At 31.3% G+C, this 57671-nt stretch carries 61 protein-coding genes and 1 other annotated feature (1 of these 62 running past the window's edge); of the genes, 54 read left to right on the top strand and 7 right to left on the bottom strand.

Features of this window, described 5'->3' with window-relative positions:
• Nucleotides 1-273: 273 nt before the first annotated feature.
• The 6 genes from DW1_RS07725 (at nt 274) to DW1_RS07750 (ending at nt 5857) form a co-directional block, all read left to right on the top strand.
• Nucleotides 274-813: a helix-turn-helix domain-containing protein gene (locus DW1_RS07725; protein WP_074350040.1), complete on the top strand. Its 540-nt coding sequence runs from the start codon at nt 274-276 to the stop codon at nt 811-813.
• A gap of 32 nt (nt 814-845) precedes the next feature.
• Nucleotides 846-1877 (top strand): spermidine/putrescine ABC transporter ATP-binding protein, encoded by a 1032-nt coding sequence (gene potA, locus DW1_RS07730; RefSeq protein WP_074350136.1) that lies wholly within the window; start codon nt 846-848, stop codon nt 1875-1877.
• Nucleotides 1878-1879: 2 nt separating this feature from the next.
• Nucleotides 1880-2713, top strand: a complete 834-nt coding sequence (locus DW1_RS07735) for an ABC transporter permease (protein ID WP_074350041.1) — start codon at nt 1880-1882, stop codon at nt 2711-2713.
• Complete coding sequence (locus tag DW1_RS07740; protein WP_074350042.1) at nt 2707-3498, top strand: ABC transporter permease; 792 nt, start codon at nt 2707-2709, stop codon at nt 3496-3498. Before DW1_RS07735 ends, DW1_RS07740 begins: the two co-directional genes overlap by 7 nt.
• The gene (locus tag DW1_RS07745) at nt 3495-4535 is read left to right on the top strand and encodes an ABC transporter substrate-binding protein (protein WP_200800491.1); all 1041 of its coding nucleotides are present in this window, start codon (nt 3495-3497) and stop codon (nt 4533-4535) included. Before DW1_RS07740 ends, DW1_RS07745 begins: the two co-directional genes overlap by 4 nt.
• A gap of 128 nt (nt 4536-4663) precedes the next feature.
• Complete coding sequence (locus tag DW1_RS07750; protein WP_083605586.1) at nt 4664-5857, top strand: NAD(P)/FAD-dependent oxidoreductase; 1194 nt, start codon at nt 4664-4666, stop codon at nt 5855-5857.
• A gap of 144 nt (nt 5858-6001) precedes the next feature.
• Here the strand turns inward: DW1_RS07750 and DW1_RS07755 are convergent, their stop codons facing one another.
• Nucleotides 6002-7168 (bottom strand): YibE/F family protein, encoded by a 1167-nt coding sequence (locus DW1_RS07755; protein ID WP_074350043.1) that lies wholly within the window; start codon nt 7166-7168, stop codon nt 6002-6004.
• Between the two features lie 171 nt (nt 7169-7339).
• Between DW1_RS07755 and DW1_RS07760 the strand changes: the two genes are divergently transcribed.
• The 13 genes from DW1_RS07760 to DW1_RS07820 all read left to right on the top strand — a co-directional run bounded on the left by DW1_RS07760 (nt 7340) and on the right by DW1_RS07820 (nt 18876).
• Nucleotides 7340-8167: a DegV family protein gene (locus DW1_RS07760; protein WP_074350044.1), complete on the top strand. Its 828-nt coding sequence runs from the start codon at nt 7340-7342 to the stop codon at nt 8165-8167.
• A gap of 84 nt (nt 8168-8251) precedes the next feature.
• Nucleotides 8252-9397: a DUF362 domain-containing protein gene (locus DW1_RS07765; protein ID WP_242942456.1), complete on the top strand. Its 1146-nt coding sequence runs from the start codon at nt 8252-8254 to the stop codon at nt 9395-9397.
• Nucleotides 9398-9426: 29 nt separating this feature from the next.
• Entirely contained in the window at nt 9427-10497 is a 1071-nt protein-coding gene (gene aroB, locus DW1_RS07770) for a 3-dehydroquinate synthase (RefSeq protein WP_074350046.1), read from the top strand.
• A gap of 64 nt (nt 10498-10561) precedes the next feature.
• On the top strand, nt 10562-11860 hold the full coding sequence (gene aroA, locus DW1_RS07775; protein ID WP_074350047.1) for a 3-phosphoshikimate 1-carboxyvinyltransferase: 1299 nt from the start codon (nt 10562-10564) through the stop codon (nt 11858-11860).
• On the top strand, nt 11841-12917 hold the full coding sequence (gene aroC, locus DW1_RS07780; RefSeq protein ID WP_074350048.1) for a chorismate synthase: 1077 nt from the start codon (nt 11841-11843) through the stop codon (nt 12915-12917). The genes aroA and aroC overlap by 20 nt, the downstream gene beginning before the upstream one ends.
• A 133-nt stretch (nt 12918-13050) precedes the next feature.
• Nucleotides 13051-13329 carry a chorismate mutase gene (locus DW1_RS07785; protein ID WP_074350049.1) on the top strand — a complete coding sequence of 93 codons (279 nt, stop codon included), beginning with the start codon at nt 13051-13053 and terminating at the stop codon, nt 13327-13329.
• A gap of 62 nt (nt 13330-13391) precedes the next feature.
• On the top strand, nt 13392-13916 hold the full coding sequence (locus tag DW1_RS07790; RefSeq protein ID WP_074350050.1) for a shikimate kinase: 525 nt from the start codon (nt 13392-13394) through the stop codon (nt 13914-13916).
• A gap of 21 nt (nt 13917-13937) precedes the next feature.
• Nucleotides 13938-14381, top strand: coding sequence for a type II 3-dehydroquinate dehydratase (gene aroQ, locus DW1_RS07795; RefSeq protein ID WP_074350051.1), 444 nt, complete (start codon nt 13938-13940; stop codon nt 14379-14381).
• A 30-nt stretch (nt 14382-14411) separates the two neighbouring features.
• On the top strand, nt 14412-14897 hold the full coding sequence (locus DW1_RS07800; RefSeq protein WP_074350052.1) for a YcxB family protein: 486 nt from the start codon (nt 14412-14414) through the stop codon (nt 14895-14897).
• Between the two features lie 462 nt (nt 14898-15359).
• Nucleotides 15360-15713, top strand: coding sequence for a carboxymuconolactone decarboxylase family protein (locus tag DW1_RS07805; RefSeq protein ID WP_074350053.1), 354 nt, complete (start codon nt 15360-15362; stop codon nt 15711-15713).
• A gap of 30 nt (nt 15714-15743) precedes the next feature.
• Entirely contained in the window at nt 15744-16889 is a 1146-nt protein-coding gene (locus DW1_RS07810; RefSeq protein ID WP_074350054.1) for a double-cubane-cluster-containing anaerobic reductase, read from the top strand.
• Nucleotides 16890-16982: 93 nt separating this feature from the next.
• The gene (locus tag DW1_RS07815) at nt 16983-17747 is read left to right on the top strand and encodes an acyl-CoA dehydratase activase (protein WP_074350055.1); all 765 of its coding nucleotides are present in this window, start codon (nt 16983-16985) and stop codon (nt 17745-17747) included.
• Nucleotides 17748-18441: 694 nt separating this feature from the next.
• Nucleotides 18442-18876 carry a DUF2383 domain-containing protein gene (locus tag DW1_RS07820; protein ID WP_074350056.1) on the top strand — a complete coding sequence of 145 codons (435 nt, stop codon included), beginning with the start codon at nt 18442-18444 and terminating at the stop codon, nt 18874-18876.
• A gap of 199 nt (nt 18877-19075) precedes the next feature.
• Here DW1_RS07820 and DW1_RS15680 read toward each other — a convergent pair whose 3' ends face one another.
• Entirely contained in the window at nt 19076-22207 is a 3132-nt protein-coding gene (locus DW1_RS15680) for a DUF4183 domain-containing protein (protein WP_200800492.1), read from the bottom strand.
• 179 nt (nt 22208-22386) lie between these two features.
• Here DW1_RS15680 and DW1_RS07830 point away from each other — a divergent pair, with 179 nt between their 5' ends.
• Genes DW1_RS07830 through DW1_RS07890 form a run of 13 tightly spaced genes read left to right on the top strand, consistent with a single transcriptional unit; the run spans nt 22387 to nt 35348 of the window.
• Nucleotides 22387-23397: an NAD-dependent 4,6-dehydratase LegB gene (locus DW1_RS07830; protein WP_074350057.1), complete on the top strand. Its 1011-nt coding sequence runs from the start codon at nt 22387-22389 to the stop codon at nt 23395-23397.
• A 41-nt stretch (nt 23398-23438) separates the two neighbouring features.
• On the top strand, nt 23439-24596 hold the full coding sequence (gene neuC / locus DW1_RS07835; RefSeq protein WP_074350058.1) for a UDP-N-acetylglucosamine 2-epimerase: 1158 nt from the start codon (nt 23439-23441) through the stop codon (nt 24594-24596).
• A complete protein-coding gene (gene neuB / locus DW1_RS07840) occupies nt 24593-25672 on the top strand; it encodes an N-acetylneuraminate synthase (protein ID WP_074350059.1) in 1080 nt (359 codons plus the stop codon). Before neuC ends, neuB begins: the two co-directional genes overlap by 4 nt.
• Complete coding sequence (locus tag DW1_RS07845; protein WP_074350060.1) at nt 25669-26292, top strand: NeuD/PglB/VioB family sugar acetyltransferase; 624 nt, start codon at nt 25669-25671, stop codon at nt 26290-26292. The genes neuB and DW1_RS07845 overlap by 4 nt, the downstream gene beginning before the upstream one ends.
• 37 nt (nt 26293-26329) lie before the next feature.
• Complete coding sequence (locus tag DW1_RS07850) at nt 26330-27379, top strand: nucleotidyltransferase family protein (RefSeq protein ID WP_074350061.1); 1050 nt, start codon at nt 26330-26332, stop codon at nt 27377-27379.
• Nucleotides 27376-28287 carry a Gfo/Idh/MocA family protein gene (locus tag DW1_RS07855; RefSeq protein WP_074350062.1) on the top strand — a complete coding sequence of 304 codons (912 nt, stop codon included), beginning with the start codon at nt 27376-27378 and terminating at the stop codon, nt 28285-28287. The genes DW1_RS07850 and DW1_RS07855 overlap by 4 nt, the downstream gene beginning before the upstream one ends.
• On the top strand, nt 28284-28991 hold the full coding sequence (locus DW1_RS07860) for an acylneuraminate cytidylyltransferase family protein (RefSeq protein WP_074350140.1): 708 nt from the start codon (nt 28284-28286) through the stop codon (nt 28989-28991). Before DW1_RS07855 ends, DW1_RS07860 begins: the two co-directional genes overlap by 4 nt.
• Nucleotides 28984-29811 (top strand): SDR family oxidoreductase, encoded by an 828-nt coding sequence (locus tag DW1_RS07865; protein ID WP_074350063.1) that lies wholly within the window; start codon nt 28984-28986, stop codon nt 29809-29811. The genes DW1_RS07860 and DW1_RS07865 overlap by 8 nt, the downstream gene beginning before the upstream one ends.
• A gap of 16 nt (nt 29812-29827) precedes the next feature.
• Nucleotides 29828-30157, top strand: coding sequence for a hypothetical protein (locus tag DW1_RS07870; protein WP_074350064.1), 330 nt, complete (start codon nt 29828-29830; stop codon nt 30155-30157).
• Entirely contained in the window at nt 30129-30461 is a 333-nt protein-coding gene (locus DW1_RS07875; protein ID WP_143474382.1) for a hypothetical protein, read from the top strand. The genes DW1_RS07870 and DW1_RS07875 overlap by 29 nt, the downstream gene beginning before the upstream one ends.
• Nucleotides 30448-32370, top strand: a complete 1923-nt coding sequence (locus tag DW1_RS07880) for a motility associated factor glycosyltransferase family protein (RefSeq protein ID WP_074350066.1) — start codon at nt 30448-30450, stop codon at nt 32368-32370. The genes DW1_RS07875 and DW1_RS07880 overlap by 14 nt, the downstream gene beginning before the upstream one ends.
• 14 nt (nt 32371-32384) lie before the next feature.
• Nucleotides 32385-32756 carry a tetratricopeptide repeat protein gene (locus DW1_RS07885; protein WP_074350067.1) on the top strand — a complete coding sequence of 124 codons (372 nt, stop codon included), beginning with the start codon at nt 32385-32387 and terminating at the stop codon, nt 32754-32756.
• A gap of 3 nt (nt 32757-32759) precedes the next feature.
• Nucleotides 32760-35348, top strand: a complete 2589-nt coding sequence (locus DW1_RS07890; protein ID WP_074350068.1) for a glycosyltransferase — start codon at nt 32760-32762, stop codon at nt 35346-35348.
• A gap of 56 nt (nt 35349-35404) precedes the next feature.
• Here DW1_RS07890 and DW1_RS07895 read toward each other — a convergent pair whose 3' ends face one another.
• Nucleotides 35405-35788 (bottom strand): DUF4183 domain-containing protein, encoded by a 384-nt coding sequence (locus DW1_RS07895; RefSeq protein WP_074350069.1) that lies wholly within the window; start codon nt 35786-35788, stop codon nt 35405-35407.
• 232 nt (nt 35789-36020) lie between these two features.
• Between DW1_RS07895 and DW1_RS07900 the strand changes: the two genes are divergently transcribed.
• The 3 genes from DW1_RS07900 to DW1_RS07910 are packed head-to-tail and all read left to right on the top strand — an operon-like array spanning nt 36021 to nt 38888.
• The gene (locus DW1_RS07900) at nt 36021-37355 is read left to right on the top strand and encodes a CCA tRNA nucleotidyltransferase (protein WP_074350070.1); all 1335 of its coding nucleotides are present in this window, start codon (nt 36021-36023) and stop codon (nt 37353-37355) included.
• A gap of 20 nt (nt 37356-37375) precedes the next feature.
• Entirely contained in the window at nt 37376-37687 is a 312-nt protein-coding gene (locus DW1_RS07905) for a DUF1294 domain-containing protein (RefSeq protein WP_074350071.1), read from the top strand.
• Nucleotides 37688-37712: 25 nt separating this feature from the next.
• Nucleotides 37713-38888 (top strand): class I SAM-dependent methyltransferase, encoded by a 1176-nt coding sequence (locus tag DW1_RS07910; RefSeq protein WP_074350072.1) that lies wholly within the window; start codon nt 37713-37715, stop codon nt 38886-38888.
• Nucleotides 38889-39049: 161 nt separating this feature from the next.
• Here DW1_RS07910 and DW1_RS15540 read toward each other — a convergent pair whose 3' ends face one another.
• Complete coding sequence (locus DW1_RS15540) at nt 39050-39223, bottom strand: hypothetical protein (RefSeq protein WP_159433572.1); 174 nt, start codon at nt 39221-39223, stop codon at nt 39050-39052.
• Between the two features lie 269 nt (nt 39224-39492).
• On the opposite strand from DW1_RS15540, the gene DW1_RS07915 reads away from it, so the two are divergent.
• The 4 genes from DW1_RS07915 to DW1_RS07930 all read left to right on the top strand — a co-directional run bounded on the left by DW1_RS07915 (nt 39493) and on the right by DW1_RS07930 (nt 43770).
• Entirely contained in the window at nt 39493-40533 is a 1041-nt protein-coding gene (locus tag DW1_RS07915; RefSeq protein WP_074350073.1) for an ABC transporter ATP-binding protein, read from the top strand.
• A gap of 25 nt (nt 40534-40558) precedes the next feature.
• A complete protein-coding gene (locus tag DW1_RS07920) occupies nt 40559-41464 on the top strand; it encodes a carbohydrate ABC transporter permease (protein WP_143474383.1) in 906 nt (301 codons plus the stop codon).
• A gap of 37 nt (nt 41465-41501) precedes the next feature.
• Nucleotides 41502-42326, top strand: coding sequence for a carbohydrate ABC transporter permease (locus DW1_RS07925; protein WP_074350074.1), 825 nt, complete (start codon nt 41502-41504; stop codon nt 42324-42326).
• 67 nt (nt 42327-42393) lie between these two features.
• Nucleotides 42394-43770, top strand: a complete 1377-nt coding sequence (locus DW1_RS07930; protein ID WP_074350075.1) for an ABC transporter substrate-binding protein — start codon at nt 42394-42396, stop codon at nt 43768-43770.
• Between the two features lie 118 nt (nt 43771-43888).
• Here the strand turns inward: DW1_RS07930 and DW1_RS07935 are convergent, their stop codons facing one another.
• Complete coding sequence (locus DW1_RS07935) at nt 43889-44443, bottom strand: CD3072 family TudS-related putative desulfidase (protein ID WP_074350076.1); 555 nt, start codon at nt 44441-44443, stop codon at nt 43889-43891.
• 102 nt (nt 44444-44545) lie between these two features.
• The gene (locus DW1_RS07940; RefSeq protein WP_074350077.1) at nt 44546-45064 is read right to left on the bottom strand and encodes a hypothetical protein; all 519 of its coding nucleotides are present in this window, start codon (nt 45062-45064) and stop codon (nt 44546-44548) included.
• Nucleotides 45065-45210: 146 nt separating this feature from the next.
• Here DW1_RS07940 and DW1_RS07945 point away from each other — a divergent pair, with 146 nt between their 5' ends.
• The 12 genes from DW1_RS07945 (at nt 45211) to DW1_RS08000 (ending at nt 55894) form a co-directional block, all read left to right on the top strand.
• Nucleotides 45211-45432 carry a YdbC family protein gene (locus DW1_RS07945; RefSeq protein ID WP_074350078.1) on the top strand — a complete coding sequence of 74 codons (222 nt, stop codon included), beginning with the start codon at nt 45211-45213 and terminating at the stop codon, nt 45430-45432.
• Nucleotides 45433-45452: 20 nt separating this feature from the next.
• Nucleotides 45453-45911, top strand: a complete 459-nt coding sequence (gene rnhA / locus DW1_RS07950) for a ribonuclease HI (RefSeq protein ID WP_074350079.1) — start codon at nt 45453-45455, stop codon at nt 45909-45911.
• Nucleotides 45912-46039: 128 nt separating this feature from the next.
• The gene (locus DW1_RS07955; protein WP_074350080.1) at nt 46040-47863 is read left to right on the top strand and encodes a putative glycoside hydrolase; all 1824 of its coding nucleotides are present in this window, start codon (nt 46040-46042) and stop codon (nt 47861-47863) included.
• A 224-nt stretch (nt 47864-48087) separates the two neighbouring features.
• Nucleotides 48088-48978 carry a DUF5685 family protein gene (locus DW1_RS07960; RefSeq protein WP_242942457.1) on the top strand — a complete coding sequence of 297 codons (891 nt, stop codon included), beginning with the start codon at nt 48088-48090 and terminating at the stop codon, nt 48976-48978.
• On the top strand, nt 48947-49567 hold the full coding sequence (locus DW1_RS07965) for a J domain-containing protein (RefSeq protein WP_074350082.1): 621 nt from the start codon (nt 48947-48949) through the stop codon (nt 49565-49567). Before DW1_RS07960 ends, DW1_RS07965 begins: the two co-directional genes overlap by 32 nt.
• 12 nt (nt 49568-49579) lie before the next feature.
• The gene (locus tag DW1_RS07970) at nt 49580-50098 is read left to right on the top strand and encodes a hypothetical protein (RefSeq protein WP_074350083.1); all 519 of its coding nucleotides are present in this window, start codon (nt 49580-49582) and stop codon (nt 50096-50098) included.
• Nucleotides 50099-50395: 297 nt separating this feature from the next.
• Nucleotides 50396-51175 carry an ABC transporter substrate-binding protein gene (locus DW1_RS07975; RefSeq protein WP_074350084.1) on the top strand — a complete coding sequence of 260 codons (780 nt, stop codon included), beginning with the start codon at nt 50396-50398 and terminating at the stop codon, nt 51173-51175.
• Between the two features lie 76 nt (nt 51176-51251).
• Complete coding sequence (locus DW1_RS07980) at nt 51252-51863, top strand: amino acid ABC transporter permease (protein ID WP_074350142.1); 612 nt, start codon at nt 51252-51254, stop codon at nt 51861-51863.
• A complete protein-coding gene (locus tag DW1_RS07985) occupies nt 51856-52581 on the top strand; it encodes an amino acid ABC transporter ATP-binding protein (protein ID WP_074350085.1) in 726 nt (241 codons plus the stop codon). Before DW1_RS07980 ends, DW1_RS07985 begins: the two co-directional genes overlap by 8 nt.
• A 166-nt stretch (nt 52582-52747) precedes the next feature.
• Nucleotides 52748-53923, top strand: coding sequence for a CD0519/CD1768 family membrane protein (locus DW1_RS07990; protein WP_143474384.1), 1176 nt, complete (start codon nt 52748-52750; stop codon nt 53921-53923).
• A 77-nt stretch (nt 53924-54000) separates the two neighbouring features.
• Nucleotides 54001-54251: a binding site (T-box leader), on the top strand.
• Nucleotides 54252-54291: 40 nt separating this feature from the next.
• On the top strand, nt 54292-55320 hold the full coding sequence (gene asnA / locus DW1_RS07995) for an aspartate--ammonia ligase (protein WP_278335733.1): 1029 nt from the start codon (nt 54292-54294) through the stop codon (nt 55318-55320).
• Between the two features lie 121 nt (nt 55321-55441).
• Complete coding sequence (locus tag DW1_RS08000) at nt 55442-55894, top strand: endolytic transglycosylase MltG (protein WP_074350087.1); 453 nt, start codon at nt 55442-55444, stop codon at nt 55892-55894.
• A 158-nt stretch (nt 55895-56052) separates the two neighbouring features.
• Here the strand turns inward: DW1_RS08000 and DW1_RS08005 are convergent, their stop codons facing one another.
• A complete protein-coding gene (locus DW1_RS08005) occupies nt 56053-56232 on the bottom strand; it encodes a hypothetical protein (protein ID WP_074350088.1) in 180 nt (59 codons plus the stop codon).
• A 155-nt stretch (nt 56233-56387) separates the two neighbouring features.
• Between DW1_RS08005 and DW1_RS15685 the strand changes: the two genes are divergently transcribed.
• The 3 genes from DW1_RS15685 to DW1_RS08015 all read left to right on the top strand — a co-directional run.
• Nucleotides 56388-56561 carry a hypothetical protein gene (locus DW1_RS15685; protein WP_200800493.1) on the top strand — a complete coding sequence of 58 codons (174 nt, stop codon included), beginning with the start codon at nt 56388-56390 and terminating at the stop codon, nt 56559-56561.
• 140 nt (nt 56562-56701) lie between these two features.
• Entirely contained in the window at nt 56702-57322 is a 621-nt protein-coding gene (locus DW1_RS08010; RefSeq protein WP_074350089.1) for a DedA family protein, read from the top strand.
• Nucleotides 57323-57337: 15 nt separating this feature from the next.
• On the top strand, nt 57338-57671 hold the 5' portion of the coding sequence (locus tag DW1_RS08015) for a TIGR01906 family membrane protein (RefSeq protein ID WP_074350090.1). It continues 338 nt past the right edge of the window; 334 of the gene's 672 nt are visible here — the first part of the coding sequence; its start codon is at nt 57338-57340; the stop codon falls past the right edge of the window.

A 57671-nucleotide genomic window follows, 5' to 3' on the forward strand; every position in this document is an offset into this window, starting at 1 on the left:
TTTTAAAGGGATTTTTCGAATTTTCATTCAGAAAATTGCTATTAGGTCAAAGGTAAAGAGAACAGAAAATTTGCGAGTTAATAGATTTGAGATTCAGAACTTATAAGCCTGTTAAAGCTTGATGTTTTACAGGTTTAAGGTTAGAAAATTTTTTTAAAAATTCTATTGACTTTTTAAATGCATTTTGATTATAATATACTAGTTGCATGTAATGGTTTAGTAATTATAAACAAAAAGTTTAATAAAGAGCTAATTTAACAAGGAGGATTTTCCGTGAAAATAGGTGAAAAAATTAGGAGACTTAGAGTTAAGAGCTCTTTAACCCAAGAAGAGCTAGCCAATAGGTGCGAGCTTACAAAGGGTTTCATCTCTCAGCTTGAAAGAGATCTTACATCTCCATCTATTGCAACACTGGTGGATATACTAGAAGGTTTAGGAACAAATCTGAGAGATTTTTTTAATGAAATCGAAGATGAAAAAATAGTCTTTTCTAAAGATGATGTGTTTGTTACTGAAAATGAGGAGTTTAAATATACTTTAAACTGGTTAATTCCAAATGCTCAAAAAAACCAAATGGAGCCTATTCTTTTAGAATTAGAGCCAGGAGGCAGCTCTAAAGAGGATTATCCCCATGAAGGTGAAGAATTTGGATATGTTTTATCAGGTACTATTTATATACACATAGGAAAGGAAAGATATAAAGCAAAAAAAGGTGAAAGTTTTTATTTTAAAGCCCATTCAAATCATTATATAGAGAATATTGGTAAAGCTAAAGCTAAAGTACTATGGGTGAGTACACCGCCAAATTTTTAAAGAGCTAGGGGGGAAGATAATTGGAGAATAATATGATAATTGAATTAAAAAATATTTCTAAACAGTATGATGGAGCAGATGTACTTAAAGATATTAATCTCTATATTAGAAGAAATGAGTTTTTAACCTTACTTGGACCAAGTGGTTGTGGTAAAACTACTACACTTAGGATTATTGGAGGTTTCGAACAGCCTTCAACTGGTGATATAATTTTTGAGGGAAATAAGATAAATGATGTTCCCCCATTTAAAAGACAAATAAATACAGTGTTTCAAAAATATGCATTGTTTCCTCATATGAATGTGTTTGAAAATATAGCCTTTGGTCTTAAAATCAAAAAGATTCCTAAAAATGAGATAATTGAGAGGGTACAGAGAATCCTTAGACTAGTAAATTTAAGTGGATATGAAAAAAGAGATGTCAACTCATTAAGTGGTGGACAGCAGCAAAGGATTGCAATTGCTAGAGCGTTGGTGAACGAGCCTAAGGTGCTACTTTTAGATGAACCCTTAGGAGCATTAGACTTGAAACTTAGGAAAGACATGCAAATAGAACTAAAAAACATGCAAAAAAGAGTTGGTATCACTTTTATATATGTGACGCACGATCAAGAAGAAGCACTAACTATGTCCGATACTATAATCGTAATGGACAAAGGTAGAATTCAACAAATTGGTACTCCTGAAGATATATATAATGAACCCAAAAATGCATTTGTTGCTGACTTCATAGGAGAAAGCAATATTATTGAAGGTACTATGATAAGAGATTTATTAGTTGAGTTTGCAGGTACAAAATTCGTTTGTGTTGATAAAGGATTTGGTGAAAATACTCCTGTTGATATTGTCATAAGACCAGAAGATATTAAAGTTGTACCAGAAGAAGAAGGAATGATTTCTGGAATGGTAACCTCTGTTACTTTTAAAGGAGTGCATTATGAAATGCTAGTACAGGAAAAGGACAGAGTGTGGATGATACACAGTACAGTAATGGAGCCTGTAGGTTCACATATCGGTATGGTATTTGAACCTGAAAGCATTCACATTATGAAAAAGGTGGGATAAGAATGAAAAAAAACATATCAACTTTCCCATTTTTAGTTTGGGTGACTTTGTTTACTATAGTACCTCTTTTACTGGTATTGCTTTTTAGCTTTACTGAAGGAGATGTTCAAAATATTAGAGAGTTGAAATTTACCTTGGATAACTTTAAAAGGTTTATGCAGCCAAATTATATAAATATAATTAGTCGTTCAGCAGGCCTTGCTCTAATATCAACAGTGATTTGCTTAGTTCTAGGATATCCTATGGCCATGATATTAGCAGGAATGGAAGAAAAGAAAAGAAACTTTTGGGTACTCTTATTCATTGTACCTATGTGGATGAACTTTCTATTAAGAACATATGCTTGGATGACACTTCTAGGAAAGCAAGGACTTATAAATACTTTTTTAGAATTTTTAGGATTACCAACATTAAATTTACTATATAACAATGGAGCAGTCATCCTAGGTATGGTTTACAACTTTATACCGTTTATGGTTCTACCAATATATACAGTCTTAAGTAAGATAGATAAAAGTATTATAGAAGCAGCAGAGGACCTAGGCTCTAACAGGCTAACTGTTTTTAGAAAGGTTATTTTCCCCCTAAGTATACCAGGAGTAGCTTCCGGTATAACTATGGTGTTCATGCCAGCAGTTAGTACGTTTGTTATTTCCAGATTATTAGGTGGAAATAGGTATATGCTTATAGGTAACTTAATAGAACAGCAATTCTTAACAGTATATGATTGGCATTTTGGCTCAGCTATTTCTATTATTATGATGATAATAATACTTATAGCCATGGGATTTATGGAGAGGTTTGATAAAGATAAAGAGGGGGGCAGGTTATGGTAGAAAAATGGTTAAAGAGATCTTATTCCTTTTTAATGTATTTATTTCTTTATGCTCCCATAATAGTTTTGATAATTTATTCATTTAACAATTCAAAGTCAAGAGGAAATTGGGATGGATTCACTTTTAAGTGGTATGTTGAATTGTTTCAAGATAAGCAAATAATGAAAGCATTATATTATACAGTAATAGTAGCATTTTTTTCTTCAATTATTGCAACAATAATAGGGACCTTAGCAGCTATAGGAATACACAATTCAGGACATGTACAGAAAAAAATACTATTAAACTTAAACTATATTCCTGTTCTAAATCCTGACATAGTAACAGGAGTGGCTCTGATGACGCTTTTCATATTTGTTGGCAAACAAATGGGATTAGTTACTATGTTATTAGCACATATTACGTTTAATATACCCTATGTAATATTATCTGTTTTGCCAAAGTTAAAGCAATTAAACAAACACTTAGCGGAGGCGGCGATGGATTTAGGAGCAACGCCCTTATATGCTTTTAGGAAGGTAGTGCTACCTGAAATTATGCCAGGAATTGTATCTGGTGCCTTAATAGCTTTTACTATGTCTATAGATGATTTTGTAATTAGTTTTTTCACCACAGGCTCAGGTGTGCAAAATTTATCTATTAAAATATTTACTATGGCGAGAAGAGGAATTAATCCTAAATTAAATGCATTATCTACTCTCATGTTTTTAAGTGTTTTAATTCTTCTGCTGTTAATAAATAGAAGAAGCTCATTAGAGATTAAAGGAAAGGATGATGTAGCTTGAGAAAGAGTATAAGAGTATTATCTTTAATTATAGTATTGACAATGGTTTTAATTAGTTCTGGTTGCAGTAGTGATGATAGAGTTGTGCTTAATGTATATAATTGGGGAGACTATATAGACGAGTCAGTTATAGAAGAATTTGAAAAAGAGTTTAATATCAAAGTAAACTATGAGGATTTTGCTACTAATGAAGAAATGTATGTAAAAATCAAGTCAGGTGGAACAAACTATGATGTTGTTTTTCCTTCAGACTATATGATTGAAAAAATGATTAGAGAAGACTTACTGCTTAAGCTTGACATGAATAATATACCTAACTTTGAAAATATAGACGATAGATTTAAGGATCTAGACTTTGATCCTAACAATGAATATTCAGTACCATATATGTGGGGAACTGTAGGAATACTATATAACTCAAAAATGGTAGATGAACCCGTAGATAGCTGGGATATATTATGGGATAGCAAATACAAGGGGCAAATACTTATGCTTGATAGTCAAAGAGATTCTATAGGTGTAGCCTTGAAGAAATTAGGATATTCATTAAATACTAGGAATGTAGATGAGTTAGAGAAGGCAAAGGAAGAATTGATAAAGCAAAAGCCCCTATTATTAGCCTATGTAGGGGATGAAATAAAAGATATGATGATAGGAGAAGAAGCTGCACTAGCTGTTGTATGGTCTGGGGATGCAGTATATATGATGGAAGAAAATGAAGATTTAAGATATGTAGTACCTAAGGAAGGCAGCAACAAATGGTTTGATAATATGGTGATACCAAAGACAAGCCAAAATAAAAAGGAAGCAGAAATGTTTATTAACTTCATGAGTAGACCAGAAATTGCGCAAAAAAACACTGAGTATATAGGATATTCAACTACAAATAAAGAGACAATGAAATTACTCGATCCAGATGTGCTAAATAATGAAGTAGCCTATCCTAGTGATGATATAATAAATAATTGTGAGGTTTTCCTAGATCCAGGAGAATTTTTAAGAGAATATGATAGAGTATGGACTGATATAAAAAGCTAAACCACGGAATTCCGTGGTTTTTCTGTACTGTAGAACTGTACAACGATACACATGATTAAAACTTTAACAAAGGGGTACTAATAAAAAGAGCACATGTACATAAATTTAAGTAAAATAGGAGGGGTTTTGTGATTTTAAATTATGTGATTATTGGAAACGGTATTGCAGGGTTATCCGCCGCGAAAGAAATTAGAAATAATGATAAAGAAGGAAATATAACTATTATTACATCAGAAGAGTATTTAACATATTACAGGGTAAAGCTTTCTCATTATATCAGCAAAACATTTGATGATGATGAGCTTCTAGTAAATAAAAAAAGCTGGTATGAAGAAAACAATATAGAGGTATTACTAAGTAAGATAGTGGAAAAAATAGATGTTGATAAAAAGGAAGTTAGACTAGATGATGGCAAAGTTGTAGCATATGATAAGCTTTTGCTTGCTAATGGAAGTAAACCATTTGTACCACCAATAGCAGGTAAGTTTAAAGAAGGTGTATTTGCATTAAGGTCATTAAGGGACTTAAAAGTTATTAAGAATTACTTTAGCTCATGTGAAGACATAACTGTAATAGGAGGAGGACTTCTAGGATTAGAGGCAGCTTGGGCAATAAAAGAGCTAGGAAAGAAAGTAAATGTAGTGGAGTTTTTCCCGTATTTACTTCCTAGACAATTAGACAAAGAATTATCAGAATTAGTTTCTCAAAAGCTAAGAGATAATGGACTTAACTTATATTTTGATACTGCTGCTGAAGAAATATTAGGGGAATCAAAGGCAAATGGTTTAAGATTCAAGGATAATAGTGAAATCAAGACAGATGCTATTCTATTCTCAGCTGGCATTAGACCAAATGTTGACTTAGTAAGAGATACAGCTATAGAGTTTGATAGGGGAGTCAAAGTAGATACCTATTTAAAGACAAATATAGAGGATGTATATGCAGCAGGAGATATTGCAGAAATAAATGGAGTAGTATTAGGACTTTGGACAGCAGCAAATGAACAAGGAAAAATTGCAGGCGCTAATATCACAGGAGCAAATAAGGAATATAAGTTGCCAGAGCCGTTTACTACAATGACTATTGGAGACATATCTCTATTTTCAGCAGGAAATATAAAGGACTTTAATGAAGTATTAAAGTTTGATGAAGGAGATAATCATTTCAGACTCTTTATAACTGACAACAAAATAACTGGTGCTATTCTTCTTGGGAACTTGTCAAAAATGTCAAGTGTAAGGAAAGCAGTTACTAGCAATAGAGATATTTCAGAATATCTGAAAGATGGTCTTAGTTGTGTAGAAATCATAAATAGACTTTAGAAGCAAGGGGATTTCTGCACAATATATAATATTATAACACAAAAAGTTAAAGAGATTCTTCTAGCTTGTGCTAATATGCTTTGCATTTTGTCATACTGAGCCTAAGGGAAGAATCTCTTTTAGTTTAAATTATATACAACAAATTTAGTCAAATTGCTTTTCTTCACAGTTCTGCCTCTTAATTTTAGGAAATAAGTGCTTGTATTTTAGTATAATTCCAGTAGAAAAGGCAGTTATAGGAATAGCTACAATTAAGCCAATGCTACCTACCAAGGCTCTTACAATTTCAGTTGCTATCATATCTAAGTTTAATATCTTTATTAAAGGCGTTTCATAGGCCATGAAAAGAAGTAGTAGTGGGATAGAGCTGCCTGTATATGCTAGTATTAGTGTATTAGACATAGTGCCCATAACATCTTTTCCAATATTAAGTCCAGAAGAAATTAACGTCTTTGGTGGTATTTCAGGATTTATTGCCTTCATTTCATACATAGCTGAAGCTATTGACATACCTATATCCATTACTGCGCCAAGAGTTCCAATAATAATGCCTGCAAACAAAAGCCCCCTATAATCGAAGTTAATCTGTTGAGGAATAAACATTAGCATATTAGCTTCCTCACTGCTAAGACCAGTTAACTTTACTAAAGAACCAACAATATAAGCTAGGACACCTGCAGTTACCACTCCACCTACAGTACCTATGATAGCAGAGAAGGACTTTATATTAATTCCAGCAATAATAATAAATGTGACTGAGGTAATAATTGTAGCTGAAACAATAGCTATCCAAATTGGATTATGGCCTTTAAGGATCAATGGTAGCATGAATTTCATCATAACTATACCAGTTAAAGTAAGTGAAATAACGGACTTTATACCTTGCTTTTTTCCTATTAATATCAATAGGCTTGCAAAAATTAATAGCAACATACCAGAATATTTATCTCTTGCAAATTCAGATATGGCGATTTGTGGGATTCCATTTTCGTCTTCTTCTATATCTAATATTACATTATCACCTTTTTTAACTATAATATCAAAAACTGGATTGCCACTGACGTAATTATCGATTATGAACTCTTGATTTTTATATTTTCCATTAGTGACTTTGATTTTTACAACTTGATGATCAATGTTTAGCTCACCAGTGTTATTTTCATTAATGTTTTGTAAATCAGATAATACCTCTAATACTTTACCTCTAGCATAGAAATAATCTAGTTCAAAATCATCTATTTCATCTCCTGCAAAATTAAAAGAAGAACTGAGTATAAGCAATGCTATTATTAAACATAAGATTTTTTTCAAAAAAATTCCTCCTTATAACAGGTCTTTATTTATTATATCATATTAAGAGTGAAATTAAGCTTTCATTTTCTTATAAATTTTTGTTCATAAATATATCTTGCATCTGATATTAGTATCTGGTACTATTAACATATATTATTAACATATACTATAATAGAGGTGACGGAATATATGAGAAGAATTCAGATAGTAACAGACAGTACAGCTTATTTTATAAAGGAAGAGGCTATTAGTAAAAAAATAAACATTGTTCCTCTATCAGTTAATTTTAGTGGAAGCATAAATAAAGAAGGTTTTTCAGGTGAATTTAAAGATTTTTTTGATAAACTAAAGAATTCAAATGGATTTCCCACAACTTCACAACCATCAGTTGGTGACTTTGTTGAAGCATACAAGAGAGCATTTAAGGCAGGAGATGAGATAATTGCAATAGTAATTTCAGCTGAGCTTAGTGGAACATATAACAGTGCCAGACTAGCTGCTGACATGGTAGCAAAAGATAAGATTACTATAATAGACTCGAAAACATCTGCAGGAAACCTAAAATTACTTGTAGAGACTGCTGTGCAATTATCAGAACAAGGATTATCCAGAAATGAAATTGAAAACCAAATAATTAAGCAAAGAGAAAGAATGAGTATCAATTTGACGGTAGATACATTAGAGTATTTAAAGCGTGGTGGTAGGCTGTCTAATACAACTGCCTTTATAGGAACATTACTTAATATTAAACCTGTAATAGGACTAGTAGATGGTAAATTAGTTCCTGTAGGAAAGGAGAGAGGAAAAAAGAAAGCAATGGAAGCAATTATTTCAAAGGTACCAGAAATTGTGAAGAGGATTTCCATAGCACATGTACAAAATATAAGTGAGGCTGAGCAATACAAGAGTGAATTAGAAAAGAGATTTCCAAACGCTATAATTACAATAGATGAGCTTGGGCCTGTAATAGGTTCTCATTTAGGACCTAAAGCTATAGGATTATGTTCAAGCTGGTAGACAAAAAATCACTATATAATATAGGATTATATAGTGATTTTCTTATGCTTGTGTGGTATTCTCATACTTAGAGGAGGAATGCTCATGATAGTATCGCTAGCTGAATGCAGAAGCTATGATTATGAAAAAGTAAAGGAATCTATTATTAAAAGTATTAATAATCTTGGTGGAGTAGAGAAATATATAAATAAAGGAGATACAGTACTCTTAAAGCTAAATTTGCTAATGAAAAAGAAACCAGAAGAGGCAACCACAACCCATCCCGTGTTTGTAAGGGCATTAGCAGAGGTATTAATAGAATACGGAGCAAAGGTAGTTATTGGAGATAGTCCTGGTGGACCTTTTAATGAAAAAATACTAAGGGGAATATATAAATATTGTGGAATCGAAGAAATTGCTAATGAAGTAGGAGCTGATTTAAACTACAATACAAGTTCTCTTGAAGTAAAAAATGAAAAGGGAAAAATATTAAAATCTATGGAAGTGGCTGAAATGGTCACAAACGTTGATAAGGTTATTTCAGTTTCTAAGCTTAAAACTCATGGAATGATGTTGTTTACTGGGGCAGTTAAAAATATGTTCGGTATTATTCCAGGTCTACATAAGGCAGAATACCATTTCAAGATGCCGCAGGTAGAGGATTTTTCACAGGCATTATTAGATATTTGCTTATATGCAAGTCCAGTACTTTCTTTCATGGATGGGATAGTAGGTATGGAAGGAGCAGGACCTTCTGCTGGGGTGCCGAGGGAAATAGGAGTAGTATTAGCATCCCCTTCACCATATCATTTAGATGTTGTAGCTACTACAATAGTTAATATAGATCCATTAAAGGTTCCTACTATTCTAAGGGCAGTAGAAAGAGATATAGTTAAAGGAAATCTAGATGATATAGAACTTGTAGGTGATAGTATAGAAAAATTCAAAATTAAAGACTTTAAGGCTCCTCCTATAAGAAGTGTTCATTTTATTAAAGATAATAAGCCTTCTTTTATTAGAGATTTATCCAACAAATTGTTACAACCCAAACCAGTATTTGACCATAAATCCTGTATAGGCTGTAGAGATTGTGCTAACAACTGTCCTGCAAAGGTTATTGAAATGGTGAATAAGAAGCCAGTAGTAAATCTAGAAGGCTGTATAAGATGCTTTTGTTGCCAAGAACTTTGCCCTGAGAAGGCAATTGATATACATAGACCTATATTGATGAAGATATTGTCAAAGCTATAAACTAATGAATTTTATAGGAGAGATTTATAATGCTAAACAAACTTGAAGTTAATGTACCACAAAAAACTTATCCTATACTGATAAGAAAAGGTATCATGGAGGACATAGGATATGAAATTAAAAAATATTATTATAATAAAAAAATCACAATAGTTACAGATTATAACGTGGAAAACCTATATGGTGAAGGCTTTGTGCAAAATCTCAGCTCCTATGGATACGAAGTCCATACTATTTCCATAAGGCCCGGGGAGAATAGTAAGTCTATTGAAACACTGACCCAACTATATAACCAGTTATTGGATAATGGAATGACTCGTAGAGATTTAATAATAGCCTTTGGAGGAGGAGTAATAGGTGATTTAGCAGGATTTGCAGCATCTACTTTTCTTAGAGGCATTAACTACATACAGATACCTACATCTTTACTAGCTCAGATAGATAGCAGTATTGGAGGAAAGGTTGCAGTCAATCTTCCAAGAGGTAAAAATTTAGTAGGAAGCTTTTATCATCCAGAAGCTGTAATTATAGACTCAAATATGCTAAAAACCTTGCCTCAAAGATATTTATACGATGGAATGGGGGAAGTCATAAAATATGCCTGTATAAAAGATAAGGAGCTCTTTAAAAAACTTAGTATCATTAATAATGAAGCAGAGTTGTTTTCAAATATAGATGAAATAATTTATAGATGCTGTAATATAAAAAGAGAAGTAGTGGAAAAGGATGAAAAAGAAGCAGGAAAAAGAATGCTTTTAAACTTTGGGCATACTATCGGCCATGCTATTGAGAAAGTCTTTAATTATGAGAAATATACTCATGGAGAAGCAGTATCTATGGGAATGTATGTGATTACTCAAAAAAGCGAATCTCTAGGTATAACTAAAGCAGGGACTGCTAAATTAATAAAAGAACTTCTAATCAAGTTTAATTTACCATATCAGATACCTAAAATAAGAACAGAAAAGCTACTAGAAGCAATAGAGCTAGATAAAAAAAGTGAAAGTGACTTTATAAATCTAGTTCTACTTAATGAGATTGGAGATAGTTTCATAAAAAAGATAGATAAAAAAGATATGGTTCAGTATCTACTAACGTAAGTTAATTTACCATATCATATTAATACTAGGCAAAATGAATATACATACTTAGGAGGAAGTAATAATGGATAGTATTAAAATAAGCCCTTCACCCCTAAAGGGTAATATCAATATTCCACCTTCAAAGAGCCTAAGTCACAGAGCAATTATATGTGCAGCCTTAAGTAATGGAATTAGCAGAGTGGAAAACATTGTTTTTTCTGAAGATATATTAGCTACTTTAGAAGGAATGAAGGCCTTTGGCATGGAAATATTAGATATAGACACTGATTTAAAAACTAACAGAAGCGATATAACTATAAAAGGTAAGGGATATTTAGAAAAACTAAAAGAAGTAATAGACTGTAGAGAATCAGGCTCCACATTGAGATTTTTGATTCCTATTGCATGCCTATTGGGAGAAAAGTTTACTTTCACAGGCAGAGGAAAGCTAGTAGAACGACCGTTAACTTCCTATTATAACATGTTTAAAGCTCAAGGAGTAAAATATTCAAATGTAAATGGTAAGCTTCCGCTAACTGTTGAAGGAAGCCTTAAACCAGGAGTGTATGAATTAGCAGGTAATGTAAGCTCTCAATTTATTACAGGTCTAATGTTCGCATTACCTTTATTGAGTGGAGATTCTATAATAGAAATAACAACTGAATTAGAATCTAAGGGGTATGTTGACCTAACTTTAGATGTATTACATAGATTTTCTATTAATATAGAAAATAATAAAGATAAGAGATTTTATATTTCAGGAAATCAGAAGTATATTCCAGCAGATTATAAAGTAGAGGGAGACTATTCACAGGCAGCATTTTGGATGGTAGCAGCAGTTTTGAATGGCGAAATTACTTTAGAGAATTTAAGTAAAAGTTCCCTCCAAGGTGATAAGGAAATATTAAATATAATATCTAAAATGGGTGCTAATATCTTGAATGAAGGAGAACATATAAAAGTAACTACATCACAGACTAATGGAATAGTCATAGATGTTTCTCAATATCCTGATTTAGTGCCAGTTCTAGCTGTTCTTGGTGCAGTTAGTAAAGGTAAGACGAAAATCGTGAATGCTCTAAGAGTTAGACTAAAAGAGTCGGATAGACTAAAGGCAATTGCATGTGAATTAAAAAAAATAGGGGCTAATATTACAGAAACACCTGATGGACTAGATATAATTGGAGTAAGCTCATTAAGTGGAGGTATAGTAGATAGCTGGAATGACCACAGGATAGCCATGGCTTTAGCAGTTGCTTCAACTAAATGCAAGGAGTCTTTAATAATTAATAATAGCAGAGTGGTAAGCAAATCATATCCAGAATTTTGGGATGATTTTGTTGAGTTAGGTGGTGTTGTAGATGAGTGGAATATGGGGTAAAAATATTCAACTTTCCATTTTTGGTGAATCTCATGGTGAAGGAATAGGAATAGTTATTAATGGGTTACCTGTTGGATTAGAAATAGATTTTGAACTAGTCCATAAAGAAATGGAGAGAAGGGCACCTGGCAGAAATAAAATATCAACTCAAAGAAAAGAACCTGATACTTTTCAAATAATCAGTGGTTATTTTAATAATAGAACTACTGGAGTACCTTTATGTGCAATCATACTTAATAAAGATAAAAGAAGTAAAGACTATGACAAGATAAAGAACATCTTTCGTCCAGGACATGCAGATTATACAGGATATATTAAGTATAAAGGCTTTAATGACTATAGAGGGGGAGGGCACTTTTCAGGCAGACTAACAGCTCCCGTAGTTTTTGCGGGTGCTATTGCAAAGCAGATTTTATTAAGAAATAACATAGTTATTGGAAGTCATATTTTTAGCATAGGTCATATACAAGATGAGCACTATGATTTAGCAAATATTGATACTAATACCTTGAACAGAGTAAGTGAAAAGGATTTTCCTACTATAAATACTGAAAAGGGAAAGGAAATGATAGAGCTTATTGAAAAAATTAGATTAGGTGGAGATTCAGTAGGTGGGATTATAGAGGCAGCTATAGTAAATCTTCAAGCAGGACTCGGAGAACCATTCTTTGATTCAGTAGAAAGTAAGTTATCTCATTTACTTTTTTCTATTCCAGGAGTTAAGGGGATTGAATTTGGTAAAGGATTTGATATTACAAAGCTAAAGGGCTCACAGGCTAATGATGAATACTATGTTAAAGATGGAGAAATAAAGACTTATTCAAATAACAATGGTGGCATTCTAGGAGGAATAACTAATGGAATGCCTGTAATATTTAGAGTTGCTATAAAACCTACTCCATCCATAAGCCTAAATCAGAGGACAGTAGATATTGAACATATGGAAAGTACTTATATGGAAATTGAAGGCAGACACGATCCATGTATAGTGCCCAGGGCGGTACCTGTAGTGGAGGCTGTATCTGCATTAGCCATATTAGATATGCTAATGGAATAGTGGTCTAATTATAAGAAAGTTCATTTCTGTAATTTGAACGAAGTGAAGGATTTGATTTACATAGTAATACCTACTTGAGTGGCGTAGGATACAAAAACATTATATAAAGATAAGGAATAGAAGGTGAAGAGATATGGAAAATTTAGCGAAACTTAGACAAGAAATAGACGAAATAGATAATGAACTTGTAGTGCTTTTTGAAAAAAGAATGAAGATTTCTAAAGAAGTTGCTGCATTCAAAAGAATTCATAATATGCCGATATATGATGAAACAAGAGAAAATAAAATAATAGAAAAAAATATAAGTAAGCTAAAGGACAAAAGTTTAAGCCATGAGTTAGAAACCTTTTATAGAATGATTTTTAAGATAAGTAGAGATATACAAGAGAAAGAATTAAGTAAAAATAAGTAAATTAGTAGAGTTACCTAGTATCTACCTAAAAAGTAGCTATCTGAAGTTTAGGGAGGAAACGAATGAGTAGCGTGAAGAAAAACATAGTTTTAATTGGAATGCCTGGTTGTGGCAAAACAACTATTGGCAGAAAATTAGCTAAAAAAATCGGAGTGAAATTTTACGACAGCGATAATTACATTGAAGTAACCACAGGCAAGAGTATTCCAGAAATTTTTCAAAATGGAGAGGATTCTTTTAGGCAATTAGAGACTGAAACCATAAGAAAACTAGCTCAAGAGACACCCTGTGTAATATCTACTGGTGGAGGAGTTGTGAAAAAAGTTGAAAACATTGAGGCTTTGAAAGAAAATGGAATTATAATTTTTATTAATAGACCAATAGAAAATATAGTGAAAAACATAAATATAAAGAAAAGGCCTTTGCTAAAAGATAAAAAGGAGACTTTGTACAAGCTTTATGATGAGAGGATAGACCTATATAAAAGATATTGTGATTATGAAATAACAAACAATTCTAGTATCTATAGTGCAGTTAATAAAATTGAGTTCATAATAAATAGCAATAGAAAAGAAATTGGTATGTAGTAGAGGAGATGAGTTGTCTTTATGAAACTTTTAATTATTAACGGCCCTAATATAAATCTATTAGGGATTAGGGAAAAAAAAATATACGGAAATACTTCTTATGAAAAGTTCTGTGAAGATTTAATAGGAAACGCAAAGGAACAATCTATAGAAGTAGATATAGTTCAAAGTAATATTGAAGGTGAGATAATTAACTATATCCATGATGCTCTAGGCACTTATGATGGGATAGTAATTAACCCAGGTGCGTATACTCACTACAGCATAGCAATTTATGATGCCATAAAAGCAGTAAATATACCTACTATAGAAGTACATATAAGTAATATATACAGTAGAGAAGAGTACAGAAGAAAATCAGTAATAGCTCCAGCATGTATAGGGCAAATTAGTGGCTTTGGTGTATATGGGTATACTTTAGCTATTATAGGAATTAAAAATTATCTAGAAAGCGTTAATCAATAGAGTGTAATAAAAAATATTAGGGGGATAAAGGTGAGTACATATATAAAAAAATCATTTAAGTTAAATGAAAAGGATTTATTTAATTATTATTTAACATTTACTTTTAGAAAAAAATATCAATTCTTAGCTGTTACAATTCTTTTCGCAGCAACATTTATTGCAACTATACTAGCTAAAAAAGATACTTTTATGAAAAATTTATTGCAAATAGCTAGTTTAATAGGTATAGTATCAATAGTAATTCTACCAATAACCTTAAAATTCAGAGCAAAGAAAGATTACAGTACCAATAAATTAATTAATAGAACTCTAAATTATACCTTTAAAGAAGATGGAATATATATTGAAACGGATTCAGGTAAAAGCATGGTAAAATGGTCGGAACTATATGAAATGAGAGAAACAAAACATCATTTGTATTTATATGTTGGAAGCAATCAAGCTATCATATTGCCAAAGCAATATTTTGATCATATTGAGATAGAAGAAATTAAGAAAAAGAATAATTCTAAATAAGATAATATTGGGTTTATAAGTAGTTACCAATAGTGTGTAAATATAATAAGTAAATATAAATTAAATCAGATGAGCCATTTGGATAAACCAAATGGTTTTTTTGCATATTACCTAGGATTATTTTGTCAAGCTTGTTCATATCCATTCTAAGAGTGAAATAGTGTCATTTAGTAGAGTGGTTGATTAGAGTACTAAGATATACGCAAAATGTCCTTATTCTTTTCTCAGTAATTTTGGCTTTTTCATAAAATTTAATCTACTATAGTATTGATTTTTCTTATAGATATAGTTAACCTTATCGAAAAACTTAATTGGTATATAGAATTAAAATTGTATATTATTTATAGGGTAGTCCAATATTATAGCATAAAAAAGGAAGAATGAACTCTGTATGATATAAATTTTTTAGTTAAAAATATATCACTAAAGTAATGTGAAAATACTTTTGAAGGAGAGATATTTATGACTAGAAATCCAAGAGAAATACTAAATGAACTAACAAATGGAATGAGTGAAGTAGGAGAAATAAAGCCACAAGTTATGAAGAATTTTTCAGGTTTTGTTGACACAGTACTAAGCGATGGCACTGTAGATATAAAGACAAAGGAACTGATAAGTGTTGCTATTAGTGTATATTCTCGTTGTGAATATTGCATAGTTTTTCATGTATATAATGCTCTTAAGGTTGGTGCTAGAGCTGAAGAAATAATAGAAGCTGGACTAATTGCAGGTGCATTTGGTGGAGGACCTGCAGTTGCTTATACAACTACACTTTTAAAACAATGTATTGATGAGTTTGCAAAAGAGTTTAAATAGTATAAAAATAAAATAAGGGGGAATTTAACAATGAGACCAGAAACAATGACAGAAGTAGAAGCACTTAGAGGGATAAATTCAGTAAAAATCAAAGAAGCTAGTGAAGCTGGTAGAAAAGTAGTAGGAATGTACTGTGTATTTTCACCTCAAGAAATAGCAATAGCTGCAGATGCTATAACAGTAACCCTTTGTGGTACAACACAAGCGCCTATTGAAGAAGCTGAAAAAGAGCTTCCAAGAAATTTATGTCCACTTATAAAATCAAGCTATGGCTTTGCAATTACTGACAAATGCCCATACTTCTATTTTTCAGATGTACTATTAGCTGAAACAACTTGTGATGGAAAGAAAAAAATGTATGAGTTGATGTCAAAGTTAAAACCAATGCATGTTATGAATCTTCCACAAACTGCTGATTCTAAAGATTCTCTAGAGTTATGGAAAAAAGAAATGGTATATTTCAAAGAATTCTTAGAAAAAGAATTCGAAGTAGAGATTACAGAAGAAAAACTGAGAAATGCAATTAAGTTAATGAATAGGGAAAGAAGGGCAATGAAACGTCTTCATCAGCTAAATGCTCATAAACCAGCACCATTATCAGGAATGGACATGATGTTAGCTCAATGGCTAAAAGGATTTAATGTTGATAAAGAAGCTGGAATTGAACTAATAGAAAAGCTAATTAAAGAGGTTGAAGAAAGAATAGAAAAAGGCATCTATGCCTTTGATGAAAAAGCACCACGTATTCTATTAACAGGATGTCCTATAGGAAGTGGTTCTGAAAAGGTTCTAAGAATACTTGAAGAATCAGGTGCCAGTGTGGTAGCTTTAGAGAATTGTACAGGCTACAAAGGTTTAGATGTACTTGTTGATGAAGAAAAAGACCCAATAACAGCATTAGCAGAAAAATACCTATCAACTCCATGCTCATGTATGACAAATAATAATGGAAGACTTGATTTAATTGAAAGGCTTGCAAAAGAATATGAAGTAGATGGTATAGTAGATTTAACATGGCAAGCATGTCATACTTATAATATTGAATCATTTACTGTTAAGAATTTTGCGAAAGATGTACTAAATCTTCCTTTCCTACAAGTTGAGACAGACTACTCCGATTCAGATGTGGGGCAAATTAAGGTAAGAGTAGAAGCGTTTTTAGAAGGGATAAAATAGTTAAAAGGGCCTGTAGGCTCTTTTTATATTGAAAAAAGAAAACATAAGGATTATAGTTGTATTTGAACAATTGTTTTCAAAGGAGTGATTAAAGTGTATAGTGTTGGAATAGATGTAGGCTCAGTAGCAGCAAAAGCTGTAGTATTCGACGGAGAAAGAATAATTGCTAAAGAATTAATTCCTACAGGTTGGAGCCCAAAAGAAACAGGAGAAAAACTATTCAACATGGTTACCTCCATGGCGAATGTTGAGAAAAGTGATATAAAGAATATTGTTGGAACTGGCTATGGGAGAGTCGCACTACCATTTATAGATAAAAAAGTAACTGAAATAACTTGTCATGGAAAAGGTGCTCATTTCATAGACTCAGATATCAGGACGGTTATCGATATTGGAGGGCAGGACAGTAAAGTAATAAAGCTTGATGAAAAGGGAAATATAATAGACTTTCTAATGAATGATAAATGTGCTGCTGGTACAGGAAGATTTCTACAAGTTATGGCTCATGCATTAGAAATAGATGTTAGTGAACTTTCGAGTATTGGTGAAGGTGCAAATCCAGAGACTATAAGTAGTATGTGTACTGTATTTGCAGAATCAGAAGTAATAAGCCTCATGGCAAGTGGAGCTTCCAAGGAAGGTATAGCAGCAGGTTTGTTACAATCTGTATGCAGTAAAATTTACACACTAGTAAGTAAGGTTGGAGTACAAGATAAAGTATTCTTTTCTGGTGGTGTATCTAAAAACTCTTTGTTGAGGAAATTTTTAAGTAACAAGCTAGGTGTAGAAGTATTTTCATCTGAGCTTTCACAATATTTAGGAGCAATTGGTGCTGCAGTAATTGGATATAGAGACTAAATTTAGTAGCAGAGATATGAATTAACCGGACATAATTCATATCTTTTTTTGTCCATTAGGAGAGGATACCTTTTATTGAAGTTAACATAAAGTCATTAGAAAAATAAAGGACAAATAGTAAAGTATAATAAAATGGGCAACTAAAAGGAAGTTATTAGACCTCTTAATCAAAAATTTATCTTGCTTATTTTAATACTAGCATTAGTTTCTGGTGCTTTCATTATGAACCTTTAGATGCGGTTAGGTCACTTGAAAGAAGTAGAATTTACTATGGAAAAGTCGATTTATTATTTAATAAAGAGAAGAATACAGGGCTTTACTATAATCGGGAAGAGATATTGAATCAAATAGTTACAACTAAATATGGTTATAGTATTAGATATAAGTTAGTTCTTTTAATCTAGATGGAGAAAGTAGTAAGAAGATTATTGAAATATTGAAGGAACTGTCACACAAACAAGATTTTTGTGTAATTATTGTTACTCATGATATGGGTATAGCAAGTCAATCAGATATAATATGGAGAATCAATGATCGACATCTTAATTATATTTTCTATAAATTACATTCTTAAAAATATTTAGCAATTCTAGCTGTTTTAGCTATATTAAAAATAGTGTTTTTTCTTTTAGAATTAACTTCTAATTTAGTGGGAAAATAAGAGTAACAAAAACTAAAAAAAGGAGTTAATAGAATGGATAATAATAACAAGGATACTATTAAGTCACTTAACCAACTGCTGCAAGGAGAATACATGGCTCTAGAATCTTTTAATACTTTTATCTCTAAAACTGAGGATCAAGAAATCAAAAAAGCTTTTCAACAGATTCAGGAAAATCATAGAGATAATATAAAGACATTGGCTAATTATATTCAAAATATAGGAGGACAGCCGGAGGAAAATTTAGGACTGAAAGGGAAAATGGCTGATATAAAGATGAATATTGGTTTTGGAACAAATCCTGAATATCAAGATCTAATAGAGAAAGCTATTGAAGGAGAAACTATGGGAATTAACAAAGCTGAAGAAATACTTAGGGGAGAGTTAGATAGTAAATCAAGAGATATAGCAGGAGAAATACTTCACAGAGACAGGAGAACTCTTGATCAGCTAAAGAACCTACAATAAAAACATTTTTATAAGCTTTTGCTTAACTGAATAAAAAGAGATTCTTCGTTATGCCTATATGACAACTTGCAAAACATGTATGCAAGTCCGAAGAATCTCTTTAATTATATAGTATAATAGCTCATATAATCATAAATCCAAAGGAAATCAAAACTATTTGCATTGTAATTATATTATATAAACGTAAAATTAAATATCACTACTTAAATAGGGATACAAACTGTATAGATATTGGAGAGTTTTCTAATGGAAAATTCTCTGTTCTTAATAGAAGAGCTCCTTCATCAATTGAATAATTTATACTTGGCTGACTTACACCATTAACAAAAAGAAGCTGAAAAGATGTTGATTTTGGATTAAGTATTCCTTTATTTCCATACATAATCAATTCATCTGAGTTTGTATAAAGTTTTTTGTTTGCACCCAAAGTGTTATATTGGTAAGTTTCTGCTCTTAAAAGTTGATTTTCTTTATCCTTTGCTATTATATACTCAAGTGTAATATGCGTTCCTTTTTGAGGTATGTCTATTGTTGTTAAAGTTAGGAGTCCTTTTTCAATAGTATAATTTGCTTCTGGTTGCAATACGCCATTAATAAAAAGATTATAATATGAGACTTCACTTGGGTCAGGTATGTCCATATTACCATGTATTTCAATTTTATCATCATTTGAATACTGTTTTTTTATTCCGTCTGAGATAGTATTATACTGGAAGTTTTCTACATTAATAGTCTGACTATCTTTATAATCAAAGGAGCCAGAGATTTCTGCCAAAAGTACATCTACAGTTGAAGAATTTATAGTGCCTATATTCCAAATAATTTTATTATCTTGTATAGATACTGTACCTTTTGTAACTCCAGTAATATTAACAGAAATTAAGTTATCTAAAAATAAAGTGTCTATAACAGTAACATTACTAACTGGACCATATCCGTTATTATTAACTCGAAATTCGATTTTCCAAGTATTATTGACATTAGAATTGACTGCAGTTGGTCCAGATACTATAAATTTTTCAATATTCAAATCTCCAAACATAGCAGGACAATTTTGCATGTTATTTTCTAGCGAAGGAGAAAGAGGGAAATACTTAGCCTTATAAAATTTGTAATCCAAGCTTTCAATATAATTTTCACTATGTGAAGGCAATAGACATGAACCATAACTAGGGATAAAAAGCTGTACTTTTCCGACTGCTTTAATAATGATAAAAACTCCTGCTGAAAAGTTCAATTGGTTATTTATAATAGTAGTTTTTTTTAAAAGTTTTGAACTGGTTTCTACTACAATGTCAAAGGAAAATTCATCTCTTGACTCTGGCATAAATAAAACAATATCATTAGGTATATCTGGTAAGTAGCTTTTAATTAACTTATTTGATTCAAGAATTACTTCAAAAGGAATTCTTAAAAGGAACTGGACACGTTTAAAATTTGGTCTGTCTTTTATATCAGATATAATAAGTGTATTTTCTACAATAAAACCTTGCCTAAATGTGATATTTTTAAAAATTTGTGTTCCAATTTCTATATATAGATTTTCAAAACAACTTCTCTTTTGACATTGAGAGTATACTTTCTCAGTTATAATACAATTACTTTCAAAATCATTGATAACTTTAATTGGCTCTCCGGATACAATATTTGACAATATACAATTATTCGAATGAAGATCTTTGCTTAAAGCAATAGCTCTGTTCATAGAGCGTAAGCCTGTGGTTTTGAAAAGGCCAAAGATTTCAAAAAAGGCAGTTTTACTTTCACCAGGAAGAAGCTCGTTAATTGTCCATGTTATAAAATTGTATGAAATAGACACATTTCCTGAAGATAATGAGATATTATTTATGTTTTCAAACTCATCAAACAGGATATAATCCGTAACAATAAGATTTTGTATAATTCTATTTGTTAAATTTGTGACTTTTATTGAAAAACTCCATTTATTATATTTCCCCAAGAAAGCTATAGGAGGTTTATTTATAACAGATTTTTCTAGAAGTAATTGCTTTTTAATAAAATTTTTTATAGGTAGAACTATTATAGCTATATCCTTTGAGGGACCTGAAAAAATCCTATTAGAAAATATATCACCTGTAACAGAAGCACTGCCTAGGTTTCTTTCACCAATCATTGTGAAGGCTCCAATTATATCAACAACTAAATAGGCAGACTCAAATCCATCTAATACACCAATTTCCCAATGTATTTCATTATTTACAAAAGCAGCTGTACCTAGTGATTTGCTTACTATGTTAATTTTGTCAACTCTTTCTATAAATAAGACATCCTTCACAAGTATATTTGATATAATAGAATCACTGAGATTAGATACTTTTATTTCCACCCTCCACTGGTGAGTTTTACCTGTATTTACTATAGTAGGACCAGAGGTAATAGTTTTTGAAATATCTAAGCTTCTAAGAACCTGAATTTCTTCACTACATATAATATCAGATTTTACAGCTCCTAATAAGCTATTACCAGTGGCAAAGCTTCGACTAATAAAACGAGTCCCATAGCCTTTAAAATAACCTTCTATGCTAAAACTTGCATATGCAGACTCTCCTGCCTCAAGAGTACCAATAGTCCAAGTAAAGACATTACTATTTATAGTAATATTTCCTTGAGAAAAAGAAAAATTTTTTGAGCTTAATATATGATCTAGTAAGATAGTATCGATTAAAATAATATTATCTATTTGAAAACTTTCTGGATTACTTATTTTAAGACTAACATTCCATATTCCCTTACTGCCACTTGAAATGGATGTAGGTCCTGAGATAATATTCGTTTCAATTTTTAAGCAACACTGTTGATTCCCATTAACCACAATATCTACATCAGTCATAGGTCCAGTTGTAATATTTCCAGATGGTATACGGCCTTTTGCAGTAGCTGAATTTAATTTATTGATACTTTCTTCCTTGAAAGTAACAAAAATAATCACTATAGGTGAGCCTTTTAAAGGAATATCTTTAGTTTTTAATGTAAGAATTCCTTCAGTTATTTCATAGTTTATTTTTGGTTGCAATACTCCATTAATAAACAAATCATAATAGGAAACTTCATCAGGGTTAAGTATGCCCTGATTGCCATATTCCGTTAACTCGTCATTGTTAGTATATATCTTCTTTTTTCCATCTGACATGGTATTGTACTGATATATATAAGCTCCTAAAAGTTTTTTATTCTGCTTATAGGAGCTTAATTCCTCTGATAGAGCCTTTGTCTTTTTTTGCAATTGACTATTTGGCTTCAATATATTTAAGTTTGTAGATGGTTTTGTTTTATTCTTACTCGATAAATGAGAAAGAATTTTACGTGCCATAATTATCACTCCAGAATAGTTAGAGATTATATGATTTTTTTATCATTATATGTATTTGGCATAATTTCTGTTCCGCTATGTAATAGTCATAGATAAACAACTCTTATTTTATTGTTCTATTTATAAAAATTCAAAATAAATTGTATAAAGAAAGAAGGATTATGTTTTGGAGGGATATGATGGAGTTACATGGAAAAAGATTGTTGGTTACAGGAGCTGATGGATTCATTGGGTCACATTTAACAGAGGAACTAGTCAGAAAAGGATATAATGTTCGTGCCTTTGTATACTATAATTCATTTAATTCTTGGGGATGGCTTGAAGAATGTCCTAAAAAATTAATAAAGGAAATAGAAATATTTTCAGGTGATATTAGGGATCCTTGGAGAATAAAAGAGGCAATGAAAGGCTGTGATATTGTATTTCATTTAGCAGCTTTAATCTCTATACCTTACTCATATTACTCGCCTAACACCTATATTGATACAAACATAAAAGGAACACTAAATGTTTTACAGGCTGCACGAGAATTGGAAATTGAAAAAGTAGTCCATACATCTACTAGTGAGGTTTATGGGACAGCAAGGTTTGTTCCAATATCTGAAGAACATCCTTTACAAGGTCAATCTCCCTATGCTGCATCTAAAATTGGTGCAGATCAAATGGCCATTTCTTTTTATAATTCCTTTTCTACACCAGTTTCTATCATTCGACCCTTTAATACTTATGGGGCGAGGCAATCAGCTAGAGCAGTAATACCAACTATTATCACACAAGTAGCACAAGGTGAGAGGAAAATTAAGTTAGGCTCTATAACTCCCACTAGGGATTTTTGTTATGTAAAAGATACTGTTCAAGGCTTTATCGAGATTGCTAAATGTGATAATTCTATTGGCGAGGTTATTAATATAGGTAGTGGCTTTGAGATTTCTATACAAGATACTGCGAAGACCATTTGTGAGATTATGGGGGTTGATATTGAAATTGGAACTGAAAGTGAACGGATTAGGCCCGTGAATAGTGAAGTAGAGCGTCTTTGTGCTGATACCTCTAAAGCAAAGAAAATGCTTGGGTGGGCTCCTAAATATAGTGGGAAGGCTGGATTTGTTAAAGGGCTAAAAGAAACTATAGAGTGGTTTACTAACTCTGACAATCTAGCAGGCTATAAATGGAATAGATATAATTTTTAAGGTATGTGATAGCTAATTAACAGCATAGATAGGAGGAGTATATGAAGAGAAAAATCTGTGTGGTTACTGGTTCGCGTGCAGAATATGGGTTGCTGTACACATTGATGAAAGAAATAGAAAAGGATAATGATTTACAACTTCAGCTAGTTGTTACTGGCATGCATCTGTCTCCAGAGTTTGGCTTAACATATCAAGAGATTGAAAAAGATGGCTTCACTATTAATTATAAAGTAGAAATGCTTTTATCAACTGATACTTCTATAGGAGTTGCTAAGTCAATTGGTGTAGGAATTATTGGTTTTGCAGATGCCTTTGAGCAGCTAAAGCCAGATGTTTTAATATTACTTGGTGATAGATATGAAATTTTTGCAGCTGCACAGGCTGCACTGGTAGCTAAGATTCCTATTGCACATATAGCTGGAGGAGATATAACAGAAGGTTCCTTTGATGAAGCAATAAGGCATAGCATCACAAAGATGTCTCATCTACACTTTGTCACAAATGAAGATTCCAAAAAAATAGTTAAGCAACTAGGAGAAGATCCCTCAAGAATTTTTAATGTAGGAAGTCCTGGAATAGATAGAATTATGAGTCTAAAGCTACTTGATCGGAAGAAGTTAGAAAAACTTCTTGATTTTACTTTTTTAGAAAAAAATTTATTAATAACTTTTCATCCTGTTACACTTGATTATCAGCACTCAACTCAGCAATTTAAAGAATTGCTAGAAGCACTTCATAGTCTTGGTCCAAATGTTGGACTGATGTTCACTAAACCAAATGCTGACCCAGAAGGACAAGGAATTATAAAATTATTAGATAATTTTATAGCCATACATTCAAACGCTGTAGTATATACTTCATTAGGGCAACTGATATATTTCAGTCTTATTGCTGAAGTAGATGCAGTGGTAGGCAATTCTTCTAGTGGAGTATATGAGGTACCATCTTTTAAAAAGCCTACAGTTAATATTGGAGATAGACAAGAAGGACGAATTTTAGCTTCTTCAGTAATAAATTGTGCTCCAGAAAAATACGAAATTGAAAAAGCTATTAACCAAGCTTTTATAAAAGATTGCTCTGATGTAGTAAATCCTTATGGCAATGGGAAGAGTAGCATTGAAATTCTTAATGTAATTAAATCAATTAATAACTATAATAGTCTACTAAAAAAACACTTTCATAAAGTAGGTGAAATATGAGTAATAGAGTATTTGTAATAGCTGAAATAGGTGTAAACCATAATGGATCATTAGAATTGGCAAAGAAATTAATAGATGTAGCTGCTGAAGCCGGTGCAGATGCAGTAAAATTTCAAACTTTCATAACAGAGAATATAATGGGTCCTTTTACGCCTAAAGCAAGTTATCAAATAAAAAATACTAATCCTTCAGAAACTCAATATGAAATGGTAAAAAAATTGGAGCTAGGCAGAGAAATACATTTTATTCTAAAAGAATATTGCATTTCTAGACATATCCAAATCCTATCATCTCCTTTTGATTTAGAAAGTTTGGATTTTTTGGCTGACAAGCTAAACTTACCTATTATAAAAATTGCATCTGGAGAAATAACTAATGCACCTTTGCTGTTAAAAGCAGCTTCATTTAATAAAAAGATTATACTTTCCACGGGAATGTCTACTTTAGGAGATATAGAAGAAGCCCTAGGAGTCCTCGCCTATGGATATATTGAAGGAAAAAAGGGGACTCCTTCCAAAGAGGCTTTTAAAGAAGCATACTATTCTGAAATAGGTCAAAGACTTTTAGCTACAAAGGTTACATTGCTTCATTGTACTACAGAGTATCCTGCACCTATTGAAGAAATCAACCTTAAGGCATTATCCACATTGAAACAATGCTTTGGTCTGACAGTTGGATATTCAGATCATACATTAGGGATAGCAGTACCTTTGGCAGCAGTGGCGCTAGGTGCTGGTGTTATAGAAAAACATATAACTTTAGATAGAAGTCTACCAGGTCCAGATCACAAAGCTTCTTTAGAACCTAAGGAATTAGCTCAGATGATTCAGGGTATACGACAGGTAGAAAAGGCTCTTGGAAATTCGTACAAGAAACCATCTATATCAGAATTAAAAAATCAAAAAATTACTCGTAAAAGTTTAGTTGCTGCATGTGATATTAATAAAGGAGAAGTTTTTACTGAGAAAAATCTAACTGTTAAGAGGCCAGGGGGAGGACTAACGCCTATAGAACTTTGGGGGCTGTTAGGCAAGCCTGCAGCTAAGTCCTATATAAAGGATGAGATGATTACATGAAAATAGCTATTTTTGGGGCATCAGGCTTTGCTCGTGAAGTATGTGACATTGCTATTGACTTAGGCTATGAGAAAATTGTGTTCATAGATGAAACTAAAGGTGGAAATATAGATTGCTTTTCAGTAGTTAGTGAAAAAGATATACATACACTTACTAAATATAATTATAAATTTATAATTGGAATTGGTAGTCCTAAAATACGTCAAGAAGTATGGAAAAGATATCAATATTTAGATTATATTAATTTAATACACCCTAATTCAACTTTTGGTTATAGGCAATTAACGAAGTTACGAGAGAAGGTTGGCAACATTGTTTTTCCAGGGGCTAGGTTAACTAATAATATTCAAGTAGGCAATTTTGGTATATATTATTTTAATTGTACGGTTACACATGACTGTATTATAGAGGATTTTGTAACTATTTCTCCAGGTGCTAATATATCAGGAAATGTCAAATTATCTAAGGGGGTTTTTATAGGTACCAATGCATGTATTCTTCAAGGTAAATCAATTTCTGAAAAGCTGGTTATTGGCAAAGATGTAATAGTTGGTGCAGGTGCTGTTGTCACAAAAAATGTACCCAATCATAAAATAGTAAAAGGGGTTCCAGCCAAGTAATTTGAACGGATTTTGATTATGAAGGGATAGATGCATCATGGAGGAGTGGAAAAAAGTATTAGTATCACCTCAATTTAAAGTTCATGAGACTATTAAGATTATAGATTTACATTCTTTACAAATTGCACTTGTAGTAAGTCAAGATAATAAATTATTAGGTACAGTTACAGACGGAGATATTCGTCGTGGATTATTAAATGGTATATCATTAGACGATACAATTGAAAAAATAATGAATAGAAATCCTATTACTATAAGAGAAAATAAGAATAAAAAGAACATATTAGAAATATTTAAAATCAATAAAATTAGACATCTTCCTATAGTAGATGATGCTGGTCACGTTATAGGAATTCATAGAATAGATGATTTACTTCATACTTCTAAAAAGGAAAATTGGATTATATTAATGGCTGGTGGCTTAGGGAGCCGACTAAGGCCATTAACTGATAATTGTCCTAAGCCAATGCTATTAATTGGAGAAAAGCCACTTTTAGAAATTACATTAAATCAATTAAGAGAACAGGGATTTTATAGATTTTGCTTTTCTATTAATTACAAAGGGAAAAAAATAAAGGACTATTTTGGAGATGGTTCTAAGTGGGGAGTTGAGATTTACTATATACATGAGGAAATACCATTGGGAACAGCTGGCTCATTGAGTTTGTTTCAGGTTGAGACAGATAGTCCAATTATTGTAATTAATGCAGATATTTTAACTAAAGTCAACTTTGAGCAACTTGTCAACTTTCACATAGAGCGGCAGGCTGAAGCCACTATTGCTGTTCGTAGTTTTGATTTCCAAGTACCCTATGGTGTAGTTAAAATAAATCAAGATACACTTATAGGGTTTGAAGAAAAGCCTGTATTTACAAATTTTATTAATGCAGGAATATATGTACTAAACCCATCAGTTTTATGTAAGATACCGAGAAACTCTTATTATGATATGAATCAGCTATTTGAAATTATGTTGTCTAATAATGAAAAAATTTCAGTTTTTCCAGTGAGAGAGTATTGGATGGATATTGGGAGGATTGAAGATTTTAATCAAGCTAAATTTGATTTTAATGAGGTATTTAGATGAAGTGCGTTGTTGTAGGCTTTGGCTCAATTGGAAAGAGGCATGCAAAAGTTCTAAATGAACTACAATGTAAAGTAGCTGTTGTAAGCAAAAGAGAGGTAGATTTTCCTATAAAATATACTTGCTTATATGATGCCCTTATAAATGAAAAGCCGGACTACATTGTAATTGCTAATGAAACTTATAAGCACTATGATTCTTTAGTAGAAATTGCTAAATATGGTTTTGATGGTGTAGTACTTGTTGAAAAACCTCTTTTTCATACTACTAAACCGATTCCTAAAAATGCTTTTAAGCAGGTATATGTAGGGTATAATTTAAGATTTCATCCAATACTTCAAAAGGTGTTTAAAATCATCAGAAATGAAAAAGTTTTTTATGTTCAAGTATATGTAGGACAGTATTTACCATACTGGAGGCCTGAACGAGATTATAGAGAGAATTACTCAGCTAAGAAAAAGGAAGGAGGGGGAGTATTACTTGACCTCAGTCATGAACTAGACTATCTCAATTGGTTTTTTCATGATTGGAAATCTATAGTTGCTATAGGAGGGAAATACAGTTCTCTACAAATAGATAGTGAAGATATGTATAGTTTGATACTAGATATGGAGAAATGTCCTGTGGCACAAGTGCATTTCAATTATCTAGATCGAATTAGTAGAAGAGAGCTGACAATTATAACTGAAAATTATTCTATTAAAGCAGACTTAGTGCAGCAGACGCTTAACATAAACCAAAGGTTAATAAAATATGATCTTGATTACGACTATACCTACTATATGCAGCATAAGGCAATTATAGACAGAGATGATAAGTTTTTATGTACTATAGAAGAGGGTTTAAAAATAATAGAGATGATTAATTGTATAGAGGGGGCGGCAAAGGAGAGTAAGTGGATAAAGAGATGAAAAGATTATGCACAATTTGTGCACGTTCTGGTTCAAAAGGAGTGTCTAATAAAAATATTAGAGAAGTTGGGGGCAAACCTCTATTAGCATATAGTATTTTACAAGCGAAGGAGTCCAACTTGTTCCAAGCTATAGCAGTAAGTAGTGATAGTACAGAAATACTTGATATAGCAAATAGATGGGGAGCAGATTTTTTGATAACTAGACCAACAAGCCTTGCTACGGACCGAGCTCCTAAGATTCCTGTAGTTAGACATGCTTTGCTACATATGGAAGAACTAAATGAGGAAACTTTTGACACAATAGTGGACCTAGATGTAACTTCTCCACTTAGGTATATATCTGATATAAAAAATGTTGTAGATTTATTAGAAAAAAATCTAGTATCTAACGTAATTACTGGTACACCTGCTAGACGCTCCCCTTATTTCAATATTGTTGAAATAGACCATAGAGGTAAAGTACAATTATCAAAATCATTATCAAGACCAATTTTTTGCAGACAGGATGCACCTAAATGTTATGATTTGAATGCTTCTATCTATGCATGGAGAAGGGATGCTCTGTTAAAGCAAAACACAATCTATAATGAAGATACGATTCTATATATTATGCCAGAAGAGAGATCCATAGATATTGATTCAGAATTAGATTTCGAGATTGTCAATCTATTAATAAGTAAAAGGAGTATAAAAAATGACTAGTATATCATATAGAGAATTATTTGACTTAAAGAATAAGACAGCAGTAGTAACAGGGGGGGTGGGGATACTTGGAAAAAAATTTTGCGATGGCCTATCTGAATTTGGGGCTAATGTAGTAGTAGTAGATCTAGATAAAGAGAAAGTAGATAATTTTGCAAAGGAACTAATGAATAAATATAAAAATAAATGCTTAGGAATAGCTTGTGATGTTTCTTCTCCAAGGGATGTTAAAGCAATGACTCATCAAGTAATTGAGGAGTTTGGAGAAATTAATATTTTGCATAACAATGCTGCCAGTAAATCAGACGACTTAGAAGCCTTCTTTGCTCCTTTTGAAGAATATTCATTAGAAAAATGGAATAAAATCATGTCTGTTAATCTAGGCGGAATGTTTTTAGTAGCCCAAGCCATTGGTTCTCATATGGCTAGTCAGGGAAAGGGAGGAAGTATAATTCAAACATCATCAATTTATGGGATGCTAGCACCTGATCATAGAATTTACGAAGGCTCTTATTATTTAAACAGAAAAATTAATACTCCTGCTGTATATTCTGCTTCAAAGGCTGCAGTAATTGGACTTAGTAAATATTTGGCAACCTATTGGGCAGACAGGAACATTCGTGTGAACACATTAATATTAGGTGGAAATGAAAGTGGACAGAACGAAACTTTTAAGAATAATTACTCATTTAGAACACCATTAGGTAGAATGGGAAAACCAGATGAAATGGTAGCTGCGTTAGTTTTCCTAGCGTCTGAAGCTTCTAGCTATATAACTGGACAGAGTATTATTATAGATGGTGGTTTAAGCGCTTGGTAACTACAGGGGGGAATGAATGAGAATAATAGAAGATATTTGTCAAGATAATAAGTCTTATTATAATGAGTATAAAAGTAAAGTCCAAAGTGTACTTTACTATGCGTGTAATATAGCTGAAGTAAAAAAGCTATTAAAGGAGATTAGAAAAGAAGCCATAAGTATGAAGGAATTTTTTATCACGATAGAGGAATTGAATCAAATTAAACATGCAATTGACATGTTTAATGCTAGAATGCAGGCTACAGTATACTATACATTTAAAAATATAGAATCATATCAGTATTATGGTTGGAAAGAAGTATTATTCCAGAGGGAAAATGAAGGTGAAAAGATTGACTCCGTTTAAAAAGAAAATTGAGAGACTTCAAAATTCTTTAATATATACCATTGAGAACTTTAGGAAGGCTGATGACAATACTGGCTTAAATTTTTTTTTAATTAGTATAGAGGATTTAGAAAACTTATTAGAAAGTCATCAAAAAATTGACAACCTGAATATGATAATCCATCAAGTACTGCCAAAATTACACATACTTTATAATTCAATGAAAAGCTGTGATGTAGCAGAAATGATAGATATATTAGAATATGGAATTTTGCCAGCAACAGAAGAATGGATTAGGGAGTGTGATAGTAGTGATTATAGCTAAAGAAAATGAGAGGAAAGAAATTTTCAAGAAAAACTTACAGCTCTTAACTCCTTGGTTGAGAGAAATAGTCTTACAAATAGATGAGGAGGAATTATGGAAGAGGATTGAAATAAACTATAATGATGAAGGGCATCCAATTTGTATATATCATGAAGAGAATAAAAGCTTTAAGATAAATAGCGAAAGACCGTTAATAGAAGCAGAAACCTGGTGTAAAGCTATTAATATGAAAGGAAGTGGAGCTGTTTTTCTGTATGGCTCTGGGTTTGGATACTCTTTATTTGAGGTCTTTTCCAAGAAACAACCCCATACTATAGTAGTTCTTTTTGAACAAAACATTTATATATTTGCAGCAATGCTTTATTATTTTGATCTAGAACCTATCATCAATACGCAGAAAATAGCTTTCCTCATTGGGGACATCCACCAATTCTCTAAAGTTCTTAATATTTTATTTTCAAGCATTATTTTTGCTAACTGTACATCACCTACCATAGCATTTTCTTTAGTGGCGCAAAGAAATTTTAAAGAAAAATACATTGAGATTCATAAGCATGTGTTCTCACAGCTGGGGCTATTTGTATTTTATATAGGAAATGATCATTTAGATAATTTAATTGGGCTTCACAATTTGCTATATAATATGAAAGAGATAATACTGAATCCTTACATTAGTGATTTGAAAGATAAATTTAAGGATGTCCCTGCATTTATTGTGGCTAATGGACCATCACTAGATAAAAATATACACCAGTTAAAAAAGGTCCAAAACAAAGGACTGATTATTTCTACAGAATCAGCAATAATCCCATTAATAAAAAACCGTATTAAACCTGATATTTTAACTATTATTGAGCGAACAAAATATACTTATACCTATCATTTTGAAAACATAAAATATCCAGAAGATATATCTTTAATTTGTCTGGGAATTGTAGATAAGAATGTGTTTCCATCTTTTAATGGTGCTAAAATTCCAGTATTTCGCAGTCAAGAAGCTATTAATCAATGGATAAACAGATATGTTGGAGATGGAAGTGCTATTAATGCAGGGGCAAATGTTTCTCATCTTGCATTAGAAATAGCCATATATTTGGGGGCTAATCCAATTGTCTTTGTAGGGCAAGATTATGCATATGGATCAGATGGTAAAACTCACAGTAAGGACGCAGTTTACTCACATGAAAAGGGAAAAAGAGCAAGAGAAATATTAAAATCTAAACCAATTGTGTGCGTAGAAGGCAATGAAGGAGGAATGATTCCTTCTAACCAATTATGGGTGGATTTTAAACGTGGATTAGAGATGAAAATTGCTTCTTATCCTGAAAAAGTATTTATTAATGCAACAGAAGGAGGAGCAAAAATAAAGGGAAGTATATATAGTAAATTAGATCAAGTTATAGAGAAATACTGTGTTCAAAAAGTGCCATATGGAGTACATGAATTAATAAAAGATGGTAAAGACAAAATCTCAATATTGGAGAGAAAAGAAGGCTTTAAAAAGTTTATCAAAAGTGTAGAAGAATATTCTAGTATTTTTCGTAAATTAAGCAGAGAAGCAGTTAGCAGACAAATGAAATGTAAAGATATGCTTCGTTTATCCCAAGAAAAAGATATTGATAATAACTATGGTGTCTTAGAAAAAACTTTCAAGGAACATATAGATAGCTACCAGCTTTTTATAGAGGATGACTTGGTCAGGTGTTTTTGTCAGCAAGTTATCTTTGTATATTTTTATCTATTAAATAGCATAGGAGTTATTGATAGTCCAGATAAGATAGCAAAAGTTTTTGAAATTCAGCATAGTTTCTTCTATCATTTAAATGTTGTTTGTCAAAGCTTATCGGTTTACTTGGAAGATGCTATTGAGGTCCTAGAAAGCCTTCTTGTAGACTTAGAGAGCATATAATGAGGAGTGAGGTTTTGAATATCATTGAAGATTTAGATAGAAAACTAGACCAGTTAACTAAAAATCCTACTAATTCCTGTATATTAAATGATATAGGAGTACTTCTTTATCGAGTAAATGATTGGGAAAATGCTGAAAAGTACTTTCATAGAGCATATGAGCTGGACTCAAAGAATGGAGATATTCTATTTAATTATGCACTAATACTATACAAACAGGATAAGTTTAGAGAAGCTATTTTTATATACGAAGCTTATCTAAAGTTTTACGAATACGACAAGGAAGTCATACAAAAATTGGGAGATTGCTACTTTATGATAGGAGAATATGGTTTGGCATCTAAAATGTATAAACTGCTTCAAAGAGATAGAGAGGGGAATCATTAATTTATGTCCAGGAAAAAAAACTTAAGTTTCTGTGTCATAACATATAATGATGAACAGGATATTGAAAAAAGTTTGTTAAGTATCAAAGATTTTGTAGATGAAATAATAGTAGTAGATATTGGATCAGAAGATTTAACTATTTGTAAAGCAGAGCAAATAGGCGCTAAAGTATATCAGTTTAAATGGAACTATGATTTCAGCGAGGTAAAGAATTTTTGCTTAGATAAAGCTAAAGGAAGATGGGTTTTATTTCTTCAAGCTAACGAGCTTATTCTTAAAGAAGAGTTTGAAAATATCCATTTACTTTTAGATAATCCAAATATAGAAGGGTATCTATTGGATATAGACTATAATTTTGAAAAGCATCGAATTCATTCTCCAGTTCAATCTCTGCGCTTGTTTAGGAATCGCAAGGAATATCGCTTTAAGCATAGAGTATTTGAAAGAATTCCAGATGAAATATTAAGGAATGTAAGAGAGTCAGGTATTCATATTCTTCAACAATCTAATCATAACTTGGCAAGTAAGTTTGACATTTTTATAAAATTATTAGAAGAGGATACTAATAACCACTTTGAAGATAGCTATCTACAATATATATATGGAATAGAGTTATTAAATCAAAAAAGATATAGAGAAAGCATAGTATGCTTAGAAATATCAAGAAAAAACTTAAATTATGATTATTTATTTGCTCCACATTTGTTTAAGTGCTTAAGCTGGGCATTGATTACTATAAATGAATATCATAAGGCACTAGATGTTTTGGAGGAGGGGATAAAAGCATTTCCCTTATATACTGATTTGTTTGTCCTAAGAGGAGAGATACGTAAACAACTTAAACAGTATGATGAGGCTATTAAAGATTTAGAAATAAGTATTAAAACGATGAAGCAATCGCATCTTATGGTGCCTAAGCCAGAGGTTGATATTTCGGTTATCTTTGAAGAGCTCGGCGATATACATGGTAGCTTATTTAACTATCAACGTGCTAGTGTCTATTACCAGCAGGCTTATAAAATAAACCATAAAAATAGAGAACTATTATATAAAATTGGTAAGTTGGCTAAAAGGATCAGTTCTATTGATTTATTAGATAATATATTAAAGGCAGCAATTGAGGAAAGGGATATTGAAAAATTAGTGACAATTATGGATATTTTTTTTCAAAAAAGAGAATATAAAAGAGTTTTAGAACTTGTAGAGTACTTAGAAAATTTAATAGGAAAAGGAGAAGAAAGTGAAAGCATTAAATTTACTTGTCACTTAATGCTAGGAGACTTAGGAAAAGCAATGTTTTATTTCACTGCTATTAATAGAGACAGCTCTTTTTACAATCATGCTCTACTGAAGCTTGTAGAAAAGTATTGGTCTAATAGCCAATGGCAAGAGGCTAAACAGTTAATATTAGAAATGACTAAAATAGAAAATATACGCATGGAAACAAAAAGATTATATATAACATTACACCAGCTGCTAGCTCAAGGTGAATCAGATTATATTTTAACAACCGCACAGGAATATGAAATTGTTAACTCTCTAATGGAAAGCTTTTTATGGCTAAGACAACAAGATAAGGCTCAGTTATTACTACCGCTAATTTTAAAGGAAAGAGAAGAGGAGCAGTATATCAATATAGCAGAAGTATGGGCAGAGATAAATGATTATAAAACTTTAGAAAACATCTTTTATTTTATATCTAATAAACAAAAGCAGAAGGAATTTAAGCAAAAAATTATAGTAAGTCTATTGAATAATGGATACATAGAAACAGCTGAGAAAATAATTAATTTAGGAAATTTTCAGTCATTGGAAGGGCTAGAACATTTAGTATGGGCTAAGAATTTCATTAACAAGATTGTCCAATGGATAAATAGCATTATCAAAATGAATACTAACTATTATGATTTAAATATTTTCGAAGCTCAAGTATCTTCTAAACCAAGTAAGGATTTAATAGAACTTTATTATAGCTTAGGCCTAGATGATAATAACCCAGATAAAGATACTTATGTTTCTAAAGCTGAAAATCTTACAATCGTAAAAATCTATGAAGACATAGGGGACTTTTTTTTAAGAACAAGTAAATATAAAGAAGCTTTAACAGCATATCTAAACATAATAATAAATGACCCCTTAAATCAAGAAGCCATAGAAAAATTAGTAGATATTTTAAAAATAAATTTCAACGAGTATTTGAATTTTATTGAAAAAAAATATTCATTTATAGAGGCTTTTTACTTTGAGCGAAGACAAGATTTTTTAAACTATACAGTGGGATGCATATATTTTAAGAATAACAAAATTGAAGAAGCTCTAAAATATTTTTTAAAAATAGGAGAAGATATGCCTATTTATATGATTGCTCTTGCCTACATTATAAGTAGCTTCATGATTTTAGGAGAAGAAGAAAAAGCAGTAGTATATTTAAGTGAAAAAAATAGAATGCCATATATATTCAAATTAATACTTCAAATTTGTAAAAATCACGCTCTAAATATACTCAATAAAGAGTGTAATGAATCTCTATACAATGAGTTATTTGAGCAGGGAAGGCAGAAAATTCTAGACAAAGCTATTCTGCTGTTTTGATCTAATAAGTTTAACTTTAAAAGGATGTGCAAGTATGCACATCCTTGAATATTATTCTAGGTTGTTACTGTTGTAGTAGAAGTTGAGGATGGGGCGAAGTTATTTACTACTAAAGTGATGGGTGCACTTATTGGAACTGTAGACGCTTGAGTAAGGATTTCGACTTGAGAACCATTTGTACTAACTGTAAACAAACTTGATTGTTGTAGTGCACCATTAACAAAAAGCAAATAATATCCATTATCAGGATCAGTAGTTACTAAGTTTCCCGTCATTGTATTTCCAGCATCGTCTGTAAATTGAACAGCAGGAATAACTATAGTACTTCCTACGACTTCATTATTTCTAAGCTTATAAAAGTATTTTTCAACTTCTGGATTTGTATCAGTTATTGTAGTAGTAACAGCATTCATTACAAGTTTAAATAAGGTTGTAGCCATGCATTTCCCTCCTTTGCTCTGTCCTAATGTAGTATATTAATCTTGGCCCTAATTTGCTACTAGATTTATGAACAGAATTTAAAATAAGATAAATAAGAAACTAGTAAGAATTTTGATTTCTATGAATCTATAAAAATCTAGAAGCAACTAGGCTTATGAGTTTTTGTTTGACTTAGAATCTAAATAGTATAAAATGAAGAGTAGAAAAGTAATTAGGAGTTGAAGAAAGGGCATGAAATTAACATATCCTAAAGAGGTTGATATCATATTCAAGAAGCTAAAAAGTAACGGATATTCTAGGTACATTGTAGGAGGTTGCGTAAGAGACATTCTGTTAGGCATAGAACCATTTGATTGGGATATATGTACAGATGCAAAACCAGAGGATATACAAAGAGTTTTTAAAGACTTTTATACTATACCTACTGGTCTGAAACATGGAACCATAACAGTAGTGATAAATAATAAAAGTTTTGAAGTTACAACATTTAGAACTGATAAGGACTATGTAGACAATAGAAGACCTAGAGCTGTAGAATTCACTACTAATATTTATGAGGATTTAAAACGAAGAGATTTTACAATCAATGCCCTTGCATACAATGAAGTTGATGGATTGATTGATTGTTTTAATGGACAAAGTGACTTAAATAATAAGATAATTAGAACTGTAGGCAATCCTAATGAAAGGTTTAGTGAAGATGCTCTAAGGATTATAAGAGGAGTAAGGTTTTCTGCACAGCTAGGCTTTGAAATTGAAGAAAATACAGCTTTAGCTATGACAGATAATAAAGAGCTTATTAATAATCTAAGCAAGGAGAGAATAAGAGAAGAACTCATTAAGATACTTATGACAGATAGACCCTCTTATGGAATTAGGTCATTAGTTTCGCTTAAACTCATAGAATGTATAATACCAGAGCTTATTGAATGTGTTGGTTTTGAACAAAAGAACCTAAATCATCACAAAGATGTGTTTGAACATATTATGGAGGTACTGGATAATACAGAAAAGGATATTATTCTAAGACTCGCAGCGCTTTTTCATGATATTGGAAAGCCTAAGTGTTTTACAGTAGACGAAAATGGAAAAGGCCACTTTTATGGACATCATAAAGTAAGTGCTGAAATGGCAGAAAAGATACTGACAAGGCTTAAATTTGATAATAGGACAATAGATACTGTAAGACTCCTAGTTAATGAACATATGTCTAGATATAATTTTTTGAGGGAGAAAAGCATAAAAAAATTTATTAATAAAGTAGGTATAGATAATCTAGAGAGACTTTTTAAGCTTCAATTTGCAGATATAAAAGGCTCTGCACCACCACATGATTTTACAAATGTTGAGTGCTTGAGAAATGAGTGTATTAGAATAATCAATGAAAAAGAGCCAATGACTGTAAAAGATTTAGATATTAATGGTCATGATATAATGAATCTAGGAGTAGCTCAAGGCAAGGAAATAGGAGACATGCTCAATTATTTATTAGAGATTGTACTAGAAAATCCTGAACTAAATAATAAAGATATTTTATTAGCTTTGGTAAATCAAAAATTAGGTTAGGACTAAAGGAGAATTGGATTATGATAGTGCCTAGTTTTTTAAGTAACTTTTCATATTTGGAAATAGCATTTACAGTCTATAGAATTGCAATTAGTTTAATTTCATTCATTGTAGTAGGAATAGATAAATCAAAGTCTAGAAAAGGAGACTGGAGAGTTAGGGAGGCTACGCTAATCATACTAGCCTTTCTTGGAGGAGCTATTGGTGTACTATTTGGAATGGTGTTTTTTAATCATAAAACAAAAAAACAAAAGTTTTATTTAGGAATTCCTGCTATTTACATATTAAATAGAATTATGACTACAATAATAACACTATATTTAATCAAATAATGAGTCTATTTTAGGAGAGATAATAATGGAAAGTATAGGTTTGTTGATAGAAGATATAATAAGAAGCGAAAAGGTTATTTATGCTGTACTGAGTAATGTTAAAAAGAAAAGTCAAGCTACTTTCAATAAAGTCAACATAAAACCAGTACTGATAAAAGATGAAAAGAAATTTCAATTTACTTACGAATATGAAAGCAAGGTTATTCATAAGAATCTAGACTCTTATGAAGCTATTCTGGAAATCAATAACTTGTTAAATGAATATTTTAGACAGGCTATGATTTTTACAATAGAGGCAGATTATCAAATATTAATTAGCAAAAAAGGTAAAGCTACAGTACTAAAAAAGAAGCCTACAAAAGAAACTATAGATCTAAGCCATAATAGAAAGAAGACTTATATTATTGAGGAAGGTAAGCCAAATGATTTTCTCATAAGACTTGGTGTGATGAATGAAAAAGGAAAAGTCTTTTCAAAAAAACATGATAAATTTAAACAAATTAATAGATTTCTAGAAATGGTTGCAGATGTTATACCAAAAATAAGGACTGATAAAGAACTTAATATTGTTGACTTTGGATGTGGAAAGTCTTATTTAACCTTTGCCTTATATCATTATTTAGTGGATATTCTTAAGCTTAATGTAAATATTATTGGTCTAGATTTAAAACAAGATGTTATAAAATTTTGCAATGAAGTAGCCTGTGATTTAAACTATGATAGATTAAAGTTTATTTATGGTGACATCAAGGACTTTAAGGAAATGGATAAGGTTGACATGGTGGTTACTCTCCATGCCTGTGATACGGCTACAGATGCCGCCCTAGTCAAAGCTGTAAACTGGGATGCTCAAGCTATACTATCAGTACCATGCTGTCAGCATGAGCTTTTTGATATCATACATAATCCTATAATGATTCCTATGGAGAAGCATGGAATTATAAGAGAAAAGCTATCATCTTTAGTGACAGATAGTATTAGAGCAAATATTTTAGAAATATTAGGTTATTCGACTCAGCTTTTAGAATTTATAGACATGGAGCATACTCCTAAAAATATACTTATTAGGGCCATAAAAACACCTCACCCAAATAAAGATGCTATATCACAATATTTAGACTTTAAGAAATTTTGGCATATACAGGAGCTTTACATAGAAAAAGCACTTGGAGAAAGATTAAAAAAGCATTTTAGCCAATAATTATAGTTTTGTCCTTACTAATACAGAATATAACATTATACAGTTAACATCGGACCAAAGTTTAGATTCTTCAAAACCTTCATAATGACTAATATTTATTGTATTAGCATTTTCTATTGTCTCAACATATAGAAATTAAGGTTACGAAGAATCTTATATTTCTACCTTATATTTTCTTTATTAATAACATCAATTAATTTAAGATTAACCTCTTTTAACTGTCTATTCAAATTATCTATTTTATCTTCCAACTCATTAATCTTTTTAGGTATCTGGAAAGTTATTATATATATCATATAGAATGCCATAAAAAATATCAAAACTGTTTCAGACATTTTTTATCCCTCCTACTGATCAAATTTAAATTTTACCCTAATCAACATTTACATTATATCAAATACGAAAAGTTATGCAAATTCAATTAGTAAAAAAGTGAAAGAGTAAACAAGAGAAGTATTTTAAATATCTATAAGCTTGTACAAAACAATAGAAATTTTTAATTTTAAATTTTACAGAAAAAGTGTTAACCTTAGATTTGTTGTTAATATACTTTTACGAATGAATAATATGTTCCATATATTGCCCTTATTAACGAGGTGTTAACATGAGAATAAAATTAGAAAATCTATCAAAAAAATTTGATACAGTAGATGCAGTGAAAAACCTTAATATAATTATTGAAGATGGAGAACTAGTTTCCATACTGGGTCCTAGTGGATGTGGAAAAAGTACTACTCTATTTTTAATAGCAGGACTTCATAAATTATCCTCTGGGGATATTTTTTTTGGTGACAAAAAGGTAAACGAAGTAGAAGCAGAGGATAGAGAAATAGGAATGGTATTTCAAAGCTATGCATTATATCCACATATGACTGTTTTAAAGAATATAATGTTTCCATTAAAAATGAAGAAGGTCCCTAAAAAAGAAGCAGAGGCTCAAGCAAAGGAAATAGCAGAATTAATGCATATAGATGAGCTACTAGATCGCAAACCATCTCAGCTATCAGGAGGACAACAACAGAGGGTTGCTATTGCAAGAGCCTTAGTTAAGAAACCTAAAATACTGCTTTTAGACGAGCCTTTGTCAAATTTGGATGCAAGATTAAGGATAGAGCTTAGAGATGAAATTAAGCACATACAAAAACAAGTTGGTATTACGACCATATTTGTAACTCATGATCAAGAAGAGGCTATGAGTATATCAGATAAAATATTATTGATGAAGGATGGAGAGTGTCAGCAATATGACACACCAAAAGAAATGTATATGAATCCTGCAAATGAATTTGTTGCAAGATTTTTGGGAAATCCACCTATTAATCTTTTAAGCGGGAAGTATTTTAAGGCTAATAATTCTATCAAAGTAGATGATTCAGATATAGAAATTAGTTTAGATAAATACACAGTTAATCTAAATAATAGCAAAGAACATGTGACAATAGGAATCAGACCTGAGGATATATATATAACTGACAAAGACTATTCTTTTATAGGGAATATTATAAGCTTACAAACTTTAGGAAAAGAAATATATGTAAAAACAAAAGTAGGTAAATGGGAGATTATTATGGTAGCTCCTTGGGACCAAGACTTAAGAATTGGAGATAGGATTGCTTTAGGGATTAAGAAACTTCATATCTTCTAGCCATAGTAAAAGAGGTGGTTTAAAGGTGAAAAAACCAGCATTAATAGAAAAGCTACTTAAAAATAAAGAGCTTAAAGCCTTGTTATATCTATTGCCAGCTTTGCTGATTATAACTGTATTTCAAATATATCCTATTTTAAAATCTCTTGCTATGAGTTTTTATACTGATTTTGATTATCTAACAGATGAAGTATACAAGAGAGGACTAGATAACTTTCAATATGTATTAACTGATCCAGACTTTTATCTGGCTCTTAAAAATACTTTTATATTTGTTTTAGGAGCAGTACCACTGTCCATAATCGCTTCTTTAGGCTTTGCTTTACTTTTGAATTCTAATATAAAGTTAAAGAATTTTTTTAGAAGTGTATACTTTATACCTTTTATCACATCTACTGTTGCTGTTTCAATAGTATGGCGGTGGATGTTTAATAAAGAATTTGGGATGGTAAATTCAATACTCATGATATTTGGTATAGATAAGATAAACTGGCTGACAAATCCTAAGATGACTATACCGATGCTAGTTTTATTAAGTGTATGGAAGGGAATGGGGTACAAAATAATTATTTTCCTAGCAGGGCTTCAGAATATAGATGAAAAATATTATTTAGCAGCTAAAATAGATGGAGCATCTGTATGGAAGAGATTTACTTCCATAACTATACCACTTCTTACTCCAACATTATTCTTTGTATCAATAACATCAGTAATTGGCTCTTTTAAACTGTTTGATGAGGTATTTGTCTTATACGATAAGCAGACAGGTCCCCTTAAGAGTGGGCTTACGATTGTCTATTATATATACAACAAATTTAACAGATATTGGCAGTTTTCAATAGCCTCAGCAGCAGCATTTGTTTTGTTTGTCATTATTCTAATATTTACCTTAATTCAGCTTAGGATTGGACAAAAGAAAACTAACTATTGATTTTTTAAATTGATCTTTTAAAAGGAAGTAGAAGGCAATGAAAAAAAGACTCTTATATAAAACAATTATATATATGCTTTTACTATTAGGGGCAACGTTTATTCTTTTACCATTTATATGGATGATTTCAACATCTCTTAAGCCATCCAATGAAGTTCTAATAATGCCCCCAAAGTGGATACCATCAAAACTAGTTTGGGAAAACTACAAGATTGCTTTTGAATCTGCTCCATTTAAAAGGTATTTCCTAAATAGTGTTTTTGTAGCTGCTATGGTTACAGTAGGTGAGCTAATTACAACTATATTAGCTGCATTTGCCTTTTCTAGGATTAAGTTTAGAGGAAGAGAGCTACTGTTTTCTATTCTAATAGCTACTATGATGGTTCCAGGAGAGGTTTTGATAATACCAAATTTTGTTACGCTAAGTAAATTGGGCTGGATAGATTCATATAAGGCTTTAATAATTCCTTGGTGTGCAAGTATATATGCAATATTTTTACTTAGGCAGTACTTTCTTGGAATACCTGAACAGCTATATTATTCAGCAAAGATAGATGGATGCTCTGACTTTAAATTTTTATGGCTAATAATGGTCCCATTGGCAAAGCCAGCTCTTATAACACTAGCAATACTTAAAATTATAAACAGCTGGAACTCATTTATGTGGCCACTAATAGTTACTAATTCAGAGCACATGAGAACATTGCCTGTAGCACTTTCCGCCTTTTCTTCTGAGGCAGGAATAGACTATAATGTGCTGATGGCAGCTTCTACAATGATCATAGTTCCTGTTTTTATAATCTATTTGATTCTCCAAAAGCACATAGTTGCAGGGATATCACGTACAGGTATAAAAGGATAATAGACTCACTGCACATTTGGTGAGTTTATATATAAAAAATTATGTAAAAAAACATGGAGGGATATTTGTGAAAAAGTTTTTAGCACTAGTATTATCATTAGTTTTAGTTTTGGGACTTGTTGCATGTAACAGTTCAAATACTGCAACAGGAAATGTAACAAACAATGAAGGTAGTCAAAATGGGACTACTGAACCAAAGGTTGAAGAAGCAAAAATTGCAACTGAAATTACCAGCCCAGTCGAAATTGAATTTTGGCATGCAATGGGTGGAGCAAATGGTGAAGCTCTCCAAAAACTAACAGATGACTTTAATGCAGCCAATGAAAATATAATTATAAAACTTGTAAATCAAGGCGGGTACAGAGATTTGTTTGATAAATTAATGGGAGCGGCAAAGGCTAAGCAACTTCCTGCAATAGCTCAAATATACTCAAATAGATTATCTTGGTATGTATCTAAAGGACTTGTAGAAGATTTAAACCCATATATAGAAAATGAAAAGGTTGGATTAACAAAAGAAGAAATTGATGATTTCCCAAAATTATTTTTAGAAGATGGTATATGGGATGGAAAGCAGTATGCTATGCCATTTAATAAAAGCCAAATGGTTCTTTACTATAATGTGGACATGCTTAATGAAGCAGGTTTAGAAGTACCGACAACATGGGACGAATGGAAAGAAGCAGCTAGAAAACTGACTGTAGATAAAGATGGAAATGGTGAACCTGAAATATATGGATTAGTTTTAGCAAATAATCTTTCAACTGATATAGCACCATGGGTTAAACAAGCAGGCGGAGAAATCATTAGTGAAAAAGAAGATAAGATTAACTTTAATACACCTGAAACAAAAGAAGCAGTAGAATTTTTAAATAGTATGATACAAGAAAAAATAGCAAGACTTGCAGGAGAAGATAAAAATGCTAACGTTCCACTACAACAAGGAAGAGCGGCTATGTGTGTAGCTTCAACATCATCAATTCCTTACTTGGAAAAAGATTCGATGGAAGGATTAAATTGGTTTGCAGCACCACTTCCAGGATACAAAACAAATGACCAATTATTCTATGGTACAAATGTGACTGTATTTAACACTTTATCACCAGAGGAAAAATTAGCAGCTTGGGAATATGTAAAATTCCTTACAAGCGTAGAAAGTACTGCATATTTCTCACAACAAACAGGATATCTACCTGTTAGAAAATCAGTACAAGAGTTAGATAGCTATAAAGCATTCTTAGAAGAAAAACCAGTAAAGGCCATTTCATTCCCAAGTATGGAAATTGGTTTCCAAGGTGCAAGAAATATTGGAGAAATAAATGCTCTTGATGTTTTAGGTGAAGAGTTAGACCTAGTATTCAGCAATGAAAAATCTATAGATGATGCTCTTAAAGATGCTCAAGAAAGAGGAGAAAGAGCAATGCAAGAGGCCAGAAATAACTAATTAAAAAAACACGACCATGTAAGTTGGTCGTGTTTTTTTAAACCTATAAAGCTCTTGATAAATCTTGATTATATAGTAAATTTTTTAAAACAAATATGAAGGTTTTTTATTATAATCTTTATTTTATTATTGGTTTAATTTTTTCCATAAAAGTAGCCATGTCATTCTTGTTATAATCAATAAGAGGAAAAGAAATATTATTATCATTAAGAATATTTTTTATCTCTTCTATCAGAATTCCACTTTCATCTGCTAATTTTATAGTGTTCAAAGTATCCTGAAGATAAGGATTGTTACCTAACTGTCCTCCCCATTTACCAGAGCATGTCTTATATATTCCACAAGTAGGACTACCCTCTATGCCAATTAGTCCAATTATTTCGTATCCATTTGCAAGATATTCTTTAATTTGCTCGAGATAAGGTTGAAATAGCATTCTACACATTTTCCTATAGTGAGGTGTGTCAAATTGCTCTTTTACATGCCCCCAACGTTTTAAGCCATAGCAAGTTAGTTCAGGACAAGGTAGTTGTATAATTCCAATTTCATTATCTATGAGCAAATTAATAAATTCTTTAATATCCCCAGGCGGATTAAATTCGATCTTTTTCACCTTTGATTTCTCATTTATCACGCAATGAGATAATAAAATGACTTTTTTAACTTTATCCAATTGGCTCACTCCTTTACTGAAATCACGCTATAAAAACATACTTACTAAATTCTATTATTCAGTACAGAGTAAGTCAAATTGTGTTTTTAAATAAGAAAGTCGCTATTTATCAATTTTTTCAATTGAAGTAATATGAATAACAGGCACAGTATGAGTATGGTCATTGTCCACTTCTTCAGTTGTCCCAATTTTTCCTGAAACTTTTACCCAATCATATTCATGTATATCTTCTGGCAAGTCAACATTGCTGAAATCAGCAGGTATATCAAATAGTAAGGATTCTTCACTATCAAAGAAATACTCTATTCCAACAGAATACCCATCTTCAAACTCAAAAAATTGTGTTTCTAAGGTATGAGTAGTATCTAAATAATCATTTATGTTTTCATGGATGTCAATTATTTTTAGCACAGTTTCATCATCAATAGATTTCTTTAATTCCTCGAACTGTTCTTGAATTAGTTTTGCTATTTCTTCCTCACTAAGCTCTATTGGCTGCGGATTATTCCCTGTTTGCTCAAAAGCCATTAAACCAATGGTGCCTACTGAACCTAATATCAGTGCAAGTACGATAGGTACGACTATGATAGCTTTTTTGTTAAATAATCTAGTTTTTTTCATCATATCACGCTCCATTATAGTAATATAAACATCTTAACATATTTTACTTAAAAATTAACCATATAATTGTGCTTTATTCTATGTATTATTATAGTATAATAATACATAATAGGACAAATTGTTTCAAAAACTTAGGAGGGATTGGCTTGGCAGATATAAAATATGAGATTATTCAAGAGATAGCAGTAATTTCTGGTTCAGCAAAAGGATGGACTAAGGAGCTTAACCTAATTAGCTGGAATGATAGAGAAGCAAAATACGATATTAGAGATTGGTCACCAAATAAAGAAAAAATGGGAAAGGGAATAACTCTAACTAAGGAAGAGCTAATTTCTCTGAGAGACGCATTAAACAAGATAAATCTATAATTTAATTGGGATGGGATAGAATGGAGAACAAAATAATTATATATACTGATGGAGCATGTTCGGGAAACCAGCATGATGAAAATGTAGGGGGATATGGGGCAGTACTTATTTATAAGGATAATAGAAAGGAAATATTTGGCGGTGAAGTTAATACTACTAATAACAGAATGGAACTAAAAGCTTGTATAAAGGCTTTAGAAGCTCTTAAAAGGAAAGACATACCTGTAGAAATACATACAGATTCTGCCTATTTATGCAACTGCTTTAACCAAAAATGGTATGTTAAGTGGCAAAAAAATGGGTGGATGAATTCTAAAAAGGAGCCAGTTGAAAATAAGGATTTATGGAGTGAGCTAATTGATTTAGTTAATAATTTTAAGAGCATTAGTTTTGTAAAAGTTAAAGGACATAGCGGAGTAGAGCTTAATGAGCTTGCAGATGCATTAGCCAATAGAGGTATGTCAGAATTAAAGAAATAATTTTGTAGCTTATGTGTAACAGATCTGTAACATCTTAGGCTTCAAAATAGAGTAGAATATATTTAGTAGACTTTTTTAAACAAAATTAGACAATATAACAAATAATTTTATGGAGGTCATCATAGCATATGAGGAAATATCTGATCTTATCAACATTAATTGTACTTGTATTAGCACTATCATTATTAGTTACAGGCTGTCAAGCATCAAAAGACCCATCTGATGGTAAAGTTGTACAAGCAGATACTATTGATGATGAGAAGAATGAACAAAAAGAAGAAAACAAAAATAAGGAAGAAATATCAGAAGAAGAAAAAAGAGCTGAGTATGAAAAGAAAATTGCAGAAAGAGAAGCTTTAGAAGAGCAAAGAAAGAAGGACCTAGGAGATTTTTATGTACCCTTGCTTCCACTAGATGATAATAGGGAGATAAAAAAGGTGGAAGCTAAGGGACTTTTTGTGACAGGCAATGTGGCTGGTATGCCTGTAGACAAGGCAAATGTACAGTTATATGCAGATTATACAAGAGCCTTACATGAAAAAAATAATACTAAGATTAATGAATTAAAATCTCAAGCGGACAATCTTAATAAATTTGAAAAAATATTAGGAATAGCTGTAGCTACAGAAATCAACACTTTAGTTATTGACGTAAAAGATGATGATGGACGAATGACATATAAAAGTAATATAGCAATTGTAGAACAGGTAGAGGCAGATAAAAACCCTAGAATTAAAGATGTCAAAGCATTGATAGAATTACTTAAGGAGTATGATATTTATCCTATAGCTAGGATTGTAACATTTAAAGACAAAAATTTTGCTAGCCATAGAACAGACCATGCTATTCAGTTAAAATCAGGAGGAGTTTGGAGAGATAATAAAGGTGTTGCATGGGTAAACCCATATGATAAATTTGTGTGGGATTATAATATAGCTATTGCAAAGGAAGCGGTACTGAATGGTTTTGAGGAAATCCAATTTGATTATATACGCTTTCCAGATAACGCAAAGAAATATAATCCTATAACAGATTTTCCAGGTAGAGATGGTAGAGCTAAGGATGAAGCAATAGAAGATTTCTTAGAATATGCAAAACAAGAATTGGAGCCTTATAAAGTAAATATAGCAGCTGATGTTTTTGGAGTTATCACAAAATCTTGGGATGACAAGCCAGAAGATATTGGACAAACCTGGAGGAAAATGGCTAGGAGCATAGATTATATGTGTCCAATGATTTATCCTAGTCACTACAGTACAGGCTGGTATGGATATAAAGTACCAGATCAAGAACCTTATGGGGTTTTAGCAGGAGCATTAAAAGAAGCCATTGAAAGAAATGCTTCACTAAAGAATCCCCCAGTAATTAGACCTTGGATACAAGGCTTTACAGCTACTTGGGTTCCAGGGTATATAAAATATAATCCGAAGGAAGTTAGAGAACAAATATTAGCTGGTAAAGAGCTTGGAATTAATGAATACCTAGTTTGGAACGCAAGTAATGTTTATGATCCTCTTGCTTATTTTCCAATGGAAGCAGAAAACAACGTCATACATCCAGCTAAGAGACCAGATAAAGAAAAGGACTTAATAGGTAGAACACCTGAAAGTGTATTAAAAGACTATTTAAGTGCAGAGAAGAATAAAGTTTATTCAAAGATGTATCTACTTACGCCAATTAAGGATAGAGTGTTTGATTATGAAGAATTTAAAGCTAGTATAGAGTCATTAAATCTAAAATTAATTAAATTTGACGTAAGAGAATATACTTTAATCGATGAAAACAATGCAGAAGTTAAGCTTTCCTATGAATACAGTCAGCAAATAGATGACAAAGAATTAAAAGCAGTAAATGAAGAAGATACATGGAAGCTTAAAAAGGAAAATGGGATCTGGAAAGTCGTAAGACCAGAAATAAAACCTGTAGAAGAACAAATACAGGCTACAAACTAAGATGTAAGATGCAATATTGTTATGACCCTTTGTCATGTTTAGATTGATCATAATCAACCTAAGAAAGCAAAGGGTCATATAGCTTTATATAAGCAATTTTCAGTAAGTAAATATATCATAGAATTGATTTCGGTATTTTGTTTATTGCTATATGGGAACTAATAAATTAAAATAGATATGGACTCATAAATACTTCAGAAAGAGTGAATATATTGTTTGGATACGTGACACCTTATAAAAGTGAACTAAAAGTTAGAGAATATGATATGTTTAAAGCATATTACTGTGGTCTTTGCAAGACCCTTGGAAAAGAGTTTAATAATATAGTAAGGTTTGGGTTGAATTATGACTTGACCTTTTTAGCCTTATTGTTATCTTCCATAGAAGAAGAGAAAGAGATAATAACAAGAGAAGGTTGCATAGCTAATCCCATAAAAAAGAAGTTCATAGTAAATACAAATAAACCCTTAATTTATACTTCAAATATGAGCGTTATGCTCATATATTATAAGTTGTTAGATGATTGGAAGGACGAAAAATCCATAAAGTCTTTAATAGGGACTATTCCCTTTCTTTTTCCACTTAAAAAGGCAAACAATACATATAATAGTAAAGCACATATTATAAAAGAGTGCTTAGATAGACTTACAGAATTAGAAAAAAATAAATGTAGTCGAATAGATGAAGCTGCAGACACTTTCGGTAAGCTTATGGAAGAAATATCAGTTCCAGACTATATAGAAGATAACAAGATTGAAAGAGTGCTTAAATGGATAGGTTACAATCTTGGAAGGTGGATATATATATTAGATGCTTTTAATGATATAGAAGAAGATATTAAGAATGCTAGCTATAATCCTATACTCATACAATATAACTATAAAGATAGTGAGGAAATAGATTATTTTAAAAATAGGGTAGTAGCACCGATAGAATTTTCGCTGATCATGTCTTTAGAGGCAATTGCAAAAAGTTTTGAAATTCTTAATATTAGAAAAAATCAAGGTATAATTGAAAATATAATATACATGGGAACTCGACATAAGATGGACCTTATACTAAATAAAAGGGAGGGCTTAAAGCATGAGAAATCCATATCAAGTTTTAGAAATTAGAGAAGGTGCTAGTGAAGAGGAAATAAAAGCAGCATATAAAAGGTTGGTTAGAAAGTATCACCCAGACCAATACGCTAATAATCCCTTATCAGACTTAGCAGAAGAAAAATTAAAGGAAGTAAATGAGGCTTATGATATATTAATGAAAAACAAAAGTAACTATAACAGAAATCAAGAGAGTAATAATTGGGATAACCAGCAATATAATAATAGTAGTTCAAATCTTTATTCACAGATTAGAGCTCATATTGAAAGAGGGAATATTAATCAGGCAGATCAAATGTTAGAAGGCATAACAAATAGAGATGCTGAATGGAATTATTTAAAGGGAATTATATTTTTAAGACGTGGATGGTATGACATGGCGTATCAGCATATTCAACTAGCAGTAAATCTTGAACCTTATAATATTGAGTATAGATCAGCACTAAATAACCTAGCTTCTAGAGCAAATACATATAGAGATGTGGGAACAAGCAGAGGCTATAGAAATGATCCTTCTTTCTGTGAGATATGTCAGTGCTTAATCTGTAGCGACTGCCTATGTGAATGTTTGGGAGGAGACCTTATAAGCTGTTGTGTTTTTTAGGAGGTAATATAATTGAGAAGATATACCAGTAAATCACAGAAAGTTGCTCTAGGTGGCATAGTGACTCTTTTATCAACTGTATCACTATATATATCTTCTATACTACCGACAAATAGACTTTTTTTCTTTGCTTTAAGTACATTTTTTCTTGCAGTGATTATTATTGAGAGTAATATTAGACTTGGAATATTAGTTTATTTTACTTCATCCATACTTAGCTTTATTTTAATACCAAATAAAACTATAGTATTACCATACATTATTTTTTTTGGTTATTATGCAGTACTAAAATCATTGATTGAAAGAATAAACATACTTGTGGTTGAATTGCTTATAAAACTGTTGTTATATAATTTATCTATCTATATTACATATAGTATTGTAAGTAGAGTTTTTATAGGAGATATAATAATTAAGCTTCCTGTATGGGCAATTTTTATACTAATGCAAGTCATATTCATAGTATATGATTATGCTTTTAGTCTAGGAGTATATTTTTATCGAAACAAGATAAGACCTAAAATAAGATGAGCAGCTAGCCACTCTAAGGAGTGGCATTTTATTTTCCTTTTATGATAAAAAACAATAATAAAAATGCATAAATATACGTTATGCATTTTTTATGCAAATCATAGAAAAAGAAGATTAAGCTTCTAATCAAAATGAAAACGTTACCTATTAATAAGAAATTATGTTATTTAATTATATTTATGCTAAATGTGATAAAATGCAAAATTTTAATATCTAAAATTTAAAAAAATTACTTGCAAATATATACGAAAAGATGTATTATTATAAAATCGATACAAAATTTAAGGGGGAATTCAAATGATAAAAAGATTAAAAAAAATTATTACTGCATCTATGATTTTATCAATAACAGTAATTGGACTTACTGGATGTGGAAAAGAAACAGATAAAATAGTACTTGGGACAAGTGCCGATTATCCACCATACGAATTTCATAAGGAAGTTAATGGAAAAGACACTATAGTTGGCTTTGATATAGAGATAGCTAAAGAAATAGCCAAAGATTTAGGTGTAGAGTTAGAAATAAAAGACATGGAATTTGGGGGATTACTAGCAGATTTAAAAACAAATAAAGTTGATTTTGTAATAGCTGGAATGACTCCTGATGCGGAGAGAGCAAAGGAAGTAGATTTCTCTACTATTTACTATAATGCAGAACACGGACTAGTGATTAACAAAAAGGATATTGATAAATACAAAGATATATCTGACTTAAAAGGTAAAATCATAGGAGTTCAAAAAGGTTCAATTCAAGAAGATATAGCTACAGAGCAAATCGAAGGTGCACAAATAAAAGCTCTTGGAAAAGTATCTAACTTAATACTTGAGCTAAAAACAGGAAAGGTAGATGCAGTTGTAGTAGAACAACCTGTGGCTGGTGCATATGTTAAAAATAACGCTGAACTATATATGACAGATATTATATTCAAGGATGAAGAAGGTGGCTCGGCAGTAGCTGTAAAAAAAGGCAATAAGGAATTATTAGATTCAATAAATAAAACAATAGAAAGACTAATAAAAGAAAATAAAATAGACGAATTTGTTTTAAATGCAACTGAAAGCATAGATAATGAATAGGCTAATGAGTAATTAGTCCTCATATTCAGTAGGAGGTAAAGAAGTGTTAGACTTTAGTTTCTTAAGTAAATACTATATGTTTTTTCTAATAGGAGTAAAAAACACTGTTATAATAGCATTCTTTTCAGTAATCTTTGGAGTAGTGTTAGGAACTCTATTAGGATTAATGAGGCAATCTAAAATTAAAATATTGAAGATAATTGCAACAGCCTATATAGAATTCGTTAGAGGTACACCTCTTCTGGTTCAGCTATTTATAGTATATTACGGCTTACCAATTAATCTTTCGACAGTACCAGCGGGTATTGTAGCTTTGACACTAAATAGTGGTGCATATGTAGCTGAAATTATCAGAGCTGGAATCGAAGCTATTGATAAAGGTCAAATGGAAGCTGCAAGATCTTTGGGTATGTCTCATGTCCAGTCAATGAGATATATAATACTTCCACAGGCATTAAAAAACATACTACCTGTATTGGGAAATGAGTTTATAACTATTATTAAGGAATCTTCTATTGTATCTGTTATTGGTGTGCCTGAGATAATGTACAATGCTGAGACGGTGAGGGGAAATACGTTTAAGCCCTTCGAGCCTCTACTAGTAGCAGCAGTGTTATATTTTGTATTGACCTACACTTTATCGAAGTTAGTTGGTAAACTTGAGAGGAGGCTAAAAAATAGTGATTAGGGTAAGAAATCTATGTAAAAAATTTGCTGACCTAGAGGTTTTAAATAATATAAGCACAGATATTAATAAAGGTGAGGTCCTTGTAATTATAGGTCCTAGTGGTTCAGGGAAAAGTACTTTTTTAAGATGTCTTAATCTTCTTGAAGAGCCTACATCAGGAGAAATAATTTTTGAAGGAACTTCCATAACAAGTAAAGACAATGATATAAATTTACTAAGACAAAAGATGGGTATGGTTTTTCAACAGTTTAACTTATTTCCTCATTTAACAGTATTAGAAAATATAACAATAGCGCCTATAAAAGTCAAAGGTATGTCTAAAGAAGAAGCAGAAAAAATTGCTTTAAACCTTTTAAAGAGAATAGGTCTAGAAGATAAAGCAAATGCGTATCCTCAAAATCTTTCAGGAGGACAAAAACAAAGAATAGCTATAACCAGAGCTTTAGCAATGTCCCCAGATGTGCTTTTATTTGATGAACCTACATCTGCATTAGATCCTGAAATGGTTGGAGAAGTGCTTGATGTAATGAAGGATTTAGCTAAAGATGGAATGACTATGATAGTGGTTACTCATGAAATGGGTTTTGCTAAAGAAGTTGCAGATAGGGTTTTTTTTATGGACAATGGGTATATAATAGAGGAAGGAGCTGCGGGCGAAGTTTTTAAAGCACCTAAAAGTCAAAGGACTAAAGACTTTCTTGCTAAATTGCTAGTTTAGCAAGAGAGTAAATATATATCCTAGTAAAGCAAATATTATTTTTTTGTCAACAATTTATGACAGAAACTTAACTTTATTTGATGTTTATTCTATTGCCCTTTAGAAAACTCCTAGATATAATTTGAATTGTACTGATACTTAAATACAATGTCTAAGGAGTGGGGCCATGCAGAATATTATAGCAGATAAAGGCAAAAAAAGAAGTCCTTATCTAGATACGATTGCCTTTCTTGCATTATTGGTAACGTTTTTTGGTTACATAGGCAGTAAAATGGGTATTAGCAATATGTTTTCGACAATAATGGCAACAGCTTATGAACTTTTAGTAGACACAGTATTATATATAATGGCAATAGCAGTACTAGCAGGAGCTTTTGGCAAGTTAGCCACAGAGTTTGGATTGGTAAAGTTATTAAATAAGATATTTTCACCACTTATGAGACCTTTATACAATCTTCCAGGAGTTGCATCACTTGGAATAATAACTACTTATCTTTCAGATAATCCTGCTATTATTTCATTAGCAAAGGATGATGAATATATAAGCTACTTCGAAGAATATGAAACTCCGTGTTTATGTAATCTTGGAACTTCATTTGGTATGGGACTGATTGTCACTACCTTTGTTATTGGATTAGGTTATTTTAAAGAAGCAATAGTAGGAAACTTAGGTGCAGTTATTGGTAGTATAGTAAGTGTAAGGATTATGTCCCATAGATCAAGAAAAGCATTGGGTATAAGTAAGGCTACTGTAGAAAAAAACTTAAGCAAAAAAGATTTATCAGATACACTGATTGAAAGAACTGAAGGTAGCTTTTTTGAAAGATTTCTTACTGCATTTCTTGAAGGAGGTAAACTTGGGGTAGATATAGGGCTTGGTATCATTCCTGGTGTACTTGTAATATGTACTATCATAATGATATTGACCTTTGGGCCATTAGATCCTTCTATTGGCTATCAAGGTAAAGCTTTTGAAGGAGTAGGTTTATTACCTAAAATTGGAGAAATAATTGCTCCTGTATCCAAGATATTATTTGGATTTGAAAGACCAGAAGCAATAGCATTTCCTGTAACTGCTCTTGGTGCAGTGGGAGCTGCATTGAGTTTAATGCCAAACTTTTTACAAAGTGGTATTATCGGTCCAAATGAAGTTGCAGTGTTTACAGCTATGGGAATGTGCTGGAGTGGCTTTTTAAGTACACATGTTGCAATGCTTGATGCATTAGGACATAGGAAACTAATTTCAAAGGCTATAAGTAGTCACTTTATTGGAGGAGTAATTGCTGGCATATCAGCTCATTATATTTTAGTACTAATAAATTTTTTAAGTAAACTGACCTAGGTGTTTAGGTTAACGAGATAAAAGATATTGACAACTTAACATAATAAGATTATAATATTTAAATATAATTAACATATTAAAAGACTATGACTAGAAGAGTAGAATAAAGGATATGTTCAAGAGAGTCGGCAGTGGTGGGAATCCGATACATTACTTTATTTGAAGAACATCTATGAGTTGCTAACCGAAATCTTAAGTGAAAGTAGGCCTAGACGGAACCAAGCCGTTATACCTTGGACAGTATCGATAATTTTCTGTACTGATAGAGTGAGCTATTATTTAGCTAATTTAGGTGGCACCGCGGAAGCATATGCTTTTCGTCCTTATTATATGGATGAAAGGCATTTTTATTTTTTTGATATATTAACATGAAAGGAAGAAGAAAGATGTATAAAGATCTTATAGTACCAGATGGATATAAACCAAGTTTAGATGTAATTAATACAGAAATAGCAATAAAAGAAATAAAAGACTGTTTTGAAAAGGAACTTGCCAGAGAATTAAATTTGATAAGAGTATCGGCTCCACTATTTGTTAGAACAGAGACCGGTCTTAATGATAATTTAAATGGAACTGAAAAACCAGTTTCTTTTGATATGAAGTATGATAATTCAAAACTAGAAATAGTTCATTCTCTTGCAAAATGGAAAAGAATTGCCCTCGAAAAATATGGATTTAAACCAGGCTCAGGTCTATATACTGATATGAATGCTATTAGACCTGAAGAGGAATTAGATAATATTCATTCTATTTATGTGGATCAATGGGATTGGGAACTAGTTATAGAAAAGAGTCAAAGGACAGAAGAGTATCTTAAAGATATGGTCAGAAGAATTTATAATGTCTTTCTAAGAGTAGAAAAATATATTACAAATATTTATCCTCAATTGAAAAAGAACCTACCTAAAGAAATTGCATTTATCACAACACAAGAACTAGAGGATATGTATCCTAACTATACTCCAAAAGAAAGAGAGTATGCTATAGCTAGAGAAAAGAAGGCGGTATTTCTTATGAAAATTGGCGATTTATTGAATTCAGGGAAGAAGCATGATGGAAGAGCTCCTGATTATGATGATTGGAATTTGAATGGTGATATAATTTTTTGGAACCCTATACTTAATCAAGAGATTGAGTTATCATCCATGGGGATTAGAGTAGATGAGAAAGCTCTACTTGAGCAATTGAAAAAGTCTAATTGCGAGAATAGGCTGAGTTTAGCCTATCATCAAATGCTTATAAATAATGAATTGCCATATACAATAGGTGGCGGAATAGGACAATCAAGAATATGTATGTTTTTTCTTAATAAGGCTCATATTGGTGAAGTACAGGCATCTGCTTGGCCCGAAGATATGGTTAGAAGTTGCGAAATGGCAAATATATTTTTGCTTTAGTGATAATATGATTACTATATGAATCATTGATGCTCAGTGATTTTCTTGAGAAGGTATACATCTTACTATTTTCATGTTATTATTGATAATAGTAAGAAGTACTTTATAAGGAGAGATACTTGTGGATATGAATAAAATGAATAAGTTTTTTGTGGTTTTGGGAATAGGCATAGGATTATTAGTATCTAGCTTGTTAAATATAGCATATCCTAAAATAAAATATATAGATTATTCGGAAGCACAGATTATAGAAAAGGCTAAGGAATTAGGAATGGTATCTCTAAAAGAGGTCATTTCTATGAATGAAAAAAAATCGGCAGAAACAGCTTTAACTAAAGAAGATACAAATCTTATAAAAGAGGAGCCCCATCCTATAGAATTTGTTATTAATAAGGGTGAGAACAGTGAGCAGATTGTAGATAAGCTATTTGAAAAAGGTATTATAAAAGATAAAAAAGAGTTTACTGATAAAATAATTGAAGAAGGTCTTCAAAAGAGATTTAAATATGGAATCTATGAGCTAGAGCCTGAGATGGACTACGAATCCTTAATAAAAGTATTAATGGGCAAATAAGTTTTTGGTCGTAGTCTATCTTAGGCAAAACTAAAGAGGCTTTACTCTAATGATGAATAGAATTGCTTAAAATTATCCTATTAAATATGCTATGAATTAAAGGCTTATCCAGACAAAATAATTTTATGACTTCAATCTTACTTTTTGTAAGTAGTATATTATAAAAATAGAATTAGCATTATAAATATGATAATCAATACCATCCAACCTAAAAAATTATTTTGTCCAGTAATGAAGGCTTCTTCTTCATTAGTGCTTTCAACGAGTTCAATATCGTCGCAAGTATCATGTTGCGATATATATTTATTTTGCATATTACTATTATTTGTTTCTTTCATTACTGCACCTCCACATTATGTTCAATATATATTATGAAATTTCATATGTAGTGTGACAACGCAAAATTCATATAAAATAGAATATTTTAATGCAAATTGATTTATACTATATAGTGAATTTAGGCTTAAAATTTGGGAGTTAAAGGAGCGATGCTATGCAAAATAACGTTAACTTTGAAGAAGTAAAGCAACGGTTTAGAGATGCAGACTTAGATGGGAAGATTCAAATTTATACTACTACTCAAGGACTATCTGTAGAACAATTCAAAGAATTGCTAAGGATGTTTCCAATTCAGCATTTAGATAAATTAGAAAAGGCAATGTCATAAAAAACCCGATGCTTCGGGTTTTTTTGTGGAGAAAAACATATGATGATATAATAAATATTATAATATTGAAATTATTCTTGAAATATTATATAGTTTTAGAGTGGATATTTATTGAAAATTGCAGAAATAGGGGGAATATCGTGGAAAATATTATAGTTGATTTTGCGCAAAAAATTGTTATGGAAAATGTATTGCTATCATATTTATTTTTCTTTGTTTCCCAGTCGCTTCAAGTGTTATTTCCACCTTATCCTGGAGATATGATACTTATTTTAGAAGGCTATTTATCTGAGATTGCTCATTTGAATATATATCTAGTAGTTGCAAATGCAGTCACATCAACATCACTTTCTTCAATGCTCTTATATAATATAGGTAGAAAAAAACAAGAGAGAATACTACAATCTAAAATTGTGACTTTTTTATTTTGTACTAGTAAAATTACTAAATTAAATAATCTTTTTAGAAGACTAGGTGCTTTTGTGATAATATTAAGCAAATTTATACCTGGAATTTTTTCATTAACTGTGCTCTCAGCAGGAGTATTTAAGGTTAAGAAAGGATCTGCATATACAGCAATAGTAGTTATATCTTTTTTTCATAACTTTGTATTAATAGCTTTAGGTAAACTGGTTGGGGAGAACTGGAAAACTATCTTAAGAAAAATGGATGTTTATAACAGATATATTATTATTATTGCTGTTATAGGATTTGTAATATACTTAATTATGCTCCAACTGAAAAAGAGATTATTGGATTAAAACGGAGGATTTGTGATGAAAAAATCTACTTTATTCACTATACTTATATCATTGTCATTGCCAATAGTATTGCTACTAACTGATGTAGAAATTATAACTTTTGATTTAGACTTTTATGAAAGGAAGTATGATGAGTATAATATTCCCGAAGTAACTGGTATAGAAAAGAAGAATCTTATGACTATTACTGGTGAAATGTTGGACTATCTAAAGAATAATAGAGAAGATTTAATAATATTCGCAGAAGTAAATGGTAAAACTGAACAGGTTTTTAAAGAAAGAGAAATATTGCATATGATAGATGTGAAAGATTTGTTTTCAAATGGATATATTATTAGAAATGCTATGC

Source organism: Proteiniborus sp. DW1 (genome assembly GCF_900095305.1).
Lineage (GTDB): Bacteria > Bacillota > Clostridia > Tissierellales > Proteiniboraceae > Proteiniborus.

Excerpts from the sequence above, each read along its gene's own strand:
- potA (WP_074350136.1), top strand. The coding sequence starts at position 846 with ATGATAATTGAATTAAAAAATATTTCTAAACAGTATGATGGAGCAGAT.
- DW1_RS07735 (WP_074350041.1), top strand. The coding sequence starts at position 1,880 with ATGAAAAAAAACATATCAACTTTCCCATTTTTAGTTTGGGTGACTTTG.
- DW1_RS07740 (WP_074350042.1), top strand. The coding sequence starts at position 2,707 with ATGGTAGAAAAATGGTTAAAGAGATCTTATTCCTTTTTAATGTATTTA.
- DW1_RS07760 (WP_074350044.1), top strand. The coding sequence starts at position 7,340 with ATGAGAAGAATTCAGATAGTAACAGACAGTACAGCTTATTTTATAAAG.
- DW1_RS07765 (WP_242942456.1), top strand. The coding sequence starts at position 8,252 with ATGATAGTATCGCTAGCTGAATGCAGAAGCTATGATTATGAAAAAGTA.
- aroB (WP_074350046.1), top strand. The coding sequence starts at position 9,427 with ATGCTAAACAAACTTGAAGTTAATGTACCACAAAAAACTTATCCTATA.
- aroA (WP_074350047.1), top strand. The coding sequence starts at position 10,562 with ATGGATAGTATTAAAATAAGCCCTTCACCCCTAAAGGGTAATATCAAT.
- aroC (WP_074350048.1), top strand. The coding sequence starts at position 11,841 with ATGAGTGGAATATGGGGTAAAAATATTCAACTTTCCATTTTTGGTGAA.
- DW1_RS07785 (WP_074350049.1), top strand. The coding sequence starts at position 13,051 with ATGGAAAATTTAGCGAAACTTAGACAAGAAATAGACGAAATAGATAAT.
- DW1_RS07790 (WP_074350050.1), top strand. The coding sequence starts at position 13,392 with ATGAGTAGCGTGAAGAAAAACATAGTTTTAATTGGAATGCCTGGTTGT.
- aroQ (WP_074350051.1), top strand. The coding sequence starts at position 13,938 with ATGAAACTTTTAATTATTAACGGCCCTAATATAAATCTATTAGGGATT.
- DW1_RS07805 (WP_074350053.1), top strand. The coding sequence starts at position 15,360 with ATGACTAGAAATCCAAGAGAAATACTAAATGAACTAACAAATGGAATG.
- DW1_RS07810 (WP_074350054.1), top strand. The coding sequence starts at position 15,744 with ATGAGACCAGAAACAATGACAGAAGTAGAAGCACTTAGAGGGATAAAT.
- DW1_RS07820 (WP_074350056.1), top strand. The coding sequence starts at position 18,442 with ATGGATAATAATAACAAGGATACTATTAAGTCACTTAACCAACTGCTG.
- DW1_RS15680 (WP_200800492.1), bottom strand. The coding sequence starts at position 22,207 with ATGGCACGTAAAATTCTTTCTCATTTATCGAGTAAGAATAAAACAAAA.
- DW1_RS07830 (WP_074350057.1), top strand. The coding sequence starts at position 22,387 with ATGGAGTTACATGGAAAAAGATTGTTGGTTACAGGAGCTGATGGATTC.
- neuC (WP_074350058.1), top strand. The coding sequence starts at position 23,439 with ATGAAGAGAAAAATCTGTGTGGTTACTGGTTCGCGTGCAGAATATGGG.
- neuB (WP_074350059.1), top strand. The coding sequence starts at position 24,593 with ATGAGTAATAGAGTATTTGTAATAGCTGAAATAGGTGTAAACCATAAT.
- DW1_RS07845 (WP_074350060.1), top strand. The coding sequence starts at position 25,669 with ATGAAAATAGCTATTTTTGGGGCATCAGGCTTTGCTCGTGAAGTATGT.
- DW1_RS07850 (WP_074350061.1), top strand. The coding sequence starts at position 26,330 with ATGGAGGAGTGGAAAAAAGTATTAGTATCACCTCAATTTAAAGTTCAT.
- DW1_RS07855 (WP_074350062.1), top strand. The coding sequence starts at position 27,376 with ATGAAGTGCGTTGTTGTAGGCTTTGGCTCAATTGGAAAGAGGCATGCA.
- DW1_RS07860 (WP_074350140.1), top strand. The coding sequence starts at position 28,284 with ATGAAAAGATTATGCACAATTTGTGCACGTTCTGGTTCAAAAGGAGTG.
- DW1_RS07865 (WP_074350063.1), top strand. The coding sequence starts at position 28,984 with ATGACTAGTATATCATATAGAGAATTATTTGACTTAAAGAATAAGACA.
- DW1_RS07870 (WP_074350064.1), top strand. The coding sequence starts at position 29,828 with ATGAGAATAATAGAAGATATTTGTCAAGATAATAAGTCTTATTATAAT.
- DW1_RS07875 (WP_143474382.1), top strand. The coding sequence starts at position 30,129 with ATGAAGGTGAAAAGATTGACTCCGTTTAAAAAGAAAATTGAGAGACTT.
- DW1_RS07890 (WP_074350068.1), top strand. The coding sequence starts at position 32,760 with ATGTCCAGGAAAAAAAACTTAAGTTTCTGTGTCATAACATATAATGAT.
- DW1_RS07895 (WP_074350069.1), bottom strand. The coding sequence starts at position 35,788 with ATGGCTACAACCTTATTTAAACTTGTAATGAATGCTGTTACTACTACA.
- DW1_RS07900 (WP_074350070.1), top strand. The coding sequence starts at position 36,021 with ATGAAATTAACATATCCTAAAGAGGTTGATATCATATTCAAGAAGCTA.
- DW1_RS07905 (WP_074350071.1), top strand. The coding sequence starts at position 37,376 with ATGATAGTGCCTAGTTTTTTAAGTAACTTTTCATATTTGGAAATAGCA.
- DW1_RS07910 (WP_074350072.1), top strand. The coding sequence starts at position 37,713 with ATGGAAAGTATAGGTTTGTTGATAGAAGATATAATAAGAAGCGAAAAG.
- DW1_RS15540 (WP_159433572.1), bottom strand. The coding sequence starts at position 39,223 with ATGTCTGAAACAGTTTTGATATTTTTTATGGCATTCTATATGATATAT.
- DW1_RS07915 (WP_074350073.1), top strand. The coding sequence starts at position 39,493 with ATGAGAATAAAATTAGAAAATCTATCAAAAAAATTTGATACAGTAGAT.
- DW1_RS07925 (WP_074350074.1), top strand. The coding sequence starts at position 41,502 with ATGAAAAAAAGACTCTTATATAAAACAATTATATATATGCTTTTACTA.
- DW1_RS07940 (WP_074350077.1), bottom strand. The coding sequence starts at position 45,064 with ATGAAAAAAACTAGATTATTTAACAAAAAAGCTATCATAGTCGTACCT.
- rnhA (WP_074350079.1), top strand. The coding sequence starts at position 45,453 with ATGGAGAACAAAATAATTATATATACTGATGGAGCATGTTCGGGAAAC.
- DW1_RS07955 (WP_074350080.1), top strand. The coding sequence starts at position 46,040 with ATGAGGAAATATCTGATCTTATCAACATTAATTGTACTTGTATTAGCA.
- DW1_RS07965 (WP_074350082.1), top strand. The coding sequence starts at position 48,947 with ATGAGAAATCCATATCAAGTTTTAGAAATTAGAGAAGGTGCTAGTGAA.
- DW1_RS07975 (WP_074350084.1), top strand. The coding sequence starts at position 50,396 with ATGATAAAAAGATTAAAAAAAATTATTACTGCATCTATGATTTTATCA.
- DW1_RS07980 (WP_074350142.1), top strand. The coding sequence starts at position 51,252 with ATGTTTTTTCTAATAGGAGTAAAAAACACTGTTATAATAGCATTCTTT.
- DW1_RS07990 (WP_143474384.1), top strand. The coding sequence starts at position 52,748 with ATGCAGAATATTATAGCAGATAAAGGCAAAAAAAGAAGTCCTTATCTA.
- asnA (WP_278335733.1), top strand. The coding sequence starts at position 54,292 with ATGAAAGGAAGAAGAAAGATGTATAAAGATCTTATAGTACCAGATGGA.
- DW1_RS08005 (WP_074350088.1), bottom strand. The coding sequence starts at position 56,232 with ATGAAAGAAACAAATAATAGTAATATGCAAAATAAATATATATCGCAA.
- DW1_RS15685 (WP_200800493.1), top strand. The coding sequence starts at position 56,388 with ATGCAAAATAACGTTAACTTTGAAGAAGTAAAGCAACGGTTTAGAGAT.